Source organism: Baekduia sp., assembly GCF_035318805.1.
In the GTDB taxonomy this organism is placed as follows: domain Bacteria; phylum Actinomycetota; class Thermoleophilia; order Solirubrobacterales; family Solirubrobacteraceae; genus Baekduia.
Genome location: NZ_DATHDY010000126.1, coordinates 1 through 54,607, shown reverse-complemented (window position 1 = coordinate 54,607; position 54,607 = coordinate 1). Strand labels below are relative to the sequence as shown.

The 54,607-nt window shown below is 71.3% G+C and carries 47 protein-coding genes; 24 read left to right on the top strand and 23 right to left on the bottom strand.

What is annotated here, in order from left to right; translation table 11 throughout:
- Positions 1-616 precede the first annotated feature (616 nt).
- Positions 617-1,309 carry a hypothetical protein gene (locus VK501_RS25775; RefSeq protein WP_324342671.1) on the bottom strand — a complete coding sequence of 231 codons (693 nt, stop codon included), beginning with the start codon at positions 1,307-1,309 and terminating at the stop codon, positions 617-619.
- A 313-nt stretch (positions 1,310-1,622) separates the two neighbouring features.
- On the opposite strand from VK501_RS25775, the gene VK501_RS25770 reads away from it, so the two are divergent.
- From VK501_RS25770 to groL, 5 genes are all read left to right on the top strand, one after another.
- Positions 1,623-3,290, top strand: coding sequence for a hypothetical protein (locus VK501_RS25770; RefSeq protein WP_324342669.1), 1,668 nt, complete (start codon positions 1,623-1,625; stop codon positions 3,288-3,290).
- Between the two features lie 75 nt (positions 3,291-3,365).
- Complete coding sequence (locus VK501_RS25765; protein WP_324342667.1) at positions 3,366-4,424, top strand: NADH:ubiquinone reductase (Na(+)-transporting) subunit F; 1,059 nt, start codon at positions 3,366-3,368, stop codon at positions 4,422-4,424.
- A gap of 117 nt (positions 4,425-4,541) precedes the next feature.
- Positions 4,542-5,624, top strand: a complete 1,083-nt coding sequence (locus VK501_RS25760; RefSeq protein ID WP_324342666.1) for an aromatic/alkene monooxygenase hydroxylase subunit beta — start codon at positions 4,542-4,544, stop codon at positions 5,622-5,624.
- Positions 5,621-5,974, top strand: a complete 354-nt coding sequence (mimD, locus tag VK501_RS25755; protein WP_324342664.1) for a propane 2-monooxygenase effector subunit MimD — start codon at positions 5,621-5,623, stop codon at positions 5,972-5,974. The genes VK501_RS25760 and mimD overlap by 4 nt, the downstream gene beginning before the upstream one ends.
- A gap of 7 nt (positions 5,975-5,981) precedes the next feature.
- Positions 5,982-7,649 (top strand): chaperonin GroEL, encoded by a 1,668-nt coding sequence (gene groL / locus VK501_RS25750; RefSeq protein WP_324342662.1) that lies wholly within the window; start codon positions 5,982-5,984, stop codon positions 7,647-7,649.
- Here the strand turns inward: groL and VK501_RS25745 are convergent, their stop codons facing one another.
- From VK501_RS25745 to VK501_RS25730, 4 genes are read right to left on the bottom strand one after another with little or no spacing between them, the layout of a single operon-like run.
- Positions 7,650-8,417: an IclR family transcriptional regulator gene (locus VK501_RS25745; protein ID WP_324342660.1), complete on the bottom strand. Its 768-nt coding sequence runs from the start codon at positions 8,415-8,417 to the stop codon at positions 7,650-7,652.
- Between the two features lie 10 nt (positions 8,418-8,427).
- A complete protein-coding gene (locus VK501_RS25740) occupies positions 8,428-9,462 on the bottom strand; it encodes an NAD(P)-dependent alcohol dehydrogenase (RefSeq protein WP_324342658.1) in 1,035 nt (344 codons plus the stop codon).
- The gene (locus VK501_RS25735) at positions 9,459-10,142 is read right to left on the bottom strand and encodes an iron-sulfur cluster assembly protein (protein WP_324342656.1); all 684 of its coding nucleotides are present in this window, start codon (positions 10,140-10,142) and stop codon (positions 9,459-9,461) included. The genes VK501_RS25740 and VK501_RS25735 overlap by 4 nt, the downstream gene beginning before the upstream one ends.
- Position 10,143: 1 nt before the next feature.
- Entirely contained in the window at positions 10,144-11,184 is a 1,041-nt protein-coding gene (locus VK501_RS25730) for an amidohydrolase family protein (protein WP_324342654.1), read from the bottom strand.
- Positions 11,185-11,616: 432 nt separating this feature from the next.
- On the opposite strand from VK501_RS25730, the gene VK501_RS25725 reads away from it, so the two are divergent.
- The 5 genes from VK501_RS25725 to VK501_RS25705 all read left to right on the top strand — a co-directional run bounded on the left by VK501_RS25725 (position 11,617) and on the right by VK501_RS25705 (position 18,400).
- Complete coding sequence (locus VK501_RS25725; RefSeq protein ID WP_324342652.1) at positions 11,617-12,321, top strand: acetate uptake transporter; 705 nt, start codon at positions 11,617-11,619, stop codon at positions 12,319-12,321.
- Positions 12,322-12,389: 68 nt separating this feature from the next.
- Positions 12,390-13,319 (top strand): glycoside hydrolase family 26 protein, encoded by a 930-nt coding sequence (locus VK501_RS25720; RefSeq protein WP_324342650.1) that lies wholly within the window; start codon positions 12,390-12,392, stop codon positions 13,317-13,319.
- A 92-nt stretch (positions 13,320-13,411) separates the two neighbouring features.
- Complete coding sequence (locus VK501_RS25715; protein ID WP_324342648.1) at positions 13,412-14,230, top strand: glycoside hydrolase family 16 protein; 819 nt, start codon at positions 13,412-13,414, stop codon at positions 14,228-14,230.
- A 239-nt stretch (positions 14,231-14,469) separates the two neighbouring features.
- On the top strand, positions 14,470-17,217 hold the full coding sequence (locus tag VK501_RS25710; protein ID WP_324342646.1) for a hypothetical protein: 2,748 nt from the start codon (positions 14,470-14,472) through the stop codon (positions 17,215-17,217).
- Between the two features lie 19 nt (positions 17,218-17,236).
- Positions 17,237-18,400: a GNAT family N-acetyltransferase gene (locus tag VK501_RS25705; protein ID WP_324342644.1), complete on the top strand. Its 1,164-nt coding sequence runs from the start codon at positions 17,237-17,239 to the stop codon at positions 18,398-18,400.
- Between the two features lie 3 nt (positions 18,401-18,403).
- On the opposite strand, the gene VK501_RS25700 is transcribed toward VK501_RS25705, so the two are convergent.
- The 8 genes from VK501_RS25700 to VK501_RS25665 form a co-directional block, all read right to left on the bottom strand.
- Positions 18,404-19,198: a polysaccharide deacetylase family protein gene (locus tag VK501_RS25700; RefSeq protein ID WP_324342642.1), complete on the bottom strand. Its 795-nt coding sequence runs from the start codon at positions 19,196-19,198 to the stop codon at positions 18,404-18,406.
- A 66-nt stretch (positions 19,199-19,264) separates the two neighbouring features.
- On the bottom strand, positions 19,265-20,290 hold the full coding sequence (locus VK501_RS25695; protein WP_324342640.1) for a glycosyltransferase family 2 protein: 1,026 nt from the start codon (positions 20,288-20,290) through the stop codon (positions 19,265-19,267).
- Positions 20,287-22,701: a phosphotransferase gene (locus VK501_RS25690; RefSeq protein WP_324342638.1), complete on the bottom strand. Its 2,415-nt coding sequence runs from the start codon at positions 22,699-22,701 to the stop codon at positions 20,287-20,289. Before VK501_RS25690 ends, VK501_RS25695 begins: the two co-directional genes overlap by 4 nt.
- 4 nt (positions 22,702-22,705) lie before the next feature.
- On the bottom strand, positions 22,706-23,986 hold the full coding sequence (locus VK501_RS25685; protein ID WP_324342636.1) for a glycosyltransferase family 2 protein: 1,281 nt from the start codon (positions 23,984-23,986) through the stop codon (positions 22,706-22,708).
- 182 nt (positions 23,987-24,168) lie between these two features.
- Entirely contained in the window at positions 24,169-26,292 is a 2,124-nt protein-coding gene (locus tag VK501_RS25680) for a hypothetical protein (protein WP_324342634.1), read from the bottom strand.
- Between the two features lie 428 nt (positions 26,293-26,720).
- Complete coding sequence (locus tag VK501_RS25675) at positions 26,721-27,878, bottom strand: glycosyltransferase family 4 protein (RefSeq protein ID WP_324342631.1); 1,158 nt, start codon at positions 27,876-27,878, stop codon at positions 26,721-26,723.
- Complete coding sequence (locus VK501_RS25670) at positions 27,875-28,600, bottom strand: glycosyltransferase family 2 protein (protein ID WP_349261063.1); 726 nt, start codon at positions 28,598-28,600, stop codon at positions 27,875-27,877. Before VK501_RS25670 ends, VK501_RS25675 begins: the two co-directional genes overlap by 4 nt.
- Positions 28,601-28,819: 219 nt before the next feature.
- Positions 28,820-29,545: a recombinase family protein gene (locus VK501_RS25665; RefSeq protein ID WP_324342627.1), complete on the bottom strand. Its 726-nt coding sequence runs from the start codon at positions 29,543-29,545 to the stop codon at positions 28,820-28,822.
- Positions 29,546-29,947: 402 nt separating this feature from the next.
- Between VK501_RS25665 and VK501_RS25660 the strand changes: the two genes are divergently transcribed.
- On the top strand, positions 29,948-30,835 hold the full coding sequence (locus tag VK501_RS25660; protein ID WP_324342625.1) for a hypothetical protein: 888 nt from the start codon (positions 29,948-29,950) through the stop codon (positions 30,833-30,835).
- Positions 30,836-31,159: 324 nt separating this feature from the next.
- Here the strand turns inward: VK501_RS25660 and VK501_RS25655 are convergent, their stop codons facing one another.
- Together VK501_RS25655 and VK501_RS25650 are read right to left on the bottom strand one after the other, a co-directional pair.
- Positions 31,160-31,909 (bottom strand): DUF2877 domain-containing protein, encoded by a 750-nt coding sequence (locus tag VK501_RS25655; protein WP_324342623.1) that lies wholly within the window; start codon positions 31,907-31,909, stop codon positions 31,160-31,162.
- A 52-nt stretch (positions 31,910-31,961) separates the two neighbouring features.
- Positions 31,962-33,389: a DUF1116 domain-containing protein gene (locus VK501_RS25650; RefSeq protein ID WP_324342621.1), complete on the bottom strand. Its 1,428-nt coding sequence runs from the start codon at positions 33,387-33,389 to the stop codon at positions 31,962-31,964.
- A gap of 12 nt (positions 33,390-33,401) precedes the next feature.
- Between VK501_RS25650 and VK501_RS25645 the strand changes: the two genes are divergently transcribed.
- The gene (locus VK501_RS25645; RefSeq protein ID WP_324342619.1) at positions 33,402-34,337 is read left to right on the top strand and encodes an AIR synthase related protein; all 936 of its coding nucleotides are present in this window, start codon (positions 33,402-33,404) and stop codon (positions 34,335-34,337) included.
- Here VK501_RS25645 and VK501_RS25640 read toward each other — a convergent pair.
- Genes VK501_RS25640 through VK501_RS25620 form a run of 5 tightly spaced genes read right to left on the bottom strand, consistent with a single transcriptional unit; the run spans position 34,318 to position 37,951 of the window.
- Entirely contained in the window at positions 34,318-34,839 is a 522-nt protein-coding gene (locus VK501_RS25640; protein WP_324342617.1) for an MSMEG_0567/Sll0786 family nitrogen starvation N-acetyltransferase, read from the bottom strand. The two genes, VK501_RS25645 and VK501_RS25640, sit on opposite strands and share 20 nt — an antisense overlap.
- Positions 34,802-35,959, bottom strand: coding sequence for an MSMEG_0568 family radical SAM protein (locus tag VK501_RS25635; protein ID WP_324342615.1), 1,158 nt, complete (start codon positions 35,957-35,959; stop codon positions 34,802-34,804). Before VK501_RS25635 ends, VK501_RS25640 begins: the two co-directional genes overlap by 38 nt.
- A complete protein-coding gene (locus tag VK501_RS25630; RefSeq protein ID WP_324342614.1) occupies positions 35,952-36,812 on the bottom strand; it encodes an amidohydrolase family protein in 861 nt (286 codons plus the stop codon). The genes VK501_RS25635 and VK501_RS25630 overlap by 8 nt, the downstream gene beginning before the upstream one ends.
- On the bottom strand, positions 36,809-37,435 hold the full coding sequence (locus tag VK501_RS25625) for a hypothetical protein (RefSeq protein WP_324342612.1): 627 nt from the start codon (positions 37,433-37,435) through the stop codon (positions 36,809-36,811). The genes VK501_RS25630 and VK501_RS25625 overlap by 4 nt, the downstream gene beginning before the upstream one ends.
- 30 nt (positions 37,436-37,465) lie before the next feature.
- On the bottom strand, positions 37,466-37,951 hold the full coding sequence (locus VK501_RS25620) for an MSMEG_0572/Sll0783 family nitrogen starvation response protein (protein ID WP_324342610.1): 486 nt from the start codon (positions 37,949-37,951) through the stop codon (positions 37,466-37,468).
- A gap of 194 nt (positions 37,952-38,145) precedes the next feature.
- Here VK501_RS25620 and VK501_RS25615 point away from each other — a divergent pair, with 194 nt between their 5' ends.
- Genes VK501_RS25615 through VK501_RS25565 form a run of 11 tightly spaced genes read left to right on the top strand, consistent with a single transcriptional unit; the run spans position 38,146 to position 47,454 of the window.
- The gene (locus VK501_RS25615) at positions 38,146-38,727 is read left to right on the top strand and encodes a cupin domain-containing protein (RefSeq protein WP_324342608.1); all 582 of its coding nucleotides are present in this window, start codon (positions 38,146-38,148) and stop codon (positions 38,725-38,727) included.
- Between the two features lie 32 nt (positions 38,728-38,759).
- Positions 38,760-39,734, top strand: a complete 975-nt coding sequence (locus VK501_RS25610; RefSeq protein WP_324342606.1) for a carbamate kinase — start codon at positions 38,760-38,762, stop codon at positions 39,732-39,734.
- Between the two features lie 14 nt (positions 39,735-39,748).
- Positions 39,749-41,212 (top strand): hypothetical protein, encoded by a 1,464-nt coding sequence (locus tag VK501_RS25605; protein WP_324342604.1) that lies wholly within the window; start codon positions 39,749-39,751, stop codon positions 41,210-41,212.
- Positions 41,209-42,480 carry an MSMEG_0565 family glycosyltransferase gene (locus VK501_RS25600; protein ID WP_324342603.1) on the top strand — a complete coding sequence of 424 codons (1,272 nt, stop codon included), beginning with the start codon at positions 41,209-41,211 and terminating at the stop codon, positions 42,478-42,480. The genes VK501_RS25605 and VK501_RS25600 overlap by 4 nt, the downstream gene beginning before the upstream one ends.
- Positions 42,480-42,902, top strand: coding sequence for an OsmC family protein (locus VK501_RS25595; RefSeq protein WP_324342602.1), 423 nt, complete (start codon positions 42,480-42,482; stop codon positions 42,900-42,902). The genes VK501_RS25600 and VK501_RS25595 overlap by 1 nt, the downstream gene beginning before the upstream one ends.
- Positions 42,903-42,909: 7 nt before the next feature.
- Positions 42,910-43,455, top strand: a complete 546-nt coding sequence (locus tag VK501_RS25590) for a hypothetical protein (protein ID WP_324342600.1) — start codon at positions 42,910-42,912, stop codon at positions 43,453-43,455.
- A complete protein-coding gene (locus VK501_RS25585; protein WP_324342599.1) occupies positions 43,445-44,302 on the top strand; it encodes a class I SAM-dependent methyltransferase family protein in 858 nt (285 codons plus the stop codon). The genes VK501_RS25590 and VK501_RS25585 overlap by 11 nt, the downstream gene beginning before the upstream one ends.
- On the top strand, positions 44,299-45,654 hold the full coding sequence (locus VK501_RS25580) for a pyridoxal phosphate-dependent aminotransferase (protein ID WP_324342598.1): 1,356 nt from the start codon (positions 44,299-44,301) through the stop codon (positions 45,652-45,654). The genes VK501_RS25585 and VK501_RS25580 overlap by 4 nt, the downstream gene beginning before the upstream one ends.
- A complete protein-coding gene (locus VK501_RS25575) occupies positions 45,651-45,773 on the top strand; it encodes a hypothetical protein (RefSeq protein WP_324342597.1) in 123 nt (40 codons plus the stop codon). The genes VK501_RS25580 and VK501_RS25575 overlap by 4 nt, the downstream gene beginning before the upstream one ends.
- A complete protein-coding gene (locus VK501_RS25570) occupies positions 45,770-47,161 on the top strand; it encodes an FAD-dependent oxidoreductase (RefSeq protein WP_324342596.1) in 1,392 nt (463 codons plus the stop codon). The genes VK501_RS25575 and VK501_RS25570 overlap by 4 nt, the downstream gene beginning before the upstream one ends.
- An 11-nt stretch (positions 47,162-47,172) precedes the next feature.
- The gene (locus tag VK501_RS25565; RefSeq protein WP_324342595.1) at positions 47,173-47,454 is read left to right on the top strand and encodes a hypothetical protein; all 282 of its coding nucleotides are present in this window, start codon (positions 47,173-47,175) and stop codon (positions 47,452-47,454) included.
- 24 nt (positions 47,455-47,478) lie between these two features.
- Here VK501_RS25565 and VK501_RS25560 read toward each other — a convergent pair whose 3' ends face one another.
- From VK501_RS25560 to VK501_RS25550, 3 genes are all read right to left on the bottom strand, one after another.
- Positions 47,479-48,555 carry an RNA polymerase sigma factor gene (locus tag VK501_RS25560; protein WP_324342594.1) on the bottom strand — a complete coding sequence of 359 codons (1,077 nt, stop codon included), beginning with the start codon at positions 48,553-48,555 and terminating at the stop codon, positions 47,479-47,481.
- Positions 48,556-48,569: 14 nt separating this feature from the next.
- Positions 48,570-48,971 carry a YciI family protein gene (locus tag VK501_RS25555; protein WP_324342593.1) on the bottom strand — a complete coding sequence of 134 codons (402 nt, stop codon included), beginning with the start codon at positions 48,969-48,971 and terminating at the stop codon, positions 48,570-48,572.
- 300 nt (positions 48,972-49,271) lie between these two features.
- Positions 49,272-50,369, bottom strand: a complete 1,098-nt coding sequence (locus VK501_RS25550) for a hypothetical protein (RefSeq protein ID WP_324342592.1) — start codon at positions 50,367-50,369, stop codon at positions 49,272-49,274.
- A gap of 643 nt (positions 50,370-51,012) precedes the next feature.
- On the opposite strand from VK501_RS25550, the gene VK501_RS25545 reads away from it, so the two are divergent.
- Positions 51,013-54,396 carry a TM0106 family RecB-like putative nuclease gene (locus VK501_RS25545; protein ID WP_324342590.1) on the top strand — a complete coding sequence of 1,128 codons (3,384 nt, stop codon included), beginning with the start codon at positions 51,013-51,015 and terminating at the stop codon, positions 54,394-54,396.
- The last annotated feature ends 211 nt before the right edge of the window (positions 54,397-54,607 follow it).

Here is a 54,607-nt window from a genome sequence, read left to right as displayed (position 1 = left end):
TGGCGGCGCCCGGACCGTCCGGCTGGTCGACCCGCCGGTCGCGGTCGCCACTGCTCCGGCTTCGGCTTGGAGGCCGCGACGAAGCCGCAGCTCCTGGGGCTGGGAGCAAGCCTCAACGCGTTCCGGCGTCCAGCGTTCGGCGTGGCGATCGTGTCGCGTAGCGCTTCGCTCATGCCCTGCAGCTCCTCGAGCCGCGGCTCGAAGGCACCGGGCTAGTCGTGCGACTCGGTGAGGTAGGCGTAGCGTGCAGCGGCCCTGTGGCCGATCGCTCGCTGACTGCCCTCTCGGCGTGTGGTCAGCCGACGTCCCGCCCCCATTGCCTGCCGCAGCTGGCGCTCCCGCTGGCCAGGTCCTTGATAAGTCCGCCGTAGCGCCTGCTCGGCGCCGCGTTGCTCGCTGCGCGTCATGCTCGTCACCGTCCGCCCTCCGTCTGTCGTTGCGCACGTCAGGAGGAGGCTGGACCCAGCGAGCGATCCCGTATTCCCACCGTAGCACCGAAAGCCACCAGCTAGGGGTCGACCCGTCCCCGCGCTAGGAGATCGAGTGGGACGACGGCCACACCACGATCTACACACCGGCGGCGGGCGCCTTGCACGCCGCTGGCCAGCGGTAGTTCCTACGAGGCCGGCTCGCGGAACTCCACGAACCCCATGAGCGCGCGGTCGGCGCCAATCGCCTGCTGGATGCTCTGGGCGCTGGGCCGCCCGAGGCCGAGGTCCGCTCCGACGATCAGCAGTCCGTACCCCGACGCCGCAAGCCGCTCCAACCACCGTGGCGGGGCGTCTGCGGCCGCGTCGTGGAAGCGCTCGCGTGGCACGTCGGCCCGCAGCAGCACAAGGTCCGGCCCGTCGACCGCGAGCGTCAGACCGGCCAGCTCGCGCACGGGCTCACGGGCGAGCACGCCGTGGAACCCGTCGTAGCGCCGGGCGTCGAGGTAGGGACGCGACTCGCAGTCCCCGGGTCCCCGGACGCGAACATCGAGCTTGCGCTCCCAGAGCAGGACCGCGCCGGCGTCCGGGTGTATGGCCTGCGTGTAGGAGATGCCCAGCGGGTCGGCCTCGGCCACGACGACCAGTTGCGCCAGCTCGGCCCGCGAGGGCGCACAGCCGGTGTGAGCGAACTCCGCCATGGCTGCACGGTCCTCCAGCGCCACGCTGACGCTCACGTCGACCCCCGAAGCCGGGTCGATCCACTGATCGCAGATCGCGCACCGCAGGCGCTCGTTGTCGCGCAAGGCGTGGAGGCGCGCCGACTCCTCGGGACGCAGGACCCGAGCCACGTCCGGCCCGATGTCGAGGGGCTTGCTCAAGGGCGCACTCCAGACACTTCGTCGGATTGTGCTCCGAGTCCCGCGCCGGCGCATTCGCCCGATCCGGCCGCCGTCGGTGTGTCGCACATCGTCGGACATCGGCGGTCATTTCCGCGATCCTGCACACCTCACGCCGGCCCCGCACGGGTGTGGTACAAGCGGATCGAGGTTGTTTTCCCCTAGGGCGGAGGACGCGGTCGGCTCGATCAACCGGAAGCCAGCAGCATGGTCCCGTAACGACGGGCCAACGCACCGGGCGCCGTGTCATGGGTGGTCCACGTCTCCACCCCCCGAGTAGAGCGGGAGTTCCCATATGCCTGCAGCTAGCGCGAGGCGCCAGAGCCGGACCAGGATCCACGACAAGATCCAGGAGTTGTCGTGGGATCCCATGTTTGCGACGCCGGTCGACAAGTACCCGACCGACTACACGTTCGAGAAGGCTCCGAAGAAGGACCCGATGAAGCAGGTCCTGCGCTCCTACTTCCCCATGGAGGAGGAGAAGGATCAGCGGGTCTACGGCGCGATGGATGGCGCGATCCGCGGCAACATGTTCCGCAACGTCCAGCAACGCTGGATGGAGTGGCAGAAGCTCTTCCTGAGCATCATTCCCTTCCCCGAGATCTCGGCCGCGCGGGCGATGCCGCTGGCCATCAACGCCGTGCCGAACCCCGAGGTGCACAACGGCCTGGCCGTGCAGATGATCGACGAGGTGCGTCACTCGACGATCCAGATGAACCTCAAGCGGCTGTACATGAACCACTACATCGACCCCGGCGGGTTCGACATCACCGAGAAGGCGTTCTCGAACTGCTACGCGGGGACGATCGGCCGGCAGTTCGGTGAGGGATTCATCACGGGCGACGCCATCACCGCCGCCGACATCTACCTGACCATCGTGGCCGAGACGGCGTTCACCAACACGCTGTTCGTGGCGATGCCCTCCGAGGCGGCGGCCAACGGCGACTACCTGCTGCCGACGGTGTTCCACTCGGTGCAGTCGGACGAGTCGCGCCACATCTCCAACGGCTACTCCATCATCCTGATGGCCTTGGCCGACGAGCGGAACCGTGAACTGCTCGAGCGTGACCTGCGTTACGCGTGGTGGAACAACCATGCGGTGGTGGACGCAGCGATCGGCACGTTCATCGAGTACGGCACCAAGGACCGGCGCAAGGATCGCCAGAGCTACGCCGAGGCGTGGCGCCGGTGGATCTACGACGACTACTACCGCAGCTACCTGATGCCGCTGGAGAAGTACGGCCTGGTGGTGCCGCACGATCTGGTCGAGGAGGCCTGGAACCGGATCTGGAACAAGGGCTACATCCACGAGGTGGCGCAGTTCTTCGCGACAGGGTGGCCCGTCAACTTCTGGCGGATCGACCCGATGACCGACGAGGACTTCGAGTGGTTCGAGTTCAAGTACCCGGGCTGGTACAACAAATACGGCGAGTGGTGGGAGAACTACAGCCGTCTGTCGCACCCCAACGGGCACGCCCCGATCGCGTTCGAGGACGTCAACTACCAGTACCCGCACCGGTGCTGGACCTGCATGGTCCCGTGCCTGATCCGTGAGGACCTGGTGGTCGACAAGGTCGACGATCAGTGGAGGACCTACTGCTCGGAGACCTGCCGCTGGACCGACAAGGAGGCCTTCCGCCCGGAGTACCACGGCCGGGCCACCCCGTCGATGGGGCGCCTCCTCGGCAAGCGCGAGTGGGAGACGCTGTACCACAACTGGGACCTGGCCGACATCCAGAAGGATCTCGGCTACGTCCGCGACGACGGCAAGACGCTGATCCCCCAGCCCCACCTGGACCTGGACGACCAGAAGAAGCTGTGGACCCTGGACGACTGCAAGGGCCACCCCTTCCCGAGTCCGAACATCCTGTTGAACGAGATGTCCGACGAGGAGCGGACCACGTTCGTCGAGCAGTACAAGAAGGGCGGCCCGGGCGGCCGCTACGCCCCCACCCCGGCATAGGGGTACGGGACCACCACGATCCGCATCGCGCCGCGGCCCTGCGGCGCGATGCCGGCTCCTACCCCAGGAAGCCCCATGGCCCGCCGTCACACGGTCAGATTCGAGCCCGTCGACCTGGAGATCGAGGTCTCCGAGGACGAGACGGTCCTCGAGGGAGCGTTCCGCCAGGGCGTCATGCTCATGCACGGTTGCAAGGAGGGGCAATGCTCGGCGTGCAAGTCCTTCCTGATCAGCGGCGAGGTCGACCTGGAGCGGTACTCGACGTTCGCCCTGGCCGATTACGAGCGGGAGGAGGGCTACACCCTCCTGTGTCGCGCCCACGCCTTCAGCGACCTCGAGGTCGAGCTCCTGCACTTCGACGAGGAGGTGCTCACCTCCAGCGTCCCGATCCAGACGGTCCGCACCGAGGTCGCGAGCATCACGGCGCTCACCCACGACATCCGGCACCTGGTGCTGAACCTGCTCGACCCGCGGGAGATCGACTTCCATGCCGGCCAGTACGTCGACGTCCAGATCCCCGGGACGACCCACACGCGTGCGTTCTCGATGGCCAACACGCCCGCGACCGGGGGCCGGCTCGAGTTCATGATCAAGCTCTACCCCGGAGGTCGCTTCTCGGGCCTGCTCGAGGAGCAGCTCGCCCCGGGCCACGAGCTCGCGGTCCGGGGTCCCTACGGGGTCTTCATCCTCCGCGAGCACTCCGACGCCGACCTGATCTTCATCGGTGGCGGGGCCGGCATGGCTCCCATCTGGTCGCTGCTCAACTCCATGTCCGAGCGCGGCATCCGGCGCAAGGTCACGTACTACTACGGCGCCCGCTCGCCGCGAGACCTGTTCCACCTCGACGAGCTGGCCCGACTGGGCGAGCACCTGCCGGACTTCCGGTTCGTGCCCGCCCTGTCGGAGCCGGCCCCAGGTGACCAGTGGGAAGGCGAGACCGGTCTGATCACCGACGTCGTCGACCGGCTGGAGACCGACCTCTCCGGCCACGAGGGCTACCTGTGCGGGCCGCCGCCGATGATCGACGCGGCCATCGAGCTGCTGGTCGCCAAGGGCATCGGCGAGGCCCGCATCTTCTACGACAAGTTCACCATCACCGCCTCGGAGGAGGAGCAGGCCGGCCACCAGACGTGACGGGCCCCGCGCCCGCAAGCACTGCACGCAACAGGAACGAGAGAGAGGGATGATCACATGGCGGATTCACCGACGTTGAGTCCCAAAGACACGGCGACGCGGACCCCGACAGGCCGGATGCGCAGCGTCCCGCGGCTCGTCTTCACCGACGCCGAAGCGGGAGCGCTGGAGTTCCCCAGCGCGCACAGCCGGTCGTTCAACTACTTCGAGCCGCTGCGGCTGCGGGCGACCGTGTACGAGGACGTGACGGTCGACGTCCAGCCCGATCCGGAGCGCTACCTGACCCAGGGCTGGGTCTACGGCTTCGCCAAGGGGCCAGGCGGCTACCCGAAGGAGTGGACGGCGCTCAAGTCGTCTGACTGGCACCGGTTCCGCGACCCCAACGAGGAGTGGGAGCAGACGATCTACCGCAACAACGCCCGCCTCGTCCGCGAGATCGAGCAGGTGATCGCCGCTGCCAAGAGCGAGGGCGCGTTCGACCAGTGGAGTCCCGGGTGGGAGCGCGTCGTGGAGCGCCAGGTCGGCGCGTGGATGCACGCGGAGCACGGGCTCGGCATGCACGTGTTCCTGCCGGCGCAGCGCGACGCGCCGACGAACATGATCAACAACGCGATCTCGGTCAACTCGATGCACAAGCTGCGCATCGCGCAGGATCTCGCGCTCTACAACCTGGAGGTCGCCGACGCGCGTGACGGCTTCGACGGCGGGGCGCATCTCGCGGTGTGGGACAGCGACCCGGTGTGGCTGCGGGTGCGCGAGAACGTCGAGCTGCTCACCGCCGTGCGCGACTGGGCCGAAGCGGTCGTCGCGACCAACCTCGCGTTCGAGCCGCTCGTCGGTGAGCTGTTCCGCAGCCAGTTCGTGATGTCGACCGCGGCGGCGAACGGGGACTTCGTGACCCCGCTCGTGATGAACGTCGCCGAGAGCGATTTCGACCGCGACCTGAACTACACGACGATCCTCCTCGGCGACCTGGTCGCCGACAAGCAGTACGGCCAGGAGAACGCCGGCGTGCTCGCCGGATGGCTGGCGAAGTGGATCCCGCGCAGCCTCGAGACGGCGCGCGCCCTGGAGCCCATCTGGGGGCTGCCGGAGCACGGCGGGATCGGATTCGCCGACGCGCTGTCTCGCACGCGCGCGCGCACCCAGCTGATCCTGGACGATCTCAAGATCCCGCGGCCCAAGGAGCTGGAAGCATGAGCACCGAGACCCAGCCCGATTTCGAGTTCCACCGCGAATCCTCCAACCAGTGCGGCGTGACGCTGATGGACAACCAGATCGGCCACACGGTCGCCGAGGCGATGCGCGGCAAGCCGAATGTGACGGTCCGTGCGCTGCCGTCGATGATCCGCATCGACGCGATCGGCAAGGTCGAGTTCGACTTCGCCGAGCTCAGCCAGGCCGTCGGCGAGGAGTTCGACCAGAACTCGTTCGAGGAGATCATGTCGACGCACTACGGCCGGATGGTCGCCCTCGACGACCGCATGGTGCTGTTCGCCAACCCGGAGGATGCCGCCGAGTACCTCGGGTTCGACCTGCGGCCCGTGTGACCGGTCGATGGCCAAGATCCTGGTCTACAACGAGGACGCGAGGAGGTATCTCGAGACAGGCGTGAACAAGCTCGCCGACGCGGTGAAGGTGACGCTCGGGCCCAAGGGCCGCAACGTCGTGCTCGAGAAGATGGCCGGCGCGCCGCAGATCACCAACGACGGCGTGGCCATCGCGCAGGAGATCCACCTCTCGGATCCCTTCGAGAACATGGGCGCGCACCTCGTGCGGGAGGTCGCCAGCCAGACCAGCGACGTGGTCGGCGACGGGACGACGACCGCCACCGTCCTCGCCCAGGCGATGATCCGCGAGGGCATGACCATGATCGCCGCCGGTGCGAACCCGATGCTGCTGCGGCGCGGCATCGAGCGGGCGGCGCAGCACGTGCTCGATGACCTGGCGCAAGCGGCGCGCCAGGTGGAGGGCCGCAGCCAGATGGCCGACGTCGCGACGATCGCGGCCAACAACGACCCCGAGATCGGCGCCACGATCGCCCAGGCGCTCGACGCGGTGGGCGGAGACGGGGTGGTCAGCGTCGAGGAGTCACCAGTGCTCGGGCTCGAGGTGGAGTTCGTCGAAGGCCTGCAGTGGGACTTCGGCTACCTGTCCCCGTACATGGTCACCGACAGCTCGCGGATGGAGGCCGTCTTCGAGGACCCGCTGATCCTGCTGACCGACATGCCGATCTCCGCGGTCCAGGCGCTCATGCCGGTCCTCGAGCAGGCGATGAAGGCCGGGCGCCCGCTGGTCGTCGTCGCCGAGAACGTCGATGGCCCAGCGCTGGGCATGCTCGTGACCAACGCGGCCCACGGCACCTTCGCCTCGGTCGCTGTTCGTGCGCCCGGTTTCGGGCACCGCCGCCTGAACAACCTCCAGGACATCGCGGCCTTCACCGGTGCCGAGGTGGTCTCCAAGGACAGCGGGATGCGCCTCGAGAACACGGCGCTCGCGCGCCTCGGACGCGCGCGCAAGGTCACGGTGACCGACGGGGCCACGACGATCCTCGGCGGCTGGGGTGGCCAGGAGTCGATCGACGCCCGGCTCGTGCAGATTCGGTCCGAGCTGGCGCGGGCCGAGAACGCGCGCGACCGTGAGCACCTGCAGGAGCGCATGGCGCAGCTGTCGGGCAAGGTCGCGATCATCCACGTCGGGGCCGCGACACAGGTCGAGCTCAAGGAGAAGGAGCGGCGCACCGACGGAGCGCTGGCGGCCACCCGGGCAGCGGTCGAGGAGGGCATCCTGCCCGGCGGCGGCGTCGCGCTGGTTAACGCCGAACACGCGCTGGACCTGACCGACGGCCGGGCGCCCGAGGACGCCCAGGGCGCAGAGATCGTCCGCAACGCGCTCTCGGAGCCGCTGCGTTGGATCGCCGCCAATGCCGGCCACGACGGCGCGGCGGTGGTGCAGCGCGTCCGCACCCTGCCCGCCGGGCAGGGGCTCGACGCGCTCACCGACGAGTACGGCGACATGATCGCCGGCGGCATCATCGACGCCGCGAAGGTCACGCGCTCGGCCCTGCGGAGCGCGGTCTCGATCGCGGCCCTCCTGCTCACGACCGAGGCCCTCGTGGCCGAGGAGGTCCTCGCGCAGCCGGGCGCGATCCTGGCGCCCGGCTTCGGCGACCTCGCCGAGGGCCTGGCCCGGCCGTCGTCGCCCGCGGGCTCGCCTGCGCCGTGACTACTCGGCGGCCGACACCTCGCGCGCCGCCCCCTGGGCGAGCCGGATCAGCCGCTTGAGCTCGCCCGCCGGCGCGCGGGCGGTCGTGCCCAGGCCGATCGCGCCGAGCGTCTCGCCCGTGCCCGTCTGCACGGGGACCGCCACGCAGCAGAGGTTCTTGGCGAACTCCTCGAAGTCGGTGGCGAACCCCCGGTGGCGGACCGCCTTGAGATGGGCTTCGAGCTTCGACGGCTCGGTGATCGTCCGGCGGGTGTAGGCGTCGAGCAGGTGGTCGTTGAGGTAGCGGTTGATCGCCCCGACGCCGCGGGCGGCGAGCAGCACCTTGCCGAGGGCGAGTGCGTGCGACGGGCCGCGGAACCCGGCCGGGATGCCGACGGTCGGGCTCTGGGACGGCGTGTGCACGTGCGTGACGAGCACGTCGTCGCCCTCGCAGAGCACGGCGAAGTACGCGCTACAGCCCGCGTGGCGCGCCAGCGCCCGCAGCGCCGGCTCGACGGCCCCGGCGGCGCCGCTGCGCTGCAGGCGCTCCTGGAGCACCGCGATCGTCGGGCCCAGCCGGTAGCCCCCGTGCTGGGGCAGCCGCACGATGTAGCCCTCGTCGACCAGGAGGCTGAGCAGGTGATAGGTCGTCGACAGGCTGATCCCGAGCTCCTCGGCGAGCCCCCGGACGGTCATCCGGTCGTCGCGGCTGACCCGGTCGATGATGCGGAAGACCCGCCGCGTGCTGCCGTACGCGGCCCGACCGGGCTCGTCGCCGAGGAGGTCCACCGGCTCCCCGCTAGTTGGGGATGAGGACGCCACGGCCCTGGATCCGTCCCGCGTTGAGGTCGTCGATCGCGTCGTTGATGCGGTCGAGCTCGTAGGCCTTCGTCGTCAGCTCGACCCGTCCCTGGGCGGCGAGCTTCATGAGCTCGGAGAGCTCGGTGTAGTTGCCGACGAGGTTGCCGACGACGTTGACCTCGCTGAAGATCACGTCGATGGCGGCCAGGTCGACGCGGCCTCCGTAGCCGACCACGTAGTAGGTCCCGCCCTGGGCGAGCATCGCCGGGCCTTGAGCCGTCGTCCCGTGCTCGCCGACGAAGTCGATGACCGCTTCCACGCCGCCGTCGCCGTCGCCGAAGGCTCGCACCGCCTCGACGACGTCGGCGCCGGCCTTGACGGCGTGGTCGGCGCCGAGGCGCCGGGCGAGCTCGAGCGCCGCGTCGGAGGTGTCGACGACGATGACCTCCGTGGCGCACAGCGCCTTGAGCGACTGCACGCCGATGTGCCCGAGTCCGCCGGCGCCGATCACGACGCACCGCGACCCCGGCATCAGGTGGGCGGCCGCCTTCTTGGCGGCGCGGTAGGCCGTGATGCCCGCGTCGGCGTAGGGCGCGACGTCCTTGGGCTCGAGGCCGCCCTCGAGCTTGATGCACGAGCGCTCCGAAGTCTTCAGGTACTGCGCGAATCCGCCCTCGGCGTTGAGCCCCGGAAAGGCGCCGTTGGTGCAGTACATGTCCTCGCCGCGGCGGCAGCCCGCGCATACCCCACACGTGACGAGCGGATGCACGACGACCGCGTCGCCCGCCTGGATGGTGCTGACGTCCGAGCCGACCTCCTCCACCCAACCGGCGTTCTCGTGCCCGAGCGTGTACGGCAGCTGCGGCTCGAGAATGTCCCGCCAGATGCCCTCGATGATGTGCAGGTCGGTGCGGCACAGCCCGGCGCCGCCGATGCGGACGATGACCTCGTGCGGCCCGGTGAGCGCCGGCTCGGGCACATCGTCGATGTGCAGGTGATCCTCGTCGTAGGAATGCAGCCTGGCGGCCTTCATGGTGGCATCTCCTCCAGGTCGTAGCGGGTGCGCAGGAGCCCACGGCAGAGATCGGCGTTGCCCTCGATGCTGACGCGGACCGTCCGCGCGAAGCGCAGCTGACGCGGCGCGTCGTTCGCGTCGATGGGCTCGCCGTTGGGTCGCAGCAGCAGCGCGGCCTGCGGGGAGACGTCGAGGCCGAGCCGCGTCCGGCGCTCGAGGTAGTCCGTCGTCTCAGGGATCGCCGGGAGCTCGCCGAGACGCATCCCCGGAAGCTCCTCGGCCCGGCGGCCGCCCGTGATGAGCGCCTGGCAGAGGCGCTCCTGGCGCACGACGAACGCCTTGCGGTCGAAGATCGAGCGCAGCTCGGTGAGGTCGCCCACCACCTCGCCGGGAAAGGTCGTGGCGAAGTCGCGATCGTCGTCGACGCCGCCGTTGATCTCGTCGGAGGCGAAATGGTCCTCCAGCGCCACGTGCACCCGCTCCACGCCGGGCACCGCCGCGAGCTCCGCCCGCGCGTCGGCCACCATCAGGTAGGCGAAGTTGGGGGCGCAGAAGTAGGTCGGCAGGCGCAGGCGGACGTCGACGCGACCGCCGTCGACCCGGAGCTCGGAGACGAAGCCCAGCTCCGTGATGGGCTCGTCGAGCTCCGGGTCGCGCACGCGCGACAGGGCCGTGGTGAGGGCCGCGTCGCTCGGCATCTCACGTCGCGACGGCCGGCTTCGGCGTGACCTCCGGGCCCGTGCCCGCGTCGGCCGCGACCGCCAGCTCTGCCGGCACCTCGATGCCGTACAGGTTCGCGGCGTTGAGCCCGAAGATCTTGCGCTTGATGTCCGGCGTGAGCTCGCCGTACTCGCCCTGCATGTCCTCGGGGATCTGGAAGGCCGCGAACTGCTCGGTCAGCCACTTCGGGTGCCAGATCGCGTAGTCCGAGGCGAACAGGATGCGGTCCTCCCCCAGCCAGTACAACAACTCGCCGAGGATCTGCGCGAAGTACCCCGGGCGGGTGTGGATGAACGGCATCGCGACCGCCAGGCCACCGTAGACGTTCGGCTCCTGCACGCCGATCCAGCAGAAGTCCTCCAGGCGCGGCAGGCCGACGTGCTCGACGATGAAGTTCAGGTCCGGGAACTCCGTGGCGGCGGAGTCGACGTCCTGGACGTTGAACGCGTCCATGTTCAGCGGCCAGATCGTCGGCCCCTTGTGGACGTGGATGTTCTTCACGCCCAGCTCGCGGCACTTCTCCAGGTAGCGCGTGGCCTCGGGGTCCGTGAGCTTCCAGCCATGGGAGTCGCCGCGCCATTCGGCGGTGTACAGCTTGACGCCCTTGGCGTCGTAGCGGCGCACCTTGTCCTCGAAGGCCCGGAGCCCCGCCTCGCCGTCGCGTGGATCGAACGAGGTGTTGAGGATGAACCGGTCAGGGTGGGCCTCCTTGAGGGCCGCGTTCTGCTCCGTGGTGTTGAACCCGTTCTTGTAGAAGTCGGTCAGGTACGTGGGCAGGAAGATCGCCACGTCGTCGTAGCCCTCTTCGAACAGGTCGTGCATGAGGGTGTCCGCACCGTAGTGCTGGAACTTCTCCAGCGGCCACACGTACTCCTCCGGACTGAGGTTCCGGTGGTAGTCGTAGAAGCAGTTGATGAACCCTTCGCCGTACTTGTTGGCCTGGTTCTCGGGGCTCGCGTCCCAGTTGTGGACGTGGCCGTCCACGATGAAGTAGCTCTCACCGTCAGGACTGCGGTACATCACGTCTCCCTCGGTCGACACCGGTCACGAGGGGGAGTCCAGTAGGGCCACGGAGGAGGCTCGCACGTCGTGGTGGGGCGATCCCGGACGTGACTCGCCAAGGCTCTCTCTCCGCCGCCGATTGTAGCCCCTTGGCCGGTCCCGAACCACCCGCAGATCGCGGCCTCGACCGCGACAGGAGCGCCGTCCGCAAGCTGGCAGGCGCGGCAGGAAAAAGCGCACGCGTCCCCCGGCGCAGGTGTACATTCAGTGCTGGGCCACGCCCACATCCACCGTCACCCGCGCGACCTCACCGCGGGCTTCTGCCCGGGCCCGTGGCGGGCTGGCGCGGCGCCGCGAAACGAGCGAGCTGCACCGGCGGTCGCCGGCAGGCAGCGCTCGACATGGACGCGACCTCTGCGGTGCGCGACGGAGGCAGAACGGGAGGTACCGATGGTTTCTCAGCCCACGTCTGCTGCTGCGCCGCCTCATCCGGACGGGGGCTCGGCGCTCGCCGAGACCGTCCTGTCAGGCCCGGAGCACGGCAGCGGCTACTTCTACCCGGCCACGGCGGGCGGCACGCCGCTCGCTCTCATGGCCTTCGCCTCGACCCTCGGCCTGCTCTCGATGGGCAATGCCGAGTGGTTCGACCTCAGGGCGCTGATCATCGTGGCGCCCGCCGCACTGGCCTTCGGTGCCGTCGCGATGATCCTGTCCGGCATGTGGGACTTCCGCGCCGGCAACGGCTTCGCCGGCACCTGGGAGACGTCCTACGGCTGCTTCTGGCTGTTCCTCGGGCTCCAGCTGGCGATCTTCGGCCCGAGGGTGCTCGCGGCCGCCGGAGCGGAAGGTGCGGGTCACGCCTTCGGCGCCTACCTGCTCATCTGGGCGCTGATCACCGCCGGGTTCACGGCCGGCACGTGGTTCGTGGCCAGGGCGGCGTTCATCGCATTCGGCCTGTTGGTGGTGGTGCTGGTCTTCCTCGGCGTCGCCAACCTGGTCTCGTCGGCGGACACCTCCGACACGTTGCGCCAGATCGGCGGGTGGATCGGGGTCGTGGACGCGCTCGTCGGGTTCTATGTGGCGTTCGCGCTCATGATGAACGCGCTGCTGGGACGCTGGGTGGCTCCGATCGGGCTGTACCAATCCAGCAAGTGAGGGTGGAGCGAGGCCGGCCGGCGTACGGCCGGCCCCGATCCAAGCTCCGCGCGGTCCCGGTGCCGGCCATGAAGCTCTCAAACGCCGCCCTTGGTGCCGCGGTGGTCGCGGTGGCGGTCCTCGCGCTGCTCTGGGTGCCGATCGAGCACGGCGACGTGAGCGGCCAGGGCGCGCGGCGCTCCGCTGCCGCGATCTACTGGGGCGCCTACGTGTCGGGCGCGCCCTACGGCCGCATCGATGCGCCGTGGGACATGCGCAGCGTCGCGCGCTTCGAGGCGAACGCGCACAAGCGCATGTCGCTGCTGGAGTGGGGCCAGGCGTACGACCGCTTCCTCCGTCGCTGGGCGCGGGGCGCAAGGCGCTGGGGCCAGCCGTTCTTCCTGCGCTTCGACTGGGAGATGAACACCAACGGGGCGCCCTACAGCGAGCACGCCAACGGCAACCGCCCCGGCGAGTTCGTGCGCATGTGGCGCCACGTGCACCGGATCTTCGACGCCGCGGGCGCCCGCAACGTGACATGGGTGTGGTGCCCCAACGTCGACTACGCCGACGCGGTGCATCCGTTGCGTTCGCTCTATCCCGGCGACGCCTACGTCGACTGGACCTGCCTCGACGGCTACAACTCGGGCACCAACCCCAGAGCACCGGGCGGCTGGCACTCGTTCGACGAGACGTTCCGCGCCACGTACACGCTCGTCACCCGACGAGTCGCTCGTACCAAGCCGCTCATGATCGGGGAGACGGCGGCCTCCGAGTACGGCGGCTCGAAGGCCGATTGGATCACCGACGCGCTCGCCTACCAGCTCCCGCGGAACTATCCCCGAGCGCGGGCGCTCGTGTGGTTCAACAAGAACGCCGACGGGATGGACTGGATCATCGAGTCCTCGCCCGCCGCTCAGGCGGCGTTCGCGGCGGGAATCGCGGCGCCGCGGTACGCCACCAACGCCTTCGCCACCATCCGCGCCTCCCCCATCCGGCCGCTCGGTGGTACGCGTTGACGCCATCGCGATCCGATCTGCCGCGACGAGCCGGCGCGGTGGTCGCTGCATCGCCCTCCTCAGCATCGACGTCTCCGCGGATCGTCAAGCGCTTGACGTCGCCGAGACGACTCAAGCAGTTGGCGACAGGAGCCGTCGCAGCGCTGTGCGCGCTGGCGCTCGGGTCGTCGCCGCCTTCCCCCCCGCCGCTCGTGGTGTTCTCCGACAACTTCGACGGCGCCGCGGGAAGCCCGCCGAATCGCGCCCTCTGGGGCTACGACGTCGGTCGCTGGGGTGAGAGCGCCGGGGAGCTGCAGTACTACACGGACCGCGCCGACAACGCGCGGCTCGATGGCAACGGCAACCTCGAGATCGTCGCCCGGCGCGAGCAGTACTCCGGCGCCGGCTACACGTCCGCTCGCCTCCAGACGCGGGGGAAGGAGAGCTTCGAGCCACCAGTCCGGATCGCATCACGCATCCAGGTGCCCGCCGGCACGGGCCTGCTCGCCGTCTTCTGGACGCTCGGCACGGATCTCTTCACGAAAGGCTGGCCGCAGAGCGGCGAGATCGACATCGCCGAGGTCAAGGGCGACACGCCGAGCGCCGCGCACTTCCACACCCACTCCGCCCTGCGCTCCGGCCGCGACCACGGCGTGGGCGACGTGTGGACCGCACCCGCGAGCCTGGCCGACGGATTCCACACGTACAGGATCGACTGGTACGAGGCGGGGATCGCGTTCTACCTGGACGGCGTGCGTCGCTTCACGGTCGCGCGCGCCGACATGCCGTCTGCGGCATGGGCGTTCAGCAAGCCCCACTACTTGACCTTGAACACGGCGGTCGGAAACGAATGGACCGGACCCCCGGACGGCACCACCCCGTGGCCTGCGGTGATGCGCGTCGACTGGGTGAAGGCCTGGGCGCTGAAATGAGGGCCGCCGTCTGCGCTTGGTCAGCCGCGAAGGCCTACGTCGCGCTTGACCGTCGTACGCAGGTGGTGGTCGGCGTTCGTCACACGACCTTGACTGCCTGATGCCGTTTCCCGAGCATGAGCACGTCGTCATGTCGTCGCTCGTAGGACCCTCGACAGATCTGTGCAAGCGTGAGCTCGATCGCCCGGGCCGCTCGCTCGGCCGGGCGGTGTGTCGCCGCAGCCAACGGTGGGTGCGCGGTGCCCGGCGCTGAGCACCGCGCCAGCTCCGCGAGCGATGTCGGGAGCGCTGGCGTCGGGCTCGTCGTCACCAATCTGCTCAATGAGCTTGCCGCGCTCGGGACGCTGCTCGAACAGGCCGCCCGCGAGCAGTGGTGGCTCGACGCCTATCTCGTGGCCGCGGGTCTCAATCAGATCGCCGAGGACTACCTGCACGACTCGGCGTATCCGCTCGACGACGCCGTGTCGCTGCTCGCGGGGTCCGGCTCGCGGACCGGCCGTCTTGCCGGCCGGGCCGCCGGCGCGAGTGCGCTGGCGGCGCGCCGGATCGCGGCACGGACTGACGGCTTCCAGCGCACGCTTGGCTGGCAGCGGCAGGCGGCCATCCTGGTCGACGACCTGGCCGATGTGGTCATCGCCCGCGACGGACAAGGCACCCCGGCGCTCGCACACCGCTGCGCGCGCCTCTCGCGCGAGATACCGTCGCTGCCGCTCGCGGTGCGGCAGCGGGTCCTGCGACTGCCGGCGTGCTTCTACGACTTCGACGAACGGCCCGAGGATCTCGCGCGCCTCGTCGAACGCTTCATCGAACGCTCGACGGATCGCGATCGCCCGTTGCTCGTCACCGGGGTCAGGACCTCGGGCAGCTATCTGGCGCCGCTGATCGCGGCAGCCTTGCGAGCTCGCGGATGCGGTGACGCACGCGTCCTGACCGTGCGTCCGGGGCGGGCGCTGCTCGAGGAGGAATGCGCGCTGGTGCGCGGGATCGCACGCGGCGGCCAGGTGCTGATGACCGACGATCCACCCGTCACCGGCTCCTCGCTCGCCGCGGCCTGCGCTCAGGTCGAGCGCCTCGGCGTGGCACGAACGTCGATCGTGCTGCTGCTGGCCCTTCAGGGCACGTCGGCGAAGCCGCCGCCCGCGCTCGCGGACTACGGCGCCGTGGTGCTCGCCGATGGGGAGTGGAGCGTTCACTCGCGGCTCGAGCCGGAGGCCGCCCGGAGCGAGCTTCAGGTGCTGTTGGACGGGGAGCTCGAGATCAAGGCGATCGAGACGTTGCGACTGCCGGGGGCCGCCAAGCAAAGGGGGCATCGCCGCGCGCTGTTTCGCGTGCGCGGCCACGACGACGTCGACGGCACCGCCCGCGAGCTGGCTGTGCTCGTCAGCGGCGTCGGGCTGGGCTATCTCGGCGCTCAGCATCTCGGAGTGGCGCGGACGCTTCACTCGTTCGCGCCGCGTGTGCTGGGTCTGCGTGACGGCCTGCTGTACCGCGCGTGGCTCCCAGCCGAGCGTCGCATGGCGGCCGACAGCGACAAGCTCGCGACCGGCGCCGCCGCCTACGTCGCGACCCGCCAGCGGGCGCTCAGGGTCGCGCGCGACACCACCGTCGCGATGTTCGGTCAGCGACCGGTGTGGGAGGTCGGCGGGCTCCTGCTCGGCGCCGGCTTTGCCCGCGCGGCACCGGTGGCGCGGGTGGCGCTCGTGGACCGTGCCGTGCGCCGCCTGCTCCGCGTGACCGAGCCGTCGGTCGTCGACGGGAGCATGACGCCCGAGCATTGGTTCGTTCCCGCGGGCAACGGCATGCCGGCGGTCAAGGTGGGCCTCAGCGATCGCACCTACTGGAGCCTTGGGCTGGCCTGCTGCGACGCGACCTTCGATCTCGCCGGCGTGGGCGCGTTCGCATCCGACGGGGCGCTACCCGAGCGCGTGCGGACGGCGTGGTTGCAGGAGACGGGAAACGAGGTGGACTCCGAACGATGGCTCCTGTACGAGCTTGCCCATCTGTGGGGCCGGCTGCGAGCCGACCCCGCGCAAGAGGCGATGGTCCGTCACGCAAGCGCCCGCGCCGTCCAGCGGTACTTCGCCGGCGCGTTCCTCACGGATGTCGACCGGGTGGCGACGGGCAAGCTGTGCGCGCTCGACATCGACGGCGTGCTCGAGACCGAGCAACTCGGGTTTCCCACGCTGACCCGGGCCAGCGCCACCGCCCTGCGGGCGCTGATCGCCCATGAGTACCTCCCGGTGCCGGTCACCGGTCGCGGCCTCGAGGAGGTCCGGGATCGCTGCCGCGCCTACGGATTGGTCGCGGGAGTGGCCGAGTACGGGTCGGCCCTCTGCCTCGACGGAGGCGAGCGCACGGTCACGCTCGTGGGCACCGACGGCGATGCCGCTCTGCGTCGCGTGCGCGCCGCGCTGCAAGAGCGCGACGGAGTGCGCCTGGACCCCGCGTTCGTCCACGCGGTACGGGCATACCGTCTCGGCACCGATGGCCGCCGGCGGCCACTCGACGTCCCTGAGGTCACCGAATGTCTGCAGGCAGCCGGCGTCGCCGGCGCGATCGAGGCGATCCACGGGGAGAGCCAGACCGACCTTGTCGCGTCCGGAGTCAACAAGGGGGCCGGGCTGCTCGCGCTGGTGGACGCGCTCGCGGCCGATGGCGGCAACCGTCGTCCCGAGATCGCGCTGGCGGTGGGCGACACCGCGGCCGACGCGCCGATGCTCTCCCTCGCGCGATCGGCGTTCGTTCCGGCTCACGCCGCCCCGGAGGCCATGGTCGCCCGCGCCAAGCGCGTCCGCCGCCCGTACCAGGCCGGCCTGGCACTCGCTGTCGCGGAGCTCCTCGGCCACCGTCCGGGCGGCTGTGCACGCTGCCGTGTAGGACAACAGACGACCGAGCGGGGGCTGCTGCTTGATCTGCTGTCGGTCGCCGAGGACGGCCGTCGCGGCCTCGCGCTGCGGACGATCAAGCTCGGAGCGAGGCTTCGATGAGCGTGCCCGCGGGGCCCCGATGAGCCTCCGGATCACCGACTCAGGCGCGGTCGCGGTGAGGACTCCAGCACCGCGCGACGTGTGGCGGGAGCTCTACGACTCCGACCCGCACGCCTTGCGCTATCACGCGCCCGCATGGGTCGATCTGTTGAGCGCGTTCGGCCGCTACGAGGACGCCAGCCGCCTGTATTCGCTGCCCGATGGTCGTCTGGCCGTCTTGCCGATGGTGCGCAGGCGTCTGCTCAGCGGGGTGGTCCGCGAGGCGTCGTTTCCGCCCGCATGGGGGATGGGCGGCCTGCTCGCATCCGGGGGCGTGCGCGCATCCGACGTCGCAGCCGTATTCGCCGACCTGGCCTCCCGACGGGTCGCGCGGACGTCATTGCGTCCGAACCCGATGACCGGACCGGTGTGGGAGGCGGCGCGGCCGCCGGGCGTCGTCGCCGTACCGCGCCTCGCCCATGTGCTCGACCTCGAGGGCGGCTTCGACCATGTGTGGAACAAACGGTTCCTCGGTCAGGCGCGCACGGCGGTTCGCAAGGCCGAGCGGTCCGGCTTGACCGTCAGGTGCGACACGTCAGGACGGCTCCTCCCCGTCTTCTACGAGCTGTTCGACCGGTCGCTCGATCGGTGGGCGGCGACGCAGCACGAGCCGCGCGCGCTGGCTCGCTGGCGAGGGCACCGTCGCGACCCGCTGCGCAAGCTGCAGATGATGGCCGAGTGGCTCGGCGAAGACTGCCGGGTATGGATCGCGTGGCTCGACGGCCGGCCCGCCGCCGGCATCCTGGTCATCCAGGGACCCAGTGCCAACTACACGCGCGGCGCCATGGACAAGGAGCTCGCGGGACCGACACGGGCCAACTACCTGTTGCATCGGCTCGCCGTCGAGGACGCGTGCGCCGCGGGGTGCCGGTACTACCACATGGGCGAGACCGGCCCGTCACCAGCGCTTGCCCAGTTCAAGACGCGATTCGGCGCACGGCCGCACCCATACGCCGAATACCACATCGAAGCGCTGCCGCTCATCGCGCTCGACCGCGCGCTGCGCAGAAGCGTAAAACGCGTCATCGGCTTCAAGGACGTGCCCACCGGCCCATCCCCCGAGCGATCAGCGCCGGCACGCAGCAGACACGGGAGTCTCGGGAAGCTTGTCCGCACGCCGTCGGCGCGTCGATCGCGGCGCTGACGTTCATCGCAGAGGGCGCCGGACGACGGCCCGGCCTCGGCGAAACACCCGCCACGCGCGGGTCCTCGCACGCTCGCGCCGCGGCGCGAGCGGCGCTCCGCGTCCGTCAAGCCATGCACCCAGCCCGGCGAGCGTCGTGTCGGCGCGGACGGTCAGCCGGGCCAGCGCGAAGCGATCGTCGGCAGTGAAGCTCAGCGCGTTCTTCACCGCGCAGGCCGATGCGAAGCCGGACTCCTGCGCGAGGCGATGCACGACCGGCCCGTGATACCCGTACGGGTAGGCGAACGAGGGCACCCGGGCCGACAGCAGGTTCTCGAGGATCTCCTTGGAGCGGGCGATCTCGACACGCGCGGCCTCGGCGGGAAGGGTGTCGAGCTGAGGATGCGAGTGGGTGTGCGCACCGATCTCGATCCCCTGAGCGCGCAGGTCGAGGAGCGCGGCCGCATCCAGCCAGGGGCCGGGGGGCCTGCTCACCCCGCGTCCCTCCGGCAGGCCCTCGAGGAAGCCGGTGGTGACGAAGAGCGTGGCGGCAAGGGCCACGCGGCGAAGCGCGGGCAGCGCATGCTCCTGGAAGTCGGCGAGGCCGTCGTCGAAGGTGATCACTACTGAACGCTCAGGCAGCGGCCTGCCGTCCTCGAGGCTGCGCGCATACTCGGCGACCGACAGCGCCGTCGCGCCCCAATCGCCGATCAGCTCGAGCTGGCGGGAGAAGACGTCCGGCGCGACGCAGTAGCGCCGGATCCACGCCGGCGGGTTGTCCGACACGCTGTGGTAGAGGAGGATCGGGACGGGCGTCACGGCCCCGGTCTCGCGCCAGGTGCGGGACTGCCCGACGGGGCCGGCATGAGCTGCGGCAAGCACCACTCAGTCCCCTTCACCCTTCACCCCGGGCCCTGCTCTTGTGGAGACGAGCTGCGCCGTGGAGCGCATGAGTCGCCTTGGCCGGTCCGCCCTCGGCCCCACCGCTCGTATCCTCCCGACGACGTAGCCGGCGCTTGTGACGAGCAGGCCTGCGACGATCGCCAACGAGCGCTGCACGCCGGCCCGGTCCCCGCCGGTCACTGCATCCGACACACCGCGCGCCACCCCTGCTGGAAGGACGCGGACGACATAGGAGCGCTCGGAGGACAGCCTCTCGCCGGGCTCCGAGACAGTCATGAGCGCGGCCTTTGCGAGCCCCTCCGCAAGACAGCGCGTCCAGAAATACGGCCAGGTCTCCCGGACCCTTGGCACCTTGTGCCGCGCTCGAGCTTCGGGTGCGTAGACGAGCACGCTGCCGGGGAGGCTGCGCTGGACACGGATGCAGAGCTCCGTGTCGTCGACTCCGAGTGGATGTCTCCCTCGGCGTGCCATGTCCGCCGCGAACCCGCCTGCGGCCTCGAGGGCGTACCGCCTGAACGACATGTTCGCCCCGAGGAGGTTTCGGACCGCGGCGGGTCGTGTCGGAAGACCCCGGTACGTGCAACCGACGACCCAGTCGAACTCCAGGGGGAACCACCGCGGCCGTCCGGTGCACCAGTCGGCGTCGACGCCGCCGCCGACGCCGACGACACGCTCGTCGACATAGTGCGCGGCCTGGCGCTCCAGGCAGTCGGGCTCGGGGACCGCGTCGTCGTCGAAGAACGCGACGATGTCTCCACGCGTCGATGCGATTCCCGTGTTGCGCGCGCCAGAGCTGCCCCTCGGCTCTCGGTTCGCGATCGCGCGGACGTCGGGCACGGCGGCACGAAGGCGCTCGAGCAACGCTGGATTGTGGTCGACGACGACCGCGATCTCTGCCGGCGGAAGGGTCTGCCGGCGGAGCCCCCCGACGCAGTCCAGGACATCCTCGAACCGCTCGTCGGCAAAGCAGGGGACCACCACCGAGATCGTTCGCACGTCGCTGCTCATGCCAGCGCCGCCAGAGGGGCCTCGAAGTTCAACCGCTGCCAGAGCCAGTTGTCGGCATAGCCGTCTGCTTTGGTCAGCAGATTCTGCGTGTGTCGGAGCCAGGCGAGAAGGACGAGCGCCGACAGCGTCGGGGCATCGCGAAGCGGTTCGGTGCCGCGCGCGAGCACCGTCCGCTCCTCCTCGGTCCACCTACCGGCCAGCGCGTCCGTCACCATCTCTCCGTACTCCCGGCGGCGGCGAAGGGCGCGGGTGGCGAGAACGAGCTGGACGAGGTCGATCGCCTGCAGGTTCGGGGTCCCGCCCATCTCCCAGTCGACGATGCCGCTCACCGTTCCGGTCGCGGGATCGACGAGGAGGTTGCCGGGCGTGTAGTCGCCATGGGTCCAGCCCGCCGTGAGCCGCTTGCCGGCGAGCGCCTCGTGCAGCTCGTCGCGGAGCCGATCGAGCGCCCGAAGCTGCCACCGTTGACCGCCGCCCCGCCGGCGCGCGTGGAGGCCGAGAATGGCGAGCGGCGCGTCCACCCAGGCACCGACGATCGTCGGGCCGACGTCGACCTCGCACCGCGTCTGCCGGTGGAAGCCTTCGATCCCTTCTGCAAGCCCGCCGAGACACGCGACGGGCCCGGCCGCGGCGGCCATCAGTCGAGATGCCTCGACCCCGGGGAGCACGCCTTCGACACGAAACGGCTCGCCGTCGATCTCGCCCGCTGCCAGCACCTCCGGCAGCACCGCCCGCCATGCCTCGAGGCGAGAGTCGCCGGAGAGCAGGCTCAGCACCTCCGTCTCACGGACGAGCCCGCGCGCCGCGCTCTGCGACTCGGCGAGCTTGACGACGGCACGCGGAGGAGCACCGGCAGGACCGGCCAGAACCACCAGCTTGTCGGTGACGCTCGCGGGGAGCTCGTGAGCCGTCCACGCGCTCGGAGGAGGACCTGCGCCATTCTCCGGAAGCTCGGCGAGGATCCGTGCAACCGCGACCGCTGCCCGGGTCCGGCGCCGATGGAGCGCAGGCCGCCGCTTGATCGCTCCCGCCACCGTCAGCACGCCGGTGTCCGCGGCGGCGTTCCGGGCGAGGCGGATGCTGCGCAGGCGCCACGGGATCCGCGAGCCATTGGTGAGCAGAACCTGCGGCCAGACCGCGAAGAGAACGGCCGCCGCGATCGTCTGCACGACGAGCCATGCGAACGCCGGACCGCGGATTCCATACGGATGCAGGAGCGCGACGCTCAGCAGGACGACCGCGGTGTACAGGACGCAACGCACCCAGACGAGGAGCGACAGCCGTTTCTCCGCCCGCCAGACGCCCATGTAGAGGGCGATCACCATCGCGGGGATCGCCGAGAACGCCATCAGCCGCAGGGCCGTCGTGCCCCGGTGAGCGTATTCCGGGCCGAACAGCCGGAGAAAGAGCGGGGCGGCGACCGCCAGGAGGAGCGCGGCCGGAATGACGAGACGGGCCGTCTGGACGAAGACGCGGTGCGTGTACTCGCGGAATCGCCACCGCTCGTTGACGAGCGCCACCACGAGCGAGCTGGCGGTGCTCGCGCTCAGGAGGTAGAGCGGCATCGTCATCACCCACGCCAGCGAGTAGTACGCGTTCTCCGCGGCGCCGAACCGCTGGGTCACGATGATCGGGATCAGCGTGATCGCCACGATCCAGCTGAGCCCGCCGACGTAGTCGGCTGCGACGAAGCGACCGATCGACCGAGCGCTCGGGAGCTCGATGCGCTCGATCGGTGCGCGGCGGGTGTGCTCGGGAATCAGGCGGAACGCGAGCAGACCGTTGATCATGAGCACCGAGAGCACGACCCCGAAGGTCCATGAGGCGAAGATGCCCAAGCGCGGAAGCATCGTCGCGAAGGCCACCAGCAGGCCGATCTTCGCCACGCCGAAGAGCACGTTGTCCACCGGAACCCAGATCGCGCGCCGGAGTCCGGTGAGCACGGCGTCCTGAAGGTTGAAGATGCACCAGACCGTCGTCGCGGCGACGAACCAGAACGCGAAGCCATGGTCCGACGAGAGGGACGCCAACGACGGCGCCCACTTCCGGACGCCCGCGAGAAAGGCGACGGAGACGAGCGTCGCAGCGACGACGCTGATCGCATACGACCACCCGACCAGTCGCCAGGTGGAGCGTCCGGCCCCGGGAACGAAGCGTACGAGCGCGCCGATGAGGTTGAGCTGCGCGACGCCGGAGACGAGCATCATCATCGAGATCGCGGCCGAGTTCAGCCCGACCACGTCGGCGCTGTAGGTGCGGGCCGCGACGATCCAATAGGCGAACCCGAGGATGGCCGCGACCCCCGCGCTGAGAACGAGCGCATAGCCCTCGCGGTAGACCGGCGTCCGGACGTGCTCCGCGAGGCGCCGGGTGGTGCTCTCGAACCTCGACGCGGCTGTGACGGCGGCCACGGCCCTACTCCCGCCGGCGCCCGTCTGGGCTCCCTTGTGCCACGAGCCCCGAGAGTGCGAGCTCCGCCGGCTCGGGTCGCCTGGACCCGCGCGCCGGACGCAGCGCCCGCCGCCGCCGCCGCTCGATCAGGTAGCCGAAGGGCCCGACGAGCATCCCGACGCGCTCACGCGCGGCGAGGCCGGCCGCAAGTCCGTCGGCGCTCCCATCCCGACCGGAGGGACGCAGGCGAACGGCGTGGGCCGCGCCGAAGGGGATGCGCCAGGCGATGTCGGGCAGCAGTCCCGGTCGGTCGACGACGATCTTGGTCAGGAACGCTCCGAGAGCCGCCCCGTAGTCGAACATCAGCGTCCGCAGGCATGCGGCGTCACGACGGTAGGCGTGGCGAATGATCGCGGCCGGCTGATACGCGAGCGTGTGGCCTGCCGCGAGAACGGAGAAGAATCCCGCCAGGTCATCGCCTCCGCGCGCACGGGAGCCCGTGCCCAGCGCCGGGTCGAACCCGCCGAGCGCCCGCAGCACGTTGGTCCTGAAGGCCATGTTCGCTCCCGATCCGAACGTGCCGGCGGCATAGGGGAAGAGCTTGTCTGCCGGCCGATTCGAGCCCAGGTCGAAGAGCTTCCGCGTGTAGCCCTTGTTGTGCGCGATCCAGTCCTCGAGCCAGAGCTGGGCCGGCGTCTCGAGCTCGATCGGGAGGATCATGCCGGTGACACACGCAACGTCGCCGGCGAGCTCGAAGGCGCGCGCGAGCTCGTGCAGCCAGAGCGGGTCGACGACGACGTCGTCGTCGGTGAAGGCCACGATCTCGCCTCGTGCCTCGTCCAGCCCGCGATTGTGCGCCACGGCGAGTCCGGGGAGCGGCTCGCGAACGTACCTGACGTTCGGGACGTCGGCGTACCGGAGCTCCAGAAGCGTGCGTGTCCGGTCGGTCGTGTTCGCGTTGTCGACGACGATGATCTCGAATCGCGGGTACTCGAGCGCGAGCAGGGCGTCAAGTGTTGCCGCGAGGCTGTCGGGTCGTTCGCGCGTGCCGATGACGATGCTCGCGAACGGGGCACGTACGCTGAACTCTCGTCTGTCCCGCACGCAGCCCGGCGCTTCCGCCGACCCCGCCGGAGCTTCGCTCCCTGGCGACGCCGGCGCGAGGCCGTCGTCCCTCAGGTGCGCGTCGATCGCAGCAGCGAATTCCTGCCGGGCGCGCTCGACGACGGCTTCCGGGGCGATTTCCGAGTCGCGCCGGTCGATGTCCAGCGTGCCGAGCGGCGTGCCGTGCAGGCGAACGAGCACGCGGGCAGACCGGTAGCTTCGGACGTCCCCCGCGGGTCCGAAGGAACGAAGACGAAGGTCGGACAGCTCGAGCTCGGCCAGCCTCACCGGCTCGAAACCGACGGGCGTCGACCCGTTCATGGCCGGGGGCGGATTGCGTTCGATCCGCTTCGAGCGGCCGCCGAACGCTTCCCCGATCCGGGTCATCGGATCGCCTCCGAGCGCGGTCGGCGGCCGGACCGGTACAGGAAGATCGACGAGGACCCACGCCGGTAGACGAGGCGGAAGTCGGGCGAGGCGCGCAATGCGCCCGCGAGGCTCTGCAGCGATCCAGCAGGAAGCAGCCCGTAGAGTCGCGCGTAGCGCTCCTGGCTGGCGGTCAACGTCAAGAACGTGTGCGGCGCCCCATACGCGCGAAGGCTGCTCTCGATGCGTGGAAGGTCTGCGGCCCCGAGCCTGCGGCTGCCGTATGCCGCGTGGTCGGTGAGCGAGGGCGCGCCGGGCGTGGGCGGGTAGTAGACGGCCGCATAGCGGGCGGTGACCCGGTTCGGGAAGCCCCCTGTCATCCCGGCGAGCACCGAGTCGCGCGGCGCGTGCCGCTCGAACCACACGGCGGCGGCGACGTCGTCGGGGTCGACGCGGTTGATGAGCTCGAGCCCGAAGTATGCGAAGAGCAGGCAGATGCCCAGGCTGACGTTGGCCAGCAGCAGCCTGACTCGGTGCGTCAGCGCCGGCAGGCGTGCCCGCGCCGGCGAGAGTGCGGCCGCGGCGAGGAAGCAGAGCCACGGCAGCGCGAACAGGTATGCGCGATAGCGTCCCTCGCCGGAATAGGACTGCAGCCCGACGACGACGAGCGGGGCGGCGATGAGGATCGCCGGGACCAGATCCCAGTGACCCTGCCGAAGCCTGCGGACCAGTCCGACAGCGGCCAGGACGACGAGGATCAGGATCTCGGCTCGAACCGCATAGGCGACGAGCTCCAGCCCCGGCAGCCCATCTCCGATGTTGTAGCCCGGGGGCGCGGCGCTCGACGAGGGGGCGGGGTCGAAGAAGGTGTAGTGCTTCGACACGTAGGGCCATGCGCGCCACAACCACCACACCTCCGCGATGCCCATCGCGACCGGGATCCAGAGCGGGACGCGGCGGGCGACGAGCGCCAGCCCGATGACGCCGGCGAGGAGGATCACGGGCGTCAGCTGATGGCTGACGACGATGGCCAGGTAGCACAGACCGCCGACCAGGACGGCGCCTGCCGGTGAGAGCGGGGCCGGGCGGCGCGTCTCCTCGGCCGGCGCGCGGCGCAGGACGGAGCTGCGAAGGCCGTCGAGGACGCCCGTCGACCAGGGAGCCGCTCGAGACCGTGCGGGACCGGGCGCAGGGCCGCAGCGGAGGCAGAGCCCGAGGACGACGAGCGACAGCACGAACGCGAAGGCCTGGGGCGCCAGATAGTCCTGGCCGAGCCAGTTGCCGAGCACGAAGAACAAGGTTGCGCTCCAGATGAGCCGCTCGTCGTTCGTGAGGCCACGCAGGGCGAATCGGAGCGCCGCGATGTTCGCCAGGTTGAAGAACACCTGCGCCCCCGCGGCGTAGCTGATCGCGCTGACCCCCGTCACAGCGCTCAGCCAGGCGACAAGCGCGAAGAACCCCGGCCAGTTGTTGTAGATGTCCACGCTGCGGTCGACGGCGCCGGCCTGGGCGATCTGCGCGATGACGCCCAGATGCTTGTAGGTCCACGTGTACCGCGGCTCGTCGTAGAGCAGCGCGGTGGTCCCATGCAGCACGAGGATCAGCGCGAAGGCGTACAGCCACAGCAGCCGGTTCGACAGCACGGGGCGGCTGACGGCCGCCGTGAATCCCGCGACCAACAGCCCGAAGGCGACGAAGTATGCGGCGGGCATCGCGTCGAGCAGCCCGAGGCCGCCCATCCGGCTCAGGTCGGCCTCGCGCAGGGAAAGCCCCCACGCCAGCCCCGCCGCCGCCAGCACGGCCGCGTGCGCTGCCGCGGGCGAGCGGGCGCGGCGGCTCGCGACGGACGTGAGCACGCGGGCCCGTTCCTGTTCCCCCGCCGGAACCGACCGGTCACCGCGCTCCTGCGCGCGGGCGGCGACCGGCTCGCGAAGGCGCGCGAGCAACGCGACCAGGCACGCCGCCGCCAGCAGGTACAGGAAGGCCTTCGGCCACCAGGCGCCGAGCCACAACATCGTCTGGGCAACGACCGCGGCGACCCCGAGGCTGGCGCCGACGATCAGGCCGGGCTCGACGGTGGCCCGATTGCCGAGTGCGGTGACGAGGGCGGCTCCGGGCGCCAGGCACAGAAACGCCAGCACAGCCGGAAGTCGTAGTTCGCCCGGCACGCCGATGGCGACGGCCGCCGGCGCGACCAGGCAGACCGCCACCGCGACCGCGACGAGGGCTCGATCCGAGTGAGTCGCCGTGGGCTGCGGGGCGCTCGACGGCCGCCGCTGCGACCATCGCCCAGGCGCCGGCCTCACCGTGCTCGCTGCACGTGCCGCCGGCCCGAGGCGCCACAGACCGTCGAGTCGGCGTCGGTGCTCGGAGCTCGCGCGCGGCTCGCGGCATACGCTCGGGTCCAGGTCGTAGCGCACGCCCGCGGGCACCGCTCGCAAGACGGCCTCCAGATCCACGATGCTCACGGTGGCCGGCGCGACGAGCCGGGCCATGGAGTCGCGCGCCGTGCCCGCCCGCACACGCGACAGCCGCCCGGACCGTGGGAATGACGGCGTTGCGCTCACGGTCAGCCCTCGACAGCGACGTCCCGTGGGTCACGGCGCTCCAGTGGTCGAGGCCTTCCGTGCCTGGCGCGGCGCGCCGCGTCCGTCGGCCGGCGGCGCATGAGCTCCTCATAGAGGGCGAGCGTTCTGTCGACGACTTCCGCCCAGGAGGGGAGCGAACGTGCCGGCGCCGGGGCGGGGATGGCGACGGCGTGCCGGATCGCCTCCGCGACCTCGAGCGGAGACCCCTCCGGCGAGACGAAGGTGATCCCGAGGTCTCCCACGTGGTGCGAGACCTCGCGGTGGGCCGGAATGTCGGAGGCTACGACCCACGCGCCGGCCGCGATGCCTTCGAGCACCTGCAGCCCGAAGGCCTCCTCCTCTGAGAGGGCGACCACGAGACGCGCGGTCCGCAGCCAGCGGTGCAGCTCGGCGTCCGCGACCGGTCCGGCGAACCGCACACGCGAGGAGACCGCGAGGTCGGCGGCGTGTCCCATCAACCGACGGCGGGCGTGCCCGTCGCCGACCACGACGAGCTCGAACATGGGAGGCAGGCTTGCCATCGCGGCGATCGCGCGGTCGACGCGCTTGCGTCGCTCGAGCCGGCCCACGGTCAGCACGACGGTGCTGAGCGCCGAGAACGGGGCCGCCGCCTGGATCGCAGCGGCGTCGATGCCCAGCGGCACGACGAGCACTCGATCCGCCGCTTCGGGACACGCGCCGCACAAGACGTCGGCATCCGCTCGAGTGGCGCAGATCGTCAGGGCCGCGCGGTCGACCACCGAACGGGTTGCGCGACCGTAGGGCCAGCACAGCAGGCGAGCCATCGGCGTCAGCGGCGAGTAGACCAGCCGTCGGGGACGGGCACGTATCGCGGCGAGCCCGAGCAGCACGTGCGCGCTGTGTACGTGAACGAGGTCGAAGGCGCCAGCGGTACGACGCAGATGCTCCGACAGCGCGGCGGTCACGGGGAAGCGAGCGTTGTGGTGGTCCGGCCCGGGGAATCGCCGGACGAGGACGCCCTCGAGCCGGGACTCACGACGCATGCGAGGCTCGCACTCCGGCGTGATGACCTCGACCGACGCTCCACGGCGCATCAGCCCGCGCGCCAACTCACGGACGGGGCGCTCGAGCCCGCCGTCGTGGGACGGATAGCGCGAAGTGACGAGCGCCACCTTCATCGGATCAGCAGATGCCGTCCAGCGCGAGCCCGCCACAACCGCCGCGCCGCGGGTGAAGCCCGCTCCACCGCGATCGTGCGCAACACTCGGCTTCCATCGCGCACCGCGCTGAGGTTGCTCATGCCATGGATGCGGCTTCGCTCGAAGCTCGGAACCTCGTGCACCACGAGCCCGGCCTTGGCGATGCGCACGTTGATGAGCGTCTCGACCTCGAACCCGTCACAGTCGACGCGCATGTACGGGAGGCAGCTCGCCCAGAAGGCGTTGTAGCCGTAGCAGAGATCGGTGTAGCTCGTCCCGTAGAGCGCGTTGACCAGCGCACTGAGCGCTCGGTTGCCCAGCTTCCGGATGGGCGTGATGTCCGAGCTCCCTCCGCCCTGCGCAAAGCGCGATCCCTTGACGAAGTCGGCGCCGTGGCAGAGCGCCGCCACGAACCGCGGAATCTCGCAGGCGTCGGTCGACCCGTCGGCGTCGAGCGTCACGACGACATCGCCGGTGCACTCACAGAAGCCGGCCGCGAGCGCGTTTCCCTTGCCTCGCCCCGTCTGCATCACGATGCGTGCATCGGGCCGCAGCCGCCGTGCTACGGCGACGGTCTGATCGGTCGATCGCCCATCGACGACGATCACCTCGTGGAGCCCCTGCGGAAGGCGTGCGAAGACGTGGGGCAGATTCTCTTCTTCGTTGAGTGTCGGAATCACCACGCTGACTCGCACGCCCATGTGCGCGACCGTGGGAACTCCGATGTTCGGAGCAGTCGGAAGACTTGCGAAGTTGCACGTCGTATCAGCAACGAGCACATCCGGAACATCATCGACAGGAGCGGTCACGGTGGCCATGTGAATCGACTGTAGACACCCCTCCCGCCCACGGTAAAGGGGGCTGGACGGACTACGCTGCAGACCCTCTGCGTACGTTGTCTACCGGTAACTCAAGGCCCGTTAGCGGTATCGGCGAGTGAGCGGCGGTCTGTTTTCTGGCATTGCGCGCGGCTCCGGGCGCCGGTACCCAAGGGCCGCCTGGATGCTCGACGGCCGCCACTGCGCTCCGCCGCGCAGGGTCGGCACGTTCTCGGCGTTGAGCTGATCGGCGATCGCCTGCAGTGTCATCCTCGCGGCGCGCATCGTCGCGATGCGTTCCATCAACTCGGGGCGGTCCCTGACTGCCGGTCGGCGTTTCGCGCGGCCGTTGGTGCGCACCTCAGCCAGTCCCATCCGCGTCCGGCTGGCGATCAGTTGGTGCTCGTGCGCGCTGAGGGCGATCAGCGTGGCCGCCACCTGGTCACCCTCGGGAGTGGATGTGTCGATGTCCAAGTCGAGCGCGATCAACGTCGCATGGGCGTCACGGAACCATGCCAGCAGCGCACCGAGGTCGACGATCGAGCGGCTCAGGCGCTGCAGGTCGCTCACGACGAGGCCGTCAGCGTGACCGTCGGCGATGCGCCCCAGCGCGTAGCTCAATCCTGGGCGTTTACGGATCCTGCGGCTTTCACGGTCGCGGACGATCTCGAGCAGGTGCCAGCTGAAGCGCTCGCACGTCGCCGCGATGGCGGCTGACGATCGATCGGCCTCGCCGGGGCCCGCGTCGGCGCCGACGATGACGTGGCCGATCAGGGGGGAGCCGGACGGAAGCCGCGAGGGGGACCGCCGGCGGTCTGGCATGGTCATGAACTCTTCCCTTCTGGACGGCTCTGGAGAGCCCGGACGCTGAGACCGCGCCGGGAACCGGTGCTGGGAAAACCCAGACGGGTTCAGCCAGGCCGCTGCAGAAGGGCGACGACGCCGACGAGTCCCGTGGGAACCAGTCGGAGGTGCTGCCAGCGAATCTCGTGATAGGTCAACGCCAGCGGGCTCACGAGGATGGCCGACCACCGGCCCGACGACACGCCGCCCGGGGCTGCCGCACCGCCACCGGCAGCGGTCGCGCTGCCAGGGGGTCCGGACGGCCCATCCTGCCCGGTGCCGCCGCCGCGTCCTGCCGGGCTCGGCCCGTCCGAGTGGCCGGCGACGCGGGGCCTGGTCCTGGCGGCAGGCGTCGTCCGGGTCGCGCGAACGTCGAGAACCGACCCTATGTTCGGGCTGCTGGGCAGTTCGAAGGCCCGGCGGCCGGCCGCCGCACGGAACGCGCAGATCGCTGCGCTTGCCGGCACGGCGGACCTCGTCGGCGTGGGCTCGAGGGTTGCGGTCGCCACGATGGCGGCGCTTGATTCGACCGTGGGCGTCGTCTCGCGGGTCAGCGTGGGATCGACGGTGGGGGCCGGCTCGACGGTGGGTGCCGGCTCGACGGTCGGGAGCCCCTCGACGGTCGTCGCCGGCGTTGGGGCGGGTGTGGAATCGACGGTGGGCTTGGGCTCGACGGTTGGCGTGGACTCGAACGTGGGTGTCGCTCGGACCGTGGTCGTCGGGGTGAGGACGACAGTGGGCGTAGGTGTTGACTCAAGGGCCGATGTCTCGTCGGCGGTGGGTCCAGGGTCGACGCCGGTCGACGGCGTGGTGCGGGCTCGACCGTGGACGTCGGTTCGACTGGTGGTCGTCGGCGTGGACTCGACCGCGGTCGTCGACGTCGCGTCGGCGGGGGCAGTCGGATCGACGGCGGCGGTCGGCTCGCCGGCGGCGGTCGCGTCGGCGGCGGCAGTCGGCACGCCGGCGGCGGTCGGCTCGACGGTGGGGCTTCGGCCGGGCGCCGTCGCTGCAGGCTCGGAGACCGACGTATCGGGCTCGCTGCCCGCCGCGTTCGGGTCGGCCTTCTCCGCGGATGTCGTCGCCCCAGACGGGTCGGTCGCCGTGGACGCGACGTGCGCCTTGGCCGTCGCGGCGAGAGCGCCGGCCAGCAGGAATATCAGGCCGACTGTCAGAAATCCTCTCGCTGCGGCCCGCAGAACCCGGCTCGCCCGCGTCCATCGCCGGACGCTGGTGGTGTCACTATCGCTGAGCAGTTCGACCGGCAGCGTCATGTGACAAACAGGCCTTTTATCGGTACGTCAATGACGCTGCTGTTGCCCATTCTTGGCTATCCCCGAGGTGCCTGACTGCGGCGCCCGCGCGACATTCAAGGACCTGCCGGCGGACCATCGGCTGACCGGTTGACCGTATGTCGGCAGTGCCGACTACGTCCCCGGCGTCGCGACCTTCCTCGTTCGCGATGTGATTTGGGCCATTTTACGCAAGGCACGCAGGTCGCCGCGTAAAACTTTGCCACGAACGCCAGGGGTTTGGCGCATTCATCTTGACAATGGGAAGGTGGAAAATGGTAAGGAAGGTTGCCGGCAGGAGATCCTCGGCCTACCGGATCGGAGCGCCGGCGGCGGCGGCGAGGCCCCAGAGCATCGCCGACCCGGAGGAGCTTCCCCAGCGGCGCAGCACTCGCGCACGACGAGCGACGGCCTCTCGGTCGCCGTCCAGCGCCGCGGCGATCACGGCGGCCGCCGCGGCGGGCAGCTCGCCGCGCTCTGCGCAGCGCAGGTAGGCGAGACCGATCGGCGACGAGCGGCCGGCCGCCAGCGCGGAGAGGTCGACCGGGTCGCCGGCGGCCGCCGCCCAGCCCGCGTACCCGGCGAGGACGTCGTCGCCGGCGGGGGTCAGCCCTTCGCCGCGGCCCGCCAGCACGCGGACCGCTCGCGGCAGATCGGCGCGCTCGAGCGCCCGGAGCCCGACCAGCAGCGAGGCGGGCGGGCGAGGGGCGGCCGCCGCCGCGGCGGCCAGTGCCTCGCCTCCGCCGGGGGCGGGACTCGGCCAGGCGTCCACGCCCGCGACGCGCAAGCCGGAGAGATCGATGCGACGGGACCCGACGACGAGCGCCTGGGGCCCGACACGGGCGTCGCGGACGTCGGCACGAGCGGGCTCGCTGCCGAGTCCCGCGACGAGCAGCGACAACGGACCGAGCGCGGTCCGCGGCCCGGTCAGCAGCACCCACCCGTCCGCGCCGAGGCGGAGGTACCCGCCGGCGCCGAGTGCCACCACGAGCCGCCCGGTCCCCCCGGCGCGCAGAGCGCGCGCCGCACCGGGTCCTGCGAGCAGGGCCCGTGCCTCCACGGTCACCGCCCGTCGAGGTCGCAGGCGAGCGCTGCGAGCTCGGCGCGCGCCGTCACGACGGCCGGTCAAGGTCGGCGGCAAGTGCGGCGAGCGCACCGGCGAACGGCGCCAGCGGCTGGTGGGCGACGCCGGCGCCGATCTGCCCGGCTCCCGATGAGGCGTGCAGCACTCCGGTGGTGATCTGCGGGGTGACGCCGAGCTCGACCACCAGCCGCGCATCGATCCCGAGCGGCACGCCGGCGAAGTCGAGCGACGGGATGGTGAACCGGTCGGACCGAGCGGCGCAGATCTCGCCCATGAGGCGCGTGCGCGCGACCGCCTCTGCGGCGCCGCCGCCGAGGAAGGCGGCGACCGCGGGCGACGCGGCGAGCGCCATGCCTCCGAGACCGACACACTCGATCACCGCCGAGTCGCCGATGTCTCGCCCGGCGTCCCGGTCGGTGAACCCGTCGCGCAGGAGCGCATCCTGGACCGGCGCCGCGGGCGCCTCGAACCACTGCCCGGGCAGCCCGGCGACGCGGATGCCCACGTCGGTGCCGTTGCGCGAGATCAGGTTCACGATCGTCGAACCGCGCACGCCCTCGGCGGCCAGCGACGCGCACTTGGCCGCCGCCATCGTGAGCGTCAGGAAGAAGTGGTGGTTGCCGGCGACGAAGCGCGCCACCTCCTCGGCGCCCGGCGGCGCGTCCCTGCCGCCCAGCGCCGCGAAGCCGCCGGCGAGCTCACGGAGCAGCAGGTTCCCCGCGGCCTGGCTGCGCATGTGCAGTTCATCGCCCATCTGCAGCCCCTGGGCCGCGAGCGCGAACACGTCGACCGGACCCTCGCGCTCGAGCAGCTGTGCGAGCAGGGGACGAGCGACGTCGCGGAAGAACCGCAGCCGCTCGACGGACTCGTCGTCGCCCACGCCGAACCAGAGCGTGTTGCCCGGACCCTCGTTCAACGTCGAGAACGCGCGCACGCCCGCGCCCTCGTCCTCGACGACCCACACGGGCATCGACGGGGAGCAGACGCCCGTCATCGGCCCGACGTGCCCGTGCTCGTTGCCGCTGGCCAGCGCGACGTCGCCGGCGTCCAGCAGCGCAGCGGCCTCGGTGCGGTCCTGAGCCCAGCCCTCGAACAGGCATGCGGCGACGAGCGCCCGCCGTTGCGGGTCGCACATTCGCACCCAGGCGATCGGCGGCCCGCAGTGCAGCAGCATCCTTCCGTCCAGCCCGTCGATCGCCTCGCCGGCCGGCGCGACCGTGACCGCCAACGGCTGGGCGGCCTCGATGCGCGCGACGACCTCGGCATTGGCCCGGTCGACGAGCTCGCCGTGCCGCCCCCAGAGGCGCTCGAGCAGCGCGACGGCGTCCGGGTCGCCCTTCGCCGGTGGCCGCCACTCGACGTCCAGGACCGCGGCGCCCTGGTCGCGCAGCGCCGCGCCGAAGGAGGTGAGCCCGACGTTGACCGCTGCTATGCGCGCCGGCAGCGAGTGCGTCACACTCGCCCTCCGTTGCCCGACCTGAACGAGCTGGCCGCGGTGATCCGCGACGCGCCCGGGCTCCGCGCCAAGCGCGAGCTCGCGCTCGTCGCGAGCGCGCTGCCGTCGATCGACGGCGACGACGCCGCCCTGATCCGCCACGGCGACGACCACCTCGTCCTCGCCGGCGAGGCCATCCTCCCCTCCCTCGTCGAGCGCGACCCGTTCGGCGCCGGGGCGGCCGCCGTGGCGACCAACGTGGCCGACGTCCGGGCGATGGGCGGCCGCCCGCTCGGGCTCGTCGACACGCTCGTCAGCCCCGACCGCGAGCACGCCAGACGGGTGCTCGACGGACTGGCCTGGGCGGCGAGCCGGCTGGGGGTCGACATCGTCGGAGGCCACCTGACGCTCGGCGCGCCGCCGGCGCTGGCCGCGTTCTGCACGGGCGTCGCGCGCACGCCGCTGCGCGCCGCCGGCGCGCGGGCCGGCGACGCGCTCGTCGCAGCGTTCTGCCTCGACGGGGAGTACCGCGGGGCGGCGCCCCTCTTCAGCTCGCTGCGCGCCCGCGAGCCCGATCGCCTGCGCGACGACGGCGAGGCGCTCGTCGAGGTCGCCGAACGCGGGCTGTGTCGCGCGGCACGCGACGTCTCGATGCCGGGCGCCGCCGGGTCGCTGCTCCAGATGCTCGAGCTCGCAGGCTGCGGGGCAACGCTCGACCTCGATCTGCTGCCGCGGCCGCCGGCCACGCCGCTCGAACGCTGGCTCGTGACGTTCCCCAGCTTCGGGTTCGTGCTCGCCGCCCCGCCCGACCGCGCGGAGGAGGCGTGCGAGCGGTTCACGTCACGCGGGCTCGCAGCCGCGGTCTGCGGCGGCTTCGACGCCACGGGCGTCCTGCGCATCGCCTCCGGTGGCGCCATGGCAGACGTATGGGACCTCGCCCGCGACCCGCTCACCGGGCTGAACGGCTGACGCGACGGGGCAGCGAGAGCGGGATGTCCATCGGCTGATGGTCGACCCCGTGGTACGGCGCGACGGTGCCGTGCAGGCGCCAGCCGAGCGCCTCGAAGAAGCGCACGTTGGGCAGCTGGATCATCGCCGTCATCCGCGTTCCACCGAGCCCGCCTGCGGTGCGCACCGCGAAGCGCACGAGCGCCGCTCCAAGCAGTCCGCGGCGAAGGACGGGCAACACCGCCAGCCGGTCGCCCTTCCACAGGCCGGCGCCGTCGAGCCGATAGAGGCGGACGGTGCCGCCGATCACCCCGGCGACCGCCCCGACGGCATGCATGGTCTGCGGGTCGTCGTCGCGCCCGTCGCGGTCGTCGCAGCCGAACAGCGCCTGCTCGTCGACGAAGACGGCGCGGCGCACGGCGAAGTGCCGCTCGAGCTCCGCGGCCGACCGCGCGATGCGGCAGGCGCCCGGCCCGACCCGCGCACTAGCCGGCGTGGTGCATGGCGAGCCCGCGACGCTCACGCAGCTCCTCCTTCCGGAACACGCGCTCCCACGCCGACAAGCCCGAGCACGCCTGGCAGCGCGCGCAGCCGGCGGCGGCGCCTTCGTGGTCGAGGCCGCCGGCGGCCAGCATCGTCGACACGGAGCGGTAGACGGCGGCGACGTAGTCCGGGTCGGGCGGCGGCACGTCGGCCATCAACGTCCCGGGCACCGGACGCAGCGGAACGACGAACGGGTACACGCCGAGATCGATCGCGCGCCGGCAGCCCTCCTCGGTCAGCGACCGCTGCTCGCCCATCCCGAGGATGACGTAGGTCGACACGCGCCCGCGCCCGAACACCTCGACCGCCCGCTCCCAGCAGCGGAAGTAGCCCTCGACACCGGCCACCGCCTTGCCGGGCGCGACCCGCGCGAGCACCTCGGGATCGAAGGTCTCGATGTGGATCCCGACCGCGTCGACGCCGGCGTCGCGGACCTGCTCGAGCACGGCGAGGTCATCGGGCGGCTCGAACTGGACCTGCACGGGAAGGCCGCTGGCCTCCTTGATGGCAGCGGCACAGCGGGAGATGTAGAGCGCGCCGCGGTCGCGCCGGTTGATCGATCCCGTGGTCAGCGTGGCGTCGACCGCGCCGTCGAGGTCGCGAGCCGCCGCGCAGACCTCCGCCAGCTGCGCCGGCGTCTTGACCGGGATCGTCTGCTCGCCGCGCGTCAGCTCGATTCCGCAGAACGCGCACTGCTCGTGCGTGCCCCAGTAGATGCACTTCTGCACGACGGTCGAGGCGATCGAGTCGAGGTGCAGCAGCGCGATCTTCCAGTACGGCACGCCATCGGTCGTGGTCATGCCGTAGATCCTGGGCTGCGGCGGCACGACCACGGGACCGACGTATTCGTCGCCGAGGTAGAGCTTGGCGCCGTGCTCCCCGATCCGCAGCCGGTAGGGCGAGTGGCGGGCAAACCGCGAGTGCATCGGCACCGTGAGCGGCAGGCCGCGCACCCAGAGGAAGCCGGCATCGGATGGTCCTGCGCCGCCGAGCCGTCCCGGGATCGACGCGGCGCCGGACTCGTCCTCGACGCGCACCCCCAGCGACTGCAGCTCCACGAGCAGCCGCCGGTCGTCGACACCGAGGGCGCGCTCAGCCACGGCCCGCGAACAGCTCCTCGTAGTTCTGCCAGAAGACGCGGTTCTTGAGCTCTTCCGAGATGCCGCGGACGCCGTTGATCTTCCAGTACTCGCTGTCGAAGTCCGACCACGGCTCGTCGGATCCGAAGAAGACCCGATCGCCGCCGATGCCGGTGCGCTCGATCTCGGTCAGCAGCCACCGCGCCCCGAAGCCGATCGCCCACGAGGTGTCGGTGTAGACCTTGTAGCCCTGCTCGACCCAGGACAGGAACTTGGGGACGAGCCTGATGTGCCCCGAGACCCCGCCACCGAAATGGACGAGGTGGATCTTGCAGCGCCTGCCGTACTTCTCGACGAGCGGCATGAAGTTCGTGATGTCCGAGCTGCCGCCCGGGCTGGTGTGGAAGTGGAAGATCAGATCGTGCCGCTCGCAGGCGTCGAAGCACTCGTCGGCCAGGGCCAGCGTCTCCTCGTCCCACGTGCCAGGGTCCGGGTTGCCGCCCAGCAGGAAGGTGGTCTTGAGCGCCACGACGCGGGACTCCGACGCCAGCTTCAGCGCCTTGCGCGTGAGCTCGGCGTTGCGCGGCAGGAACGACACCCAGAGCGCGGCGAGCACGCGGTCGTTGCTCGTCGCGGTCTCCAGCACGACGTCGTTGAGGTCGAACGAGATCTCATGGACCGGGACCCCGTAGTTCGACATGGTGAGCGCGCGCTCGATGCCGAACTCGTCCATGTGCTTCTTCATGAACTCCTCGGGGGTCCGGTAGTCGTAGACCGTCGGCTTGACCGGATGCTCGAGGTCGTAGTACTTCCACGGCGGGATCTCGCCGATATGGCAGTGAGCGTCGATGATCCGCTTGGGATGGGTCGTCACGAGGCTCCTCCCCCGAAGGTCGCGCGCGCCTGCTGGATGCGCGCGTCCCACTCCTCGTGCGAGTGGTAGGTGCGGGCCGGAACGATCGGCGGCTGGTCGACGAGCCACGCGCCGGTCGCCGGGTCGAGCTGGACGACCTCGAGCTCGAAGGTCGGGACCGCGCTGTCCAGGGGGCTACGGCTCGACGCGTGGATCGCACGGCCGCTGCGGACGTGCATCTCCAGCCGCTGCGAGCCGAGCGGGGTGACGTCCTCGAAGAGCACGACCCACGCCGCGTGCTCGCGACGCGCGCGCTCGAGACGCTCACGCGCGATCTCCTTCGCGCGCTCGCGCGAGATCTGGCGGTGGCGATGGCAGAAGGCCGCGTCCCGCAGCGCGGCGACGTCCATGAACGCGCGCATGCTCGGCGCGCTGCGCGCGACCACCTCTGCCGCGACGTCGCGCCGCTCGTGCCAGGCGTCGAAGAGGGCTTCGTCGGTGCGCACGTCGGCGAGCTCCTCGGCGACCGCGCGCACGGTCGTCAGGTACTGCTCATAGAGGGCCGCGTTGACCATCACGGACGGATAGACGCTCGCCTCCGCCCGCCGCCAGACCGCCAGGACGTCTTGGTGATCGGTCAGCATGCCGGCCACCTCGGCTGCTGCATCGCCCCCTTACACGGTCCAGGTGTTGAGCTGGAACGCGCGGTCGCGATACGCGGTCAGCGCCGCGTCGAGCACATCGAGGGGATGGAACGGCGTCACACCCTCCATCAGCAGGTCCTCCGGAAAGCCGTACAGCGCGCCGCACGCGAAGCGGCACGCGTAGACGGTCCCGCCTTCGTCGAGGAACGCCCGGATCTGGTTGTTGATGGCCATGTGCCCGGGGAAGGCCTCGTCGCCGACCTTGGGAAAGCCGCGCGAGCCGGAGGCCATCAGCACCCCGGGCCCGTACAGCACCAGGTGCGTCTTGAATCCCTTCCGCAGGACGCGCGTGGTGGTCAGCAGGTTCACCAGCCCCACCGAGCCCTCGTACGGCACCGTGTGCATGAAGGTGTAGGCGGACTCGCCCTCCTCTGCCTGAACGTCGGGAAACAGCTTCTCGGAGGTGTCGAACAGCTCCGTACCGGCCGGCTGTGCAGCGATGGCACCCTTCGACACGACGACCTCCTGCGTTGAGATCCCGCGGCACCGGGAGCACCGCGGACGGTCCGTGTCGGATCGCAGACGCGAAGCTCCCGCATTCACCGGCGCAAGTCAAGAGACCGCGCCGGGCCGCTTCCACTATGGGAAACGGCGAGTCGGGTTGCGCCGCCATGTCGGAAAGTGCACAGTAGGTCTTCGAAGGTGAACGCGTGACCTACTTCATGGCGTCGGTCGAGCAGGCAGTCTCCGAGCTCGGGGGAAAGGTGGCGAGCGCCCGCGCCGAGCGCGGCTGGTCGCTGCAGCAACTGGCTGATCGGTCCGGGCTGTCGCCGGCAGCGATCCACAAGGTCGAGAAGCGCGGGATGACGCCGACCATCACGAGCCTGATGAAGATCGCGGCAGCGCTCGGCAAGAGCGTCTCGTACTTCATCGACGAGTCCGAGCCGCTGCGGCCGGTCACGCACATCCGCGCGGCCGAGCGGTCGCTGCTCTACACCTCGAAGAAGGGGCTCACGCTCGAGAACATCTCCGGGCGCTACGGGCCGTTCTTCGTCGCCGGCGCCGAGGCTCACGTCGACCCGAACGCCGACAGCGGCCCGCACCCGATGGTTCATCCGGGTGAGGAGCTCGTGGTCGTCCTCGAGGGCTCGATGCGGTTCGAGGTCGGCGGCGAGCCCTACGAGCTCGACACGGGCGACGCGCTCCACTTCCGTACGACGCTGCCACACTCGTGGTCGAACCCTTCGACGGTTCCGGCCCGGGCGATCTGGCTGGCGATCCGGAGCTCCTAGTGGGTCGCGAGGCCCACTAGCGGGGTGCCCGGGTGCGCGTCGTCATCGCGCTCGGCGGCAATGCGCTCATCCGAGCGGGAGAGCGCGGGCACTGGGACGAGCAGCGACGCAACGCGCTGAGCGCGGCGCGGGCCGCGGCGCGGCTCCGGCGCGCCGGGCACCAGATCGTGCTCGCGCACGGCAACGGACCGCAGGTCGGAATGCTCGCCCTTCAGCAGGCGTGCGCCGCCGACGAGGCTCCGGGCCTGCCGTTCGACGCGCTCGTCGCGATGACGCAGGGCCAGATGGGCTACCTGCTGCAGCAGGCCCTCGGTGAGGTCGACCGCGACCTGCCGACCGCCACGATCCTCACGCGGGCCGTCGTCGCCCACGACGATCCCGCGTTCGCCTCGCCCCCCACCAAGCCGATCGGACCCTTCTACGACGAGCCGGAGGCTCGGCGTCTCGCGAGCGAGCGCGGCTGGGCCGTCGGGCCGGACGCCGGCCGCGGCTGGCGCCGGCTGATCGCCAGTCCGCGTCCAGTCCAGGTGGTCGAGCACGAGCACATCGCGCTGCTCGCCCGCTGCGGCGTCGTCGTCGTCGCCGCGGGTGGCGGCGGGATCCCCGTAACGGAGGCCCGCCCGCCAGCGGATGGGCTCGCCGGCGTCGAAGCCGTCATCGACAAGGACCGATGCGCGACCGAGCTGGCCATCCAGATCGGCGCCGAGGTGCTCATCCTCACGACGGGCGTGCAGTGGGTCTCGTTCGACTACGGCACGCGTTGGCAGCGCGACATGGCCCGCCTGACCATCTCCGACGCGCTGCGCCATCTCCGTGAGGGGGACTTCCCCGCGGGGAGCATGGGGCCGAAGATCGAGTCCGCGGTTCGATTCGCCTCCGGCAACGGCCGGGCCGTGATCACCGACCCGGCGCACCTGTCCCACGTCCTGGACGGCGGCGACGGCACCTGGATCGTTCCCGACGACGAGGGCCCGTCCCGGGTGGCGCCGACGCCGGCGGCGGCATGATGTGGCGAGTTCGCGTGATCCCCAACCGCTACGCCGACAGCGTGCGCCTGATGGTCGTCGCGCGCGAGGTGCGCGACATGCCGGGCGTGCGAGGCTGCGAGGTCGCGATGGGCACCGCGGCGAACCTCGAAGCGCTCGCGGTGCGGGGCGTCGAGGCCCCCGCTGCGGGACCGGGCGACGTCGTCGTCGCGGTGAGCGCGCCCGACGGCGCCGGCGAGGACGCGCTGCGCGTCGCGGAGCGTCACCTTTCAGCACCCGTCATCGTTGATGGATCCCTTGCTTCTCGCGCGGAGCAGCCTCCGCGCTCGGTGCCCGCCGCGGCCGTCCGGCTCGCGGACGCGAACCTGGCGCTCGTCTCGGTGCCCGGCGAGTACGCGGCGCTCGTGGCGCACCAGGCGCTGACCCGCCGGCTGCACGTCTTCCTGTTCTCCGACCACGTGACGGTGGAGCAGGAGGTGGAGCTCAAGCGGCGGGCGGTGCGCCTCGGGCTGCTGGTCATGGGGCCGGGATGCGGCACGGCGATGCTCGGCGGGATCGGACTCGGCTTCGCCAACGTCGTGCGGCCCGGGCCGGTGGGCATCGTCGCCGCCGCAGGGACGGGTGCCCAGGAGGTCGCGTGCCTGGTCGACGCCGCGGGCGCAGGCGTCTCGCAGATCGTCGGAGTCGGCGGCCGCGATCTCTCGGCCGAGGTCGGTGGAACGATGTTTCGTGCCGGCATGCGGATGCTCGCCGGCGACGACGAGACGGAGACGCTCGTGCTCGTGTCCAAGTCGCCGGCGCCGGAGGTGGTCCGCTGCCTGGCCGCGGAGGTGCCCGCCGGCAAGCGCGTGGTGGCGGCGTTCGTCGGCGGCGCGGGCGCCGGCGCCCCGTTCGAGCTGCACGACACGCTCGAAGCGGCGGCGCTCGCGGCGGCGCAGGCGCCGTTGCCGGTCTGCGCGGAGCTCGAGCGCGCGGTGGACGCGCGGCGCGCGCGGAGCGCCGGCCGGCGCCTGCTCGGCCTGTTCTCGGGCGGGTCGCTCGCGCACGAGGCCGTGACCATCCTGGAGGCCGAGCTCGGGCCCGTCGCGGGCAACGTCGGGCACGGCGACGCCGTCGCGGACGGGACAGGCGGCCACACCGTGCTCGATCTCGGCGAGGAGGAGTACACGCGCGGACGGCCTCATCCGATGGTCGACCTCGACCTGCGGATCGCGATGCTCGAGCACGCGGCGGCCGGCGACGACGTGGGCTGCGTGCTGCTCGACGTCGTGCTCGGCCACGCCGCCCATCCCGACCCGGCGCGCGAGCTCGCGCCGGCGGTGGCGCGCATCGCCGACGGTGGGGCGACAGTGCTCGTGCGCGTCTGCGGGACCCGCGCCGATCCTCAGGACGCCGACCGTCAGGCCCGGACGCTGCGCGAGGCGGGCGCGCTCGTCGTCCCGTCCAACGCCGCGGCGGCCAGGCTCGCGGTGCGGGCGGTGGCGGAGGCGGCGGCATGACTCGCGCAGAGCGCTCGCATGCCGGGCGGCAGCTCGCCCAGGGGCTCGCTCCCGCGGCCCGGGCGGATCCGAAGGGCGGCGGGATGAGCGCGCGCCTTCGCGTCGCGATGCTGACCTACTCGGTCAAGCCGCGCGGGGGCGTGGTGCACGCGATCGCCGTCGCCGAGGCGCTCTCGCTCCGCGGCCACGACGTCGAGCTGTTCGCCGTCGGGCGGCCGGGCGAGCGGTTCTTCCGACCGCCTGCGGTGCCGTCGACCGTGATCCCGCACACGCCGCCGGACACGCCCTTCGACGAGCGCATCGCCGCGCTGATCGCGAGCTACGCACGGGGACTGCGCGGCCCGCTGACCGGTGGCGGCTTCGACGTCGTCCACGCGCAGGACTGCATCTCCGCGAATGCCGCCCTCGTACTGCGCGACGACGGCGTCGTGCGGCACGTGCTGCGCACGGTGCATCACGTCGACTCCTTCATCTCGCCGTCGCTGGTGGCCTGCCAGCAGCGCTCGATCGTGGCTCCCGACGGCGTCGTCTGCGTCTCCGAGCCGTGGGTGCACCGCGTGCGCGAGGAGTTCGGCGTCGAGCCGGGACTCGTGGCCAACGGCGTCGACCGCCGGCGCTATCGACCGCCGCACGACGGGCGCGAGCGCGCAGCCGATCGCTCAGCGCTGGACCTCGGCGACCGTCTCACGGTGCTGGCGATCGGCGGGATCGAGCCCCGCAAGGGCTCGCTGACGCTGCTCGACGGGTTTGCGGCGCTGCGCACGGCGCTGCCCGCGCGCGACCCGCTGCTCGTGGTCGCCGGCGGCGCGACCCTGTTCGACTACCGCGACGAGATCGCGCGCTTCGCGGCACGGCGCGCCGAGCTCGACCTCGGCGACGAGGCCGTCCGGGTGCTCGGGCCAGTCAGCGACGGCACGCTCGAGCGCCTCTACCGCGCGGCAGACGTGCTGGCGTTCCCGTCCGTCAAGGAGGGCTTCGGCCTCGTCGTGCTCGAGGCGCTGGCCTCCGGCCTGCCGGTCGTGGCCTCCGACCTCGACGTGCTGCGGGGCTTCCTCGCCGACGGCCGGAGCGCCCTGCTCGTTCCGTGCGGCTCCGCCCCCGCGCTCGCGCGCGCGCTCGCGCGCGCGGCCACCGACGCGAGCCTGCGAGGGCGCCTTCGCGCGGGCGGGCACGCCGTCGTCGCCGACCATGGCTGGGACGCGGCGGCCAAGGCGCACGAACGCGTCTACCGGGAGTTCCTCGGCTCGGCGCTGACGGGCGTAGCCTGATGCCCGATCGGCTCGAGGTCACCGCCGTGTGGCGCGGTGGGTGGGCGACGGACGTCACGGCGCGCGGCCACGCGATCCGCGTCGACGAGCCCGCGAGCGCCGGCGGTGGCGACACCGGCCTGATGCCGACAGAGCTCCTCTGCGCCGCGCTGGCGAGCTGCTTCTGCCTGGCGGTGGCGTACGCGGCACGCAAGGACGACCTCGACGTGCGCGGCCTGAGCGTCGCCGTCACGGCGGAGCGCGCCGGCACGGAGTTGCGCTACGGACGCATCAAGGTGGAGACCAGCGCCGCGCTCGACGACGAGACGCTTGCCCGGCTCGTGCGCCGTGCGAGGCCCTTGTGCTGGGTCTCGAACACGCTGGCCGAAGGAGTCAGCCTGGAGTACAGTCGTACTTCACGAAACGCGCATTTCCGAAGGTAGACGAGTCATGGCACTGGAGAACGCCGCCGAGCTCGCTGACGTGCTGCGCCGGCGCGATCGTCTAGGGAACGTCTTCGCCCGCCACGCGTACGGCATGCGGGCATGGGTCGACCTGTTCTCCGCCCGCATCGCCGCCATCGACGACCCGGAGGCGAAGACGCTCGTGGCGACCCTGGTGGCCGACAACGCGCGGCACATGATGCTGTTCCGGGAGCGGGCCGCGGCGCACGGCGTCGACGCCGACGCCTACGTCGCCCCCGCCGAAGGCGAGGCGATCTACGAGCGCATCAAGGAGCTCGACTCGCTCGATCAGCTGCTCGCCTACGCGATCGGGTCGCTCGACCACTTCGACGAGCTGTTGTCGGTCTACCGCAGCGCCGCCCGCGGCCGGGACGCGGCCACGATCGACGCCGTCCGCGCCGACGTCACGCGCATGCGCGCCTCCCTGCGGCCGCTCATCGGCCCGGATCCCGGCGGGCTGGCCGCCGAGGCACACGAGCGCTACCGCCTGCGCGAGCTCGTGGAGACCCCGCGCTACGCGCATGCCGGCTGACGCCGCGGGGCCGACGTTCGCAGACCTCCGCCGCCGGCCGCCGGCCCGCTCCCCCCGCGCCTGGCGGTTCGCGGGCGCCCGGGCCGCCAGCCGCGCGGGCGCGCTGCTCAGCGACGGCCTGCGGATCGGGTACGCCGAGGGCTTCGACTCGGGGCCGTTCATGGCCCACGCGTACGTCAACCGGCCGTCCGGCCGCACGACGCTCGGGCGCGCGATCGACCGCCGCCTGCTGGCACGCCCCACGTGCGTCGCGTTCCGCGACATCCGCGCGCTCGCCGAGCTCGCCGTGCTCGAGGCGATCGACCACTCGCAGGCCACCCGCCCCGTCGTGGCGGACCTCGCCGCCGGCCCCGCGCCGTACCTGCTGCACGCGCTCGCGGCACGCCCGGCCGCCCGCGCGGTCCTGGGAGACGTGAACGAGGCGACGCTCGTGGCGGCGGCCCGCGCAGCGGACGAGCTCGGCGTCGGCGGGCGCGTTTCGTGCTCCCGCGCCGACGCGTTCGACCGCGGGGCGCTGGCCGCGCTCGCGCCGCGGCCCGAGGTCGTGGTCGAGCTCGGGCTGTACGGGATCTATCACGACGACGAGCGCATCGAACAGCACTTCCTCGACCTCGCCGAGCTCGTCGCGGCGGGCCAGATCGTGTTCAACGTCCAGACGTGCAACCCCGAGATCGAGCACATCGCGCGCGTCTGGCGCAACGCCGCGGGCCAGCGCTGCGTGTGGCGGCTGCGCCCGGTCGAGCAGATCCTCGGCTACGCCGCGGCAGCCGGCTACAGGCCACGGTCGATCATGGCCGACCGGCACGGCATCTACCGCGTCGTCCGGCTCGTGCGGGAGGGCGGATGAGCAGCGTCCTGACATGGACCGACGCGCCGCAGCCCGCGCCGGGCATCCGGTCGCGGCGCCTGAAGGCCCTCCAGGCCAGCCACCACGCGATGTGGAACTACGTCACCTACCGCGACGCGATCGGGCTGCTCGACCTCGACCCCGAGACGCTCTACCCCGGCGGCACCACGCGGCTGCCCGAGGGCTGGACCGATCTCGGCTGGCTCACGTGCTTCTGTGGTCCGCCGGAGAGCGCGGTGCAGGCGATGCGCGATGCTGTGAGCGCCGACACGCTCAACCAGTACACGCCCGACCTGATCGAGCCCTTGCGCGACGAGGCCGCGCGGGTCCTCGGACGGCCGCGCGACGCGACGTTCGAGGTGATCGGGACCGAGGGTGCGCAGGCGGGCATCGCGCTGTCGCTGCTCGCATCGATCGACCCCGGCGACGAGGTGATCGTCACCGACCCCGGGTACTTCCATGTCCCCTCAGCGGTGATCGCGGCAGGCGGTCGGCCGGTGCCGGTGCCGGCAGGCCCGGCCGACGGCTACCGGCTCGACCCCGAGGCGGTGGCCCGCGCGGTCGGCCCTCGGACGCGGGCGCTGTGCCTGGTCGACCCGTCCAATCCTTACGGGACGGTGCTCGAGCCCGACGAGCTGGCGGCGATCGCGGAGCTCGCCGACCGCCACGACGTGCTGGTGATCCACGACGTCACGCACGGGCCGCTGGCCATCGACGCCGACAGCCCGTTCACGCCGCTCCCCGCGACCGGGCTGACCGACCGCGCCGTCGCCACCTTCTCCGTCTCGCATTGCTGGGGCATGGCCGGCGCGCGCCTGGGCTTCCTCGCCGGACCGCGACCGCTGATGCGCGGCTGCCTGCAGCTCAAGACCGCGCTCACGCGCCTGAACACCAACCTGATCGCCCAGCACGGGGCGCTCGCCGCGCTGCGCGACGCTCCCTACGTCGAGCGCTCCGAGCGGTCGATCCGCGCCAACCTCGCGCACCTCCAGGAGACGCTGGCCGCCATGCCCGCGCTCCGCCTGCCCGTCGCTCCGCGCCACGGCCTGTCGTGCGCGGTCGAGATCGAGCCCGACTCCACGACCGCGCAGGAGCTGATGGTGGCGCTGTTCGCGCGGCGCGTGGCGGTCTACCCGGGCGACGGGCTCGGCGAGTCGATCGCCTCCACGACGATCCGGCTGAATCTCTCGCAGCCTGCCGCTGCGGCCATGGAGCACCTGCGCGCGGTGCTGCCCGAGGCGCTGGAGGAGGCCGCCTCAGGGCGGTGGCAGGGACCGGTCGCCGACCTGCTCGAGCGCAAGGGCACCGAGCGCGCGCTGCGGATCGCCCGCATCGTCCGGGGGCGCGCGTGAGCGCGACCGGTGGCGCACGGTGGCGCACGGCGGCGCGCGGTGAGAGCATCGACGACATCACCGCCGGCGATCTGACGGTCAATGCCGCAGCCGGCATGTGGAAGGAGAGCGACCCATGAGCGAACGGCTGATCGTCATCGGCGGCGGCGGCGCGGGAACCGCCGCCTCCACGATCGCGAAGCGGCTGAAGCCGAGCCTGCACGTGTCCGTGTTCACCGAGTTCGAGGACATCGCGTACTCGCCGTGCGGGATCCCCTTCGTGCACGGCGGCGAGATCCCGCGCTTCGAGGACCTGTTCCTCTCGACCGTGGACCGCTATGTCGCCGATGGGCTCGACATGCGCATGGAGACGGTCATCACCGACATCGATCTCGACCGGCGCATCGTCACGGCGCGCAACCAGCACGAGGGCTTCGACCAGCTGATCATCTGCACCGGCTTCACGTGGGAGAAGCCGAGCGTGCCGGGGGCCAATCTCGACGGGCTGCACTACGTCAAGAACATCCGCAAGGCCATGGAGTTCGACAAGGTGCTCGACGACGTCAAGCGCGTCGCCGTCTTCGGCGCCTCGCCGCTCGGCGTGGAGATGGCCGGCAACCTCGGCCACCGCGGCCTCGAGGTCGATCTCATCGATGAGGGTCCGTGGGTGCTGAGCGAGGTGCTGGATCCCAACGTGGCCGAGCCCGTCCACGAGTCGCTCGAGAAGCGCGGCGTGCGGCTGCGGCTGGGGACTCGGGTCGAGGCCTTCCTCGGCGACGACCACGTGCGCGCGGTGGCGACGTCGGCCGGCGAACTGGCGTGCGACGTCGTCATCGTCTGCCTCGGCAAGGTGCCCAACACGGCCCTCGCCGAAGCCGCCGGACTCGAGACCGGCACGACCGGCGGCCTCGTGGTCGACGACCACATGCGCACCAAGGTGCCCGGAGTGTTCGCCGCCGGCGACGTCATCGAGGTCCCGCACGGCCTCACCATGCTGCCGATTCGCGGGCTGACCGGATCACACGCCTACGCCCAGGGCCGGACGGCGGCGGCCAACGCGGCCGGCGAGGACCTCGCCTACGACCCGGTCTGGATCCCGTGGGGCCTGGTCGCAGGCGACTACACCATCGGTGGCTTCTCGATCGGCGAGACGCTCGCCACGGCGATGGGGATCCCGTACGTGGTGGCCAAGGGCGTCGGCGTCTCGCGCGCGCGTTACTTCCCCGGGGCGATGAAGACCCATGTCACGCTGCTCGCCGACCCCGTCACGCGCAAGCTGATCGGCGGCCAGATCCACGGTGGCGAAGGCGTCAAGGAGCGCTGCGACTTCCTGGCGTTCGCGGCCAAGCGCGGGGCCACGATCGACGACCTCGCGTGGATGGAGAACATCTACTCGCCGCCGATCGGAGCGCTGTTCGAGCCGATCGCCATCGCCGCGCAGAACTGCCTCGCCGAGCTGCGGATGGCCGGGGCGTCGGAGCGGCCGCCGGCGTCGGTCTCCGATTCCGCCCCCCGGGTACCGGCATGAGCGGTGGGCTCATGGAGATCAAGCACCGCGTGCGCGACCGCGCCGAGCACCATCTGCGGGTGGCGGCCATGGAGGAGATGCGGCGCCGGCACCCGAGCGGCACGACGGCGCCCTATCGGGAGACCGGCGGCCTGCTCTGGCGACGGGTGTTCGTGCCGCTCTACGCGCGCGTGCCCTGGGAGCTCAAGGAGCGCGCGATGCACGCGCTGCGTATGACCGCCGAGCGCTCCGGCTGGACGGCTCCACAGCGACGGCCCGACGAGCCGTGGCGGCCGCCTCAGACCCGCGCGTAACGCGATCGGCGGCGGTGCTCACGGTCACGGCGGGCCCGTGTGGAGGCGGGCCGCCTGCGTCGTCAGGTAGTCGCGTTCGGCGATGCTCGTCGTGCGCGCAGCCGCCGTCCGGTAGTGCGCGACAGCCGCCTCGCGGTCGCCCGTCATCTCCAGCAGGTGGGCGCGCACAGCGTCGAGTCGGTGGTGGCCAGGGAGCTGATCGTCAAGGTCCGCGAGGAGCGCGAGACCCGCGGCCGGCCCGTCCACCATCGCCGTCGCCACCGCGCGGTTGAGCGTGACCATCGGGTTGGCGGTCATCCGCTCCAGGAGTCCGTAGAGCGCGATGAGCGCGCGGTTCCACCGCGAGCGATCCTGCGCAGCCAGCGGCACGAGCTCGCCGGCGGGCCCTGTGCGCGCGGGACGGCGCGCCTCGTTGAGCAGCATCATCGCCAGGAGTCCGGCCACCTCCGGTTCGTCCGGCAGCAGTCGATGGACCATCCGGGCCAAGCGGATCGCCTCCACCGACAGATCCCCCCGAGCGACACCGGCTCCTGACGTTGCGGCGTGGCCCTCGGTGAACATCAGGTAGAGGACGTGCAGCACCGAACGGAGCCGCTCTGCGGTCTCACCGGCCGCCGGCCGGGCGAACGGCACTCCCGATGCCTTGATGCGTTGCTTGGCGCGACTGATCCGCTGCGCCATCGTCGCCTCGGGGATGAGGAACGCGCGCGCGATCTCCGCCGTGGTCAGGCCGCCGACGGCGCGTAGGGTCAGGGGGATCGCCGACGCGGGGGTCAGCGCCGGGTGACAGCACATGAACAGCAGCACGAGCGAGTCGTCGTACTCGGAGACCGTAGGTGTCCGATCGACCGGCTCGCGGATCGCCGCCAGGTCTTCACGCCGTCGTCGCGCCTCTTCGTTGCGCACGCGGTCGGTCATCCGTCGCGCGGCCACCGCGATCAGCCAGCCCTGTTGGTTGTCGGGCAGGCCGTCGGCCGGCCACTGCGTCGAGGCCGCCAGCAACGCTTCCTGGACGGCGTCCTCCGCGTCGTCGAAGTCCCCGCACAAGCGCGTGACCACGCCGAGGACCTGCGGGGCCAAGCGACGCAGCAGGTCTTCCATCGGCGGTGTCGCCGTCACGACTCCGGGGCGGGAGACCGACTCATGACCGGCCGGACCTGGATCTCTCTTGCCACGCCCCGCCCACCGGGGCCGGGGGCCGCCGACGTCTTGGCAGCGATCTCGATCGCCCGCTGCTCGGACTCGACGTCGATCAACCAGTAGCCGGCCAGGAACTCCTTCGCCTCGGGAAACGGGCCGTCCGTGACCACCGGCACACCGATCCCATTATGCGTCACGATCTTCGATCCGTCAGGTCCGATCAGCCCTTCGGCACCGACGAACTCCCCGTTGGCGATCAGCTCCTCGTGAATCGCGACCATCGCGGCACCATGGGCCCTCACCTCCTCGGGCGCCCACTCAGACATCGGCGGGATCCCCGGCGCCGATCCGTGATTCATCAACAGCATGTACCTCATCGCCAGCCTCGTCTCGTCTCGTCTCGGAACCCCAACGGGCGCCCTCACAAGTATGTCGAGGCTGCCGCCCATTTCTCGACCGGCACAGGTACGGCGGCGCGGCGCGTCGTCGTCGACGACGCGCCGAGCCTGCATCTGCAGCTGGTACCAACTTTGTCAATCGCATTAACTCACGACCTCCTTGGGTCGTGAGTTGAGGACGCGGCCAAGATAGGGGGCGCAGGCTAAGAGGACCTTGAAGCGCCAACTCCGCAGTCGACGCCCGGGACGTCGATCCCGTGGCGCTCGGCGCGGTCGCCGTCAGGTGAACCAACGCCGCTGAGCGCGCCGGACCGCAGCCACGGCGTCGCGCACGCGGTCGTCGGCGGGCCCCTGGGCGGCGCGCACGGTGGGATCGCCGGCCCACGGATCCGGCACCCCGCCGTCCGTGCCGGCCAGCCCCTCGAGCACGCCGAGCAGGCAGAACGGGTTGTAGACCGGGCTGTAGCCGCCCTCTGTGCTGACGACCAGCCGGCCGCCGGCGACCTCGCCGGCAAGCAGCGCGACGCGCTGCGCGAGCGCGCGGAAGCCGGCGGCGGAGACCAGCATCCGGCCGGTCGGATCGAACGCCGAGGGATCCTGACCGGCCGCGACAAGGACGAGGTCGGGCGCGAAGGCGCGCACGATCGGCGCGACGAGCTCGTCGAAGGCGAGCAGGTAGCCGGCGTCCGTGGTGGCCGGCGGGAGCGGCACGTTGACCGTGCAGCCCTCCGCGCGCGGGCCGCCGGTCGCGCGCAGATCGCCGGCGTGGGCGGGGTACCAGTCGCGCTGGTGCAACGAGACCGCCAGGACGTCGGCACGGTCCCAGAAGATCCGCTCGGCGCCGTTTCCGACGTGCACGTCCCAGTCCACGATCGCCACCCGCCGCGCACCGCGGGCGCGAGCGTGCTCGGCGCCGATCGCGAGGTTGTTGAGGTACGTGGACGCGATGGCACGGTCGGGCTCGGCGTGGTGGCCGGGCGGGCGCGCGTGCACGAGCGCGCGCTCCAGGCGGCCGTCGAGCACCGCGTCGACCGCGGCGAGCACGCCGCCGACGGTCAGCCGCGCGGCGTCCCAGGTGGCAGGCGTGACGGGCGCGTACTCGCCGTCCCACGGCCCGCCCGCGCTCGCCTCGCGCAGGCGCTCGAGGTACGCGGGCGTGTGGACGGCGAGCAGCGCGTCCTCCGGGGCGGGCGTCAAGGGCAGCACGACGAGCACGCCGCGCAGGGCGCTGCGGGTGACGAGCTCGTGCGCCTGGGCGGTGAGCACCGCCTGCGAGACGTTCGTGGTGCCCAGCGGGAACGGCCGCCCGGCGACGTCGACCGTCGTGGGCGGCGGGTCGTGAGCAAGGAGGCGAGGCGAGTAGGCGTACCCGAGCACGTGACACGCCGCGTAGATGGAGCCGCACAACCGGTGCGGAGTGCCGGACGGCGTCGTGACGACGCTATCGACCCATGCGCGTCTGGTCACGCAACCACCCACCCTTCTGACAGCAGCAGCTCTGCGGATCAGCGCGCTGGCGAGTCAGAACCGTCAGAAGTGCGGGTGGCTCCGCGACCCATCACCGTGCCGACCGACCACCCCGCCTGCCGTGCCGCGATCCGCGGTGGGCAGATCACGTTTCACCGCTGGAGCCGCAGCCTGCTCTCGGGCGGACCGGAGCGAGCCGGGATGCACACGATCGACGTCGCCCTCGCCGACCTGCGCCTGCTCGCCGACGAGCTCGTCGTCAGCCCCGTACCGCGCGCGCCGTGGAACGCCGAGGCCGAGACGACACTCCTCGCCTGGTCGGCCGTCGCCGGCTACCGACGCGTCTGGCCGCGGCGGACCCTCCGCTGTGAAAGTGTCAGAACGTGGCCGCCGGGAGCGCTACCCCTAATACGCAGCCGAAGGCCCGCGCGCAGCACGGCGCGGCTGGCGCGAGTGGGAGCAGTCCCGCCGCCGCAGGTAGTCCAGGTCCGGCTGTACGGTGACGGCGGCGCAGCAGTCAGAAGCACGCCAGCGCTGGCGACCCTCCATCCCGATGCCGCAGCCCACCCACTCCTTCGCCCTCTCCCCTTCCGCCCTCACGCGATTCCTCGGCTGCGAGCATCGGACGTACCTCGACATCCTCGAGCGGCGCGGCGAGCTCAGCGAGGAGCGCCGGCCGCCGGACATGCAGTTGCTGTTCGACCGCGGCATCCGCCACGAGGACGGCATCCTGCAGCGGTTCCTCGACGAGGGCCATGACGTCGCGCAGCTCACCGACGAGGACGCTGCTCGCGAGGTGCTTGCCGCGCGGACGCGCGAGGCGATGGAGCAGGGCGTCGAGATCCTCCACCAGGCCTGCTTCCTGCGCGACGGCTGGGTCGGCTACCCGGATTTCCTCATCAGGGTCCCGACGCCCTCAGACCTCGGCGATTGGTCCTACGAGGTCCACGACGCCAAGCTCAGCGGGCACGCCGAGCCGCGCCACATCTTCCAATTGCTCTTCTACAACGAGGAGCTCACGCGGCTGCAGGGGCTCGAGCCCGAGCGCATGCACCTCATGCTGGGCGACGACACGCACCCCTCGTTCCGCCCGGACGAGTTCGAGGCCTATGCCGCGAACGTTCGCGCGCAGTTCGTCGCCCGCCAGGCCGAGCTCGAAGGGCCCGACGCCGACCCGGCCTACCCGTACAAGGTCGGCGCCTGCGACTTCTGCCATTGGTGGCACGTCTGCGACCGCCGGCGTCGGGACGACGATCACGTCTCGCTGACCGCGACGGTGTATCGCGCCCAGGGCCTCAAGCTCGATGCCGGCGCGGTGCACACAGTGCCGGAGCTGGCAGCGCTGCCGGCCGAGCAGACGATTCCGCGACTCCCGGCTCTCACGCTCGACAACCTCCGCGCCCAAGCCCACCTTCAGCTGCGCAGCCGCGGGCTCGCGCGTCCGCTCTACGACGTGCTCGAGCCCGGCTTCGACCGCGGCCTCGGTCGCCTCCCCCAGCCCTCCGCGGGCGACGTCCACTTCGACTTCGAGGGCGACCCGAACTGGGGCGATGACGGCCTCGAGTATCTCTTCGGGACCGTGTACGACGAGCAGGGCGCGCCGGTCTACTACCCGCTGTGGGCGACCTCGCGCGGCCAGGAGCGCATTGCCCTGGAGACGTGGATCGACTGGCTGACGGCCCGGCTGGCGCGCTTTCCGGATCTCCATGTGTTCCACTACAACTCATACGAGACCGTCGCGCTGAAGAAGCTCGTCGCCCGGCACTCCACGCGCGAGGCCGAGCTCGACGACCTGCTGCGCCGCGAGATCTTCGTCGACCTCTACGGCATCGTCCGCCAAGGCATCCGTGCGGGGACCGAGGCCTACGGGCTCAAGGCCCTCGAGCCCGTCTTCGGGTTCGAACGCAACGCCGAGCTGCGCGGCGCCATCGGCTCGCTGCGTCGCTGGCAGGCCTACATGGACGACGGCGAGCAGCAGCACCTCGCCGGGATCGCGGGTTACAACGAGGACGACTGCCTCAGCACCCGCGCGTTGTATGCCTGGTTGCTCGACCGTCGCCCGGAGGCCGAGGCGAAGTTCGGGATCGAGCTCGCGTCGCTGGCGCCCAAGCCGGCCGACGAGCTGAGCGAGAAGGCGCTCGAACTCCAGGCGCGCGTGGAGGGTCTCCGCGGCCGCTTGCTGGTGGGACTCCCGGACGACGAGAGCGAAGACGACGCCGAGCAGCGCGCGCGGCGGATGACCTTCAACCTGGTCGGCTACCACCGTCGCGAGGCCAAGCCGGTGTGGTGGGCCATGTTCGACCGGCGTGAGCAGACGATCGCGCAGCTGCGCGACGAGGACAGCGAAGCGATCTCGGACCTGTCGGTCGTCGGGTGCGAGAAGGTCGGCCGCGCTTCGCTGCAGTGGACGCTGAGCTTTCCGACCCAGGACTACAAGTTGAGCCCCGGCGAGGTCGACGAGCCGCTGGCCGAGCGCCCCGCGACCCTGGTCTCGATCGACGAGGCGGAGCAGACGGTCGTCGTCAAGCGTGGCCCGAAGCACGGCGAGGATCCACCGCTCGCCCTCGGGCCGGGCGGTCCCTACCGGACGCGTGAGCAGGAGGAAGCGCTGTTTCGCTTCGCCGACGCAGTGGCCGACGAGGGACTGGACCGCGCTGACACCGCCCTCGACCTCCTGCTGCGGCGCCCGCCACGGTTCGTGCCGGGCACGCCGCCGCTGGTCGACGAGCCGGCCGACCTCGAGCGCCTGAAGGCCCAGGTCCGCGGCCTGGATCACAGCGTGCTGGTCATCCAGGGTCCGCCCGGCACGGGCAAGACCTACACCGGCGGACGACTCGCCGTGGATCTGCTGGAACGCGGGCTGTCGGTCGGCGTCATGGCCACATCCCATAAGGCCATCAACAACCTGGTCGAGGCGATCGACGCAGCGGCCGACGAGGCCGAGGTCTCCTTTCGCGGGTGGAAGAAGTGCACCAAGGAGGACGACGCCTACGAGAGCGCACGCGTCGTGAGTTCCGCGAAGCGCCCGGCGGAGGACGACGGGCCGATCACGCTCGTTGCCGCCACCGCCTGGCATTGGGCCCACAACGACCAGGTCGACGCCATCGACGTCCTGCTCGTCGACGAGGCCGGCCAGGTCTCGCTCGCCGACGCGATCGCGGTCGGCGGCGCGGCCACGAACGTCGTGCTGCTCGGCGACCCGCAGCAGCTCGCCCACGTCAGCCAGGGCACGCACCCCGTCGGGACGGGCGCCTCCGTCCTCGAGCACCTGCTCGGCGACCACGACACCGTGCCGCCCGACCGCGGTGTCCTGCTCGGCACGTCCTGGCGGATGCACCCGGACATCAGCGACTTCATCTCGAAGACGATGTACGACGGCCGGCTGTCCTCCGTCGACGGCTGCGAGCTCCAGCGCATCGACTCGCCAGGGCTGAGCGGCAACGGCCTACGGATGATCGGCGTCGAGCACGCCGACAACCGCGGGCGCTCGACGGAGGAGGCCGACCGCGTGGCGCTCGAGGTCGAGCATTTGCTTGACGGCGGGACCTACGTGGACCGCCACGGCGATCGCCACCCGCTGACGCTCGACGACATCCTGGTCGTCGCGCCCTACAACGCGCAGGTGCGCTGCCTCAAGGCCCGGCTCCCCGATGGCGCCCGGGTCGGCACGGTCGACAAGTTCCAGGGCCAGGAGGCGCCGGTCGTCCTCTTCTCGATGGCGAGCTCGAGCGGCGAGGACGTTGCACGCGGTATGGGCTTCCTGTTCAGCCGGAATCGGCTCAACGTGGCGGTGTCGCGGGCGCAGGCGCTCGCGGTGGTGGTGTGCTCGCCGGAGCTGCTGGGGGCGCGGTGCCGGACCGTGGAGGACATGCGGTTGGTGAACATGTTGTGCCGGTTCGAGACGCGAACCGTCGTCACACGGGCGACCATCAGGTGAGGCCGTTAGTTGCCCGGACCGATTTGTGCGTCCCACTGACGCCAGACCAATAAGCAACGGGTCGATCAATTACGACGGCAAGTCGAACGGCTACGAGCTGGTGCCGGGCGAGTGCAAGTCGCAGTTCCCGCATGCCGAGGGCCTCAACACGCCGGGCTGGCTCGGCCAGATCACGACCAACCCGTGCGACTACCAGAGCGTCACGGAAGGC

Bases quoted from the DNA above. Each gene is read 5' to 3' on its own strand.
- VK501_RS25770 (WP_324342669.1), top strand. From the start codon at position 1,623: ATGCCTGCAGCTAGCGCGAGGCGCCAGAGCCGGACCAGGATCCACGAC.
- VK501_RS25765 (WP_324342667.1), top strand. From the start codon at position 3,366: ATGGCCCGCCGTCACACGGTCAGATTCGAGCCCGTCGACCTGGAGATC.
- VK501_RS25760 (WP_324342666.1), top strand. From the start codon at position 4,542: ATGCGCAGCGTCCCGCGGCTCGTCTTCACCGACGCCGAAGCGGGAGCG.
- mimD (WP_324342664.1), top strand. From the start codon at position 5,621: ATGAGCACCGAGACCCAGCCCGATTTCGAGTTCCACCGCGAATCCTCC.
- groL (WP_324342662.1), top strand. From the start codon at position 5,982: ATGGCCAAGATCCTGGTCTACAACGAGGACGCGAGGAGGTATCTCGAG.
- VK501_RS25740 (WP_324342658.1), bottom strand. From the start codon at position 9,462: ATGAAGGCCGCCAGGCTGCATTCCTACGACGAGGATCACCTGCACATC.
- VK501_RS25735 (WP_324342656.1), bottom strand. From the start codon at position 10,142: ATGCCGAGCGACGCGGCCCTCACCACGGCCCTGTCGCGCGTGCGCGAC.
- VK501_RS25730 (WP_324342654.1), bottom strand. From the start codon at position 11,184: ATGTACCGCAGTCCTGACGGTGAGAGCTACTTCATCGTGGACGGCCAC.
- VK501_RS25725 (WP_324342652.1), top strand. From the start codon at position 11,617: ATGGTTTCTCAGCCCACGTCTGCTGCTGCGCCGCCTCATCCGGACGGG.
- VK501_RS25720 (WP_324342650.1), top strand. From the start codon at position 12,390: ATGAAGCTCTCAAACGCCGCCCTTGGTGCCGCGGTGGTCGCGGTGGCG.
- VK501_RS25705 (WP_324342644.1), top strand. From the start codon at position 17,237: ATGAGCCTCCGGATCACCGACTCAGGCGCGGTCGCGGTGAGGACTCCA.
- VK501_RS25695 (WP_324342640.1), bottom strand. From the start codon at position 20,290: ATGAGCAGCGACGTGCGAACGATCTCGGTGGTGGTCCCCTGCTTTGCC.
- VK501_RS25675 (WP_324342631.1), bottom strand. From the start codon at position 27,878: ATGAAGGTGGCGCTCGTCACTTCGCGCTATCCGTCCCACGACGGCGGG.
- VK501_RS25670 (WP_349261063.1), bottom strand. From the start codon at position 28,600: ATGGGCGTGCGAGTCAGCGTGGTGATTCCGACACTCAACGAAGAAGAG.
- VK501_RS25665 (WP_324342627.1), bottom strand. From the start codon at position 29,545: ATGACCATGCCAGACCGCCGGCGGTCCCCCTCGCGGCTTCCGTCCGGC.
- VK501_RS25660 (WP_324342625.1), top strand. From the start codon at position 29,948: ATGTTCGGGCTGCTGGGCAGTTCGAAGGCCCGGCGGCCGGCCGCCGCA.
- VK501_RS25625 (WP_324342612.1), bottom strand. From the start codon at position 37,435: ATGCTGACCGATCACCAAGACGTCCTGGCGGTCTGGCGGCGGGCGGAG.
- VK501_RS25600 (WP_324342603.1), top strand. From the start codon at position 41,209: ATGACTCGCGCAGAGCGCTCGCATGCCGGGCGGCAGCTCGCCCAGGGG.
- VK501_RS25595 (WP_324342602.1), top strand. From the start codon at position 42,480: ATGCCCGATCGGCTCGAGGTCACCGCCGTGTGGCGCGGTGGGTGGGCG.
- VK501_RS25590 (WP_324342600.1), top strand. From the start codon at position 42,910: ATGGCACTGGAGAACGCCGCCGAGCTCGCTGACGTGCTGCGCCGGCGC.
- VK501_RS25585 (WP_324342599.1), top strand. From the start codon at position 43,445: ATGCCGGCTGACGCCGCGGGGCCGACGTTCGCAGACCTCCGCCGCCGG.
- VK501_RS25580 (WP_324342598.1), top strand. From the start codon at position 44,299: ATGAGCAGCGTCCTGACATGGACCGACGCGCCGCAGCCCGCGCCGGGC.
- VK501_RS25570 (WP_324342596.1), top strand. From the start codon at position 45,770: ATGAGCGAACGGCTGATCGTCATCGGCGGCGGCGGCGCGGGAACCGCC.
- VK501_RS25565 (WP_324342595.1), top strand. From the start codon at position 47,173: ATGGAGATCAAGCACCGCGTGCGCGACCGCGCCGAGCACCATCTGCGG.
- VK501_RS25560 (WP_324342594.1), bottom strand. From the start codon at position 48,555: ATGGAAGACCTGCTGCGTCGCTTGGCCCCGCAGGTCCTCGGCGTGGTC.
- VK501_RS25555 (WP_324342593.1), bottom strand. From the start codon at position 48,971: ATGAGGTACATGCTGTTGATGAATCACGGATCGGCGCCGGGGATCCCG.
- VK501_RS25545 (WP_324342590.1), top strand. From the start codon at position 51,013: ATGCCGCAGCCCACCCACTCCTTCGCCCTCTCCCCTTCCGCCCTCACG.